The organism is Streptomyces sp. NPDC050743 (assembly GCF_044456925.1).
Taxonomy (GTDB): Bacteria; Actinomycetota; Actinomycetes; order Streptomycetales; family Streptomycetaceae; genus Streptomyces.
Window position 1 is genome coordinate 55131 of the sequence record NZ_JBITGJ010000030.1, and the last position, 44663, is coordinate 99793.

Sequence of the window (44663 nt, forward strand, 5' to 3'; positions counted from 1 at the left end):
GGGGACGTCCGCGCGCCGGGAGCGCACGTGTCCTGAGCCTGCGCCCGGGTACCCGCCCTCGAAAGCGCCTCTGGGAGCACAGAGGCGAAGCGACAGGAGTCGGAGGCCGAAACGATGCCGCCCCCGGCACGAACCGCTGTGGCGGACCCCCGAGAACGCCGCCGTGCCGCCGCCCGGTCCGCACGCCCGCGCAGCCGGGTCCCGGAGACCGGCGACGAGCCGGATCTGCTCGGCCGGTACCTGGCCCAGATCGCCGCGACCCCGCTGCTCGAAGCCGCGGACGAGGTACGGCTGGCCCAGGCCATCGAGGCCGGTGTGCACGCCGCAGAGGAGCTGGAGCGGGCCGAGACCGGTGAGGGCGCCCCCTCGCCACCGCGGCGCCGTGAACTGGAGGCGGCCGTACGGGAGGGCACGCGCGCCAAGGACCACATGATCCGGGCCAACCTGCGGCTCGTGGTGTCGATCGCCAAACGGCACGCCCACCGGGGCGCGCCCCTGCTCGACCTGATCCAGGAGGGCAACCTCGGACTGATGCGGGCGGTGGAGAAGTTCGACCACACCAAGGGCTTCAAGTTCTCCACGTACGCCACCTGGTGGATCCGGCAGGCGATCGAACGGGGCCTGGCCCAGCACGCCCGTACCGTACGGCTGCCGATGCACATCGTGGAGCAGCTGCAGAAGCTCGCGAAAGCCGAACGGCGACTCCAGCTGCGCCTCGACCACGAGCCGACCGACGACGAGGTCGCCCGGGAGAGCGGGTTCGACGAGGAACGGGTCGCCTGGCTGCGCCGGGTCGGGCGCCAGGCGCTGAGCCTGGACACACCCGTGGACGACACCGGCGAGACCGTGGTCGGCGACCTCATCCCCGCCACCGACGTACTCCAGGCACCGCAGGTCGCCGAGTACCGGGCGCTCGCCGAGGAGCTCAGGGACGCCCTGGGTGTGCTGGCTCCCCGCGAGGCCATGATCCTCAGCCTGCGCTACGGGCTGCACGACGGGCATCCGCGCACGCTGCAACAGGTGGCCGACCAGGTGGGACTCACCCGGGAACGCGTCCGCCAGCTGGAGAAGCAGTCACTCAGCCGGCTGCGGGCACCCGAGACCGGCGAACGCCTGCTGGACTGGGCGAGCTGACGGCACACCACTCGGGCTGCCCGCCCGCGAACGCTGTTCAGGCCCGGGCGTCCGGGCCGCTCGTCCCGCCGAGCGTCGTGGGCCGCGTCCGGCGCGGCCGGGAGCCGCGGTGCCGGCCGGCGTGTGCCGCCCCACCCACCAGGATCGCCAGGCCCGCGCAGAAGATGAGCGCCAGCGCGAGTCCGGAGCTGAACACGGCGAGGCCGCTCATCGCGGCGACGTCGTGATCGAGGACGGACACCGTGTAATCGGGCCCGCCGGACAGGTTGCCCGCGATCGCGAGGGCCGTGAAGGCGCCCGCGCCCGCGAGAAGGAGCAGTCCGATGAACCGCATCGCAGTCATCTCCTCGTCCCCTCGTCTCTTCGCACCGCAGTGTCGGTCGGGCGGGTACCCCGCGCCTCCCCGGTCATCCCGGGCGGTTCGGTCGTATGCCCGTGCCTGCCCGGGGTACTCCGGTCGCATGGCCGGTATCGAACTCAGAAGCGCAGCCTTCAGTGATCACACCATGATCCCGCGCCACCACGCCCATGACGCGGACAACGTCTCTCCACCGCTCACCTGGTCCGGGATACCGGACGACGCGGCGGAACTGGCCCTGGTGTGCGAGGATCCGGACGCACCGTCCGGGACCTTCGTGCACTGGCTCGTCACCGGCATCGACCCCCGCGTCGGGGGCCTGGACGCCGGCGAGACACCACAGGGCAGCCAGGCGCATCGCAACGGCTTCGGGGAGCGCGGCTGGGGCGGCCCGCAACCCCCGGTCGGCGACGAGGCCCACCGCTACTTCTTCCGGCTCTACGCCCTTCCCGCCCCGGTCTCGCTCCCGGACCGGGCCACCGCCGACGACGTACACGCCGTTCTCGACCGGCAGCAGCTGGCTAGCGGCACCATCGTCGGGCTGTATCAGCGCTGACGACGGCGGCAGGCATGCCCGTCACCTCCGTCGGCGCCCGGTCCTGCCCGCCGCCCCACGCCGTACGTCCGGACGCGCCTGCCCCGAGGCGATGTACCCGCTGCCGCCTCCCGGGGCGTGATGTTCCGTGACGCCTCCGGACCGGAGCAGCCCGCCCTTCCCCGATGAGATCGACATCGCCTTCCACGACGGCGTGCTGGGCCGCATGCGCAGTCGTGCCGTGGGACGACCGCGGCCGGACATGCCCGAGGTCGTCCTCGTGCAGGGCATGAGCGTGGCCGACTACCTGCTGCCCGGGCTGGCCGCGCTCGGCCGGTGGACCCGTGCGCATCTGCTGGAGCTGCCGGGCTTCGCGGGCAGCGGGGATCCGCCGCACGAACTCGACGTGCCGGAGTTCGGCCGCTCGGTCACTGACTGGCTGCGGTCGCGGGGTCCCGCCCGTACCGTGCTCATGGGTCACTCGAGCGGGACCCAGGTCGCCGCACGCGCGGCGACGGCCGCGCCGAACGTCGTCGCGCTGGTGCTGGCGAGCCCCACCGTCGACCCCTTCGCAGGCACCCTGCCCCGACTGCTGCTGCGCTGGCGGCTGGACTCCCGGCACGAGCCCTCCGGCCTGTCCGAGTCGCACCGTCCGGAGTGGAAGCGGGCCGGACTGCGGCGCATGGTGCACATCGCGCGGGTCCATGCCGAGGACGACCTGGAAGACGCGGTCGCCCGGCTGCGGGTGCCCCTGCTCGTGATCCGCGGCCGGGACGACTGGATCAGCACCCCCGAGTGGGGCAGGCGGCTCACCGCACTGGTGCCGGACGGCACTTATCTGGAAGTGCCGGGGGCGCACACCTTCCCCTGGCCGTTCCCGGATGCCTGGTCCGAGCCGGTACGGGTGCTGGCCGCAAGGGCCCGGTGAGCCGGCCGGGCCCGTGCGGCCATCGCTGATCAGCCTGCGGACCCGCCGCCGACCGCCAGCACCGCGTCGTCGATCCGGTCGGCGAGCTCCAGGTCGAGCGGGGTCACGGCCTGTACGGACCGGGTCTGGACGGTGAAGCGCACTCCGTCCTCCGTCCGCTGGGTGCGGGGGCTGTGACCGAGGTCGTCGGCGGCGCGCTCGACCTGGGTCATCAGCAGCTGAACCCGGTCGGCCGGGAGCGTCACCGTACGGGACAGCTCACGGGTGTCACCGGACCAGCCGGGACGCTGCCGCAGCGCCGCGGCGATCTCCTCCTCGCCGAGGGGGGCCGGTGCGTACGTGGCGCGGCTGGACCGCTCCGGAAGCGGATCGGGCTCCGCGAACAGCGTCCCGAACTCGTCCGGGAGGGCGCCTTGCAGTTCCGCCTCCAGGGCCGTGTCCTCGGCCGTGAGCCGGCAGACCACTGTCCGCGCCAGGAACAGCGCCTGCTCCAAGGTGGCGTCCACGGGCCGGGCCACATCGGCCAGCAGCTCGTCGAGCCGCATCGCGGAGTCGTCAGCCGCCTCGCCGCCGTACGTCAGCGCCCCGCGTTCATGGGCCGGCACGGCCTGGCGCAGATGCTCACGGCACGGCGCGTCCAATCGACTGCTCAGCGCCGCGAGAACCAGGTGCACGGCCGCGTCGGCGGCCTCCGTGTCGTCGAGCCGGGTCCGCGACGCCACCTCTTCCACCAGTTGCCGATGGCTGATCATGCTGCCTCCCGCTGGTGAGGACGGGGTCATGCCCGAGGGATCTGGTGGCGGCCCTGAGGACCGCGTTTCCACGGGTGCCCGTGGGATCGACGCGTACACGGGATGACGAGACCGCCGTACGCGGCACACGCCGAAGTCTCCACGAGCGCGCGGCACATATCGCTGCGAAACAAACATGGATCGCCGCATCCGTCGTAGTCCGGCAAGCGCGCCGGCACGGCGTGACGACGACATCCCGGGCAGCGGCTCGCCCCTCCCCCGAGGCGCCGTTGCCGCTGACGAGTAACCGCCATGTCCGGCGTGCTCACCTTTCCCGGCGGTCGATGGCCCAGTGGCCGTCGTTGCGGATTCCGGGTAGGGATGGATCATGCAACGGATCACGGCGGAGGTCAGTGGCCGGCCGATGGTGGCCTGGCGGATCGCCGGACGCAGGCCGCCGGTGGTGTGTGTCCACGGTGCCGGGGTCTCCAGCCGGGAGTTCCTGCCGTTCATCGAGGTCCTCGGCCATCGCCACGACGCCTGGACCGTCGACCTCCCCGGATTCGGCGCCAGCGCCGGCCCGCGCCACCCGCTGGGGTTGCGGGCGCTGGCCGACGCGCTCGCGGAGTGGCTGGCCGCCGTCGGCCTCGGCCAAGTCGTGCTCCTCGGCGGATCCTTCGGCTGTCAGGTGGCCGTCGATGCCGCCGTCCGGCATCCGGACCGCATCGCCGGGTTGGTCCTCGTGGGACCGACCCTCGACCCGGCCGCCCGCGGTTTCCTCCGTCAGCTGCTGCGCTGGCTGCGCAACGCGCCCCACGAGCGCCTCTCGATGGCACCGCTCAACCTCGCCGATTACCGTGACGCGGGCGGACGCCGCATCGCCGGCGCGTTCACCGAGTCGCTGCGCGACCGTATCGAGGACAAGCTGTCCCACGTCGTCGTGCCGACGCTGGTGGTGCGCGGGGCGCAGGACCGGATGGTCCCCCAGGAGTGGGCGGAGGAGGTGACCCGGCTGCTGCCTGCGGGACGGCTGGCAGTGGTGGAGAAGTCCGGCCACATGGTCCCCTACCGGCAGCCGCACTCGCTGGCCGGGCTCGTCACCGATTTCCTCGCCCACGAATGCGCGGGCGACCGGGCGGGGCCGCAGGAGCAGAGGTCGGCGACATGAAGGCGTCCAAGGCGGTCGCCTCGTTCGACTCGGCCACCGGCATGCTGCGTGCCTTGTCGCGTTTCCTCGCGGGGCGGGACACCCCGGCCCTCGGCACGCTCCCCGCCGTCTTCGAGCTGCCGCTGTCCGGCGTGCTCGGCGCCCTGAACCGGCTGCCGATCGCGGCCCGGGAACGGCTGTACGCGGCGAGCGGCTGGGCGGAGGCCATCCCGCGGCACCGCGTCGGCGACGTCCGTTCGGAGGCCCTCGCCGAGTGGGTCACCGGCCACTACCCCCGGCGTCGCTACCCGGTGATCTTCATCGGGTCCGCCAATGGCGCCCTGGTGCACCTGGCCGCCGCCCTCGATGCGGCCTGGCTGCCGCAGACGCTGCTGCTGCCGGTCCGCCGTCGCGGCGTCGCTCCGGACGATCCACGCGGCGACCTGGCCGCCGTCCGCGAGTCCGGACGGGCGCTGCTCGCGGCCAACCCCGACCTCGTACTGCACCACATGCACGATCCCAACCAGGACCGCCTCATGATCGCGGGAATGACGTACTTCCGGGTCAAGTGGCGCAGGCTCCCCCTCGCCTACCGCCGGTTCGTCCGCGACCGTCTGGCCCCCGGCGGCCTGCTCGTCATCGCCGACTGCACGCTGCGCTGGCCCACCACCAGGATCGACGACCGGTACGTGTTCCAATTCGGCGCCCTCGGTGACGCCACCCCCGAGGAATACCGTCAGGGCGGGCCCCGCGTCGCCGACCTGCTCGCCCGCTACGGCGCCCCGGCGCGCCATTGGGACCCGCCCGCCGCCGACGGCGAGAGCCCGGAAGCCGAATGGGGCCTGGATCCGGCGCTGCTCGATGACATCCGCGCCTACGCCGGACAGCACCGGCTCGATGCACATCTGCTGCGCTTCGACACGCCACAACGGCTCAGCCCCGCCGTGGCCGACCTCCACCGAGCCTGGTACGCGGACCGCGGCCTGCCGACCGGACGACTCCTGGTCGAGTCGTTCCTCCTGCTCGAACCCTGGTGGACCCTCCGCACCGGATCGGTGCCGTACTGGACCGTCTTCGGCACGGAGGCTTCCCGCGCGGGCCTCGACTCCTACCTGGACGCCTCCGCTCCCTGCGACGAGATCCGGATCCTGCTGTTCAACCACGGCACCGACTCCATCGGCCTGGCCCACGCGCAGGACTGGCAGCGTACGGCCGCCCGCGCCCGCAAGATCGGCCTCCTGACCGGCGTGGATGCCAGCGCATACCCACGCGACTTCGCCGGCTTCGTCCGCTCGCACCGGGAACTGACCAAAATCCGCACCCGCTATCCACTGCCGCTACCGCTCGCCGCTACCGACGCGGTCACGGCACTCACCGCCCGGGACGACATCGTCTGGCGTCCGGTGCGATGAATCGCCCAGCACGGCGTGATCAACTTGCACTGTCACAGTGGCCGGCCGCTGCCGACCTTGAGACCGAGCAGGCCGTTGATGTCGTCCTGGTCGTGCCCAGGCAGCGCGTCACCTTCTCCGCAAGGGGCGGCTGATCACGCGCCCGCGGCGTGTCGGGCGTGCGCGTGTGCGTGCACATCGATGCGTGCGGGCGAGTGTGAGGACTCCTCGGCGGACGGCACATGGGGCGTCGCGACGTCGTTCGCCGAACCCTCCGTACCCTCCGTATCCGCTGTCGCGCCCTCGTTGGCGACGGGGCCCTTCGCCACGGGGGACGCACGGTGGCCGAACAGGACGGCGGCCAGTCCGAGCACGCTCCACAGGGTAAGGACAGCGATGTGGCCCGCGCTGTCATTGCCATTGAAGTAGGCCGTACCGCGCACGAGGCTCGCGCCGGCGCCCGGCGGCAGCCACTGGCCGATGTCATCAACCGCCTTGGGCAGCAGCTCTGGTGCGGATGTGCTGCCGGAAAACGGGTTGCCGACGAAGACCATGAGCACCGCGCTCAGCCCAAGCCCCGCCGAACCCACAAGCGCGACTGCCCCGGCAGTGGTGGCGCTGATAGCGAAAACGGTGAGTGCCAAGGAAGCCCAGGTCGCCAGATGGTCGTGCGGCAGTGCGCCGAGGAAGCCCTGGGCGACCACGTAGACCCCGAGGGCTGCCGCTCCGCTCATCACGATCAAGGCCATGAGACGCGACACGGGTCGCAGCCGCAGTGACATCGCAAGGACCAAGGCAATCATGATGCTGCAGATCGTCAGCGGGAGAAGCGCCGAACTGAAGACGACGCCGCGGGGGTCATCTGCCGAGGTCTGAACGACATCCACCGTCCCCACTCGGATCCGCGCCGGCTTCTCGGCACCGGCCTTGCCTCTCTTGGAGCGAGCGGACGTGCCGTGGGCAGCCGAGGCAGCACGGTCCGCGGCCGCCTTGGATGCATGGGCGGCCAGTTGTTGGCCCGCCTTGCCCAGCAACTGGGCGACGGTCGGGCTCGCGGCAGTGGACTCCAGCACGGTGAGACTGCCGGGGGTGACGACGAAGGCACCGTACACGTCCCGCTCCCTGATACCGGACCGCGCCGACGCCTCGTCGGGGTAAAGACGGAAGTCAAAGCCGCCCGGCTCGCTGTGAGCCAGGCCCTGGACCGCGCCCTGGCTCGCCGTACTCGTGCCCACGATCCCCACCGGCAGGTCACGCGGCGCAATGCGCGCCGCAGGCCACGCATAGGCCATCACTGCCAGTGAGATCACCAGCGGCAATGCCACTGCCATGATGGCCACACGACGCCATGACTGGTTTCCCGCCAACGGGGTCTGCACGGTCCTGCCTCCAAAGACGAATGATCGTTCTCCAGGAATCCAGTCTGCTAGGCTCGCCGACAGCGGGTCAAGGCGAACATTCGTTTTTCTTTGGAGAGGATGCCCCCATGCCCAAGGTGTCCCAGGAGTACATGGACGCTCGCCGTACCCAGATTCTGGATGCGGCCCGGCGATGCTTCCTGCGCGACGGATTCCACTCGACGTCGATGCAGGATCTGTTCGCAGAGTCCGGACTCTCGGCGGGCGCGGTTTATCGGCACTTCGCGAGCAAAGACGAGATGATCCTGGCTATCGCGGAAGAGAACATGCGTGAGGTCGTGACGCTGGTCCACACCGTCGCCACAACTCGGCCGAGGAGTTCCCTAGGGGCGGTCATCGCCGATCTCCTCGATCTCGTGTCAGCTCGATCCGCGGAACACGACGTCGCGAGGCTGGCGGTGCTGGCCTGGTCCGAGGCCCTGCGAAACCCCACGCTGGCCGGGCAGTTCAGCACCCTGCTGACCCAGATGCGCTCCGACCTCGCAGAGGTTGTGCGCGAGCACCAGGAAAGTGGCGCCCTGCCCGAGGAGGTGACTGCCGAGTCGATCGCCGGCGCTCTGGTCTGCTTCCTACCCGGCTACATCCTCCAGACGGCCATGCTCGACCCCACGCTCGTGGAGGGGGTCGGCGACGCGGTGCGGGCTCTGTGGCCGGATCCGGCCACGCGCTGACCGCCTACGTCGTCGGACGAGCAGGACCGTCCACCCGGCGACACCGATCAGTCCTGGGTTGAGGGTCCGGTAAAGAAGATCAGCGGCCGTGGCGGCCGCCATCGGCATTCCGCCGTGATGCAGAGTCAGGACCAGAGCCGCGTCGAGAGGGCCAAGTCCCGCGGGCAACAGAGGTAGAGCCGATACGGCCGTCATCGCGGCGACGTAGGCGAGCAGCACCTTGTCCGAGGCCGGGGCCGAGCCCACCGCATGGCACACGGCGAGCACACACACGAGATCGCCGGCCCAGTTGATCAGGGCAGCGCCAAGCCCCAGGACCCAGAAGCGAGCTGGAGGCCGCATGGCAGCCAACTCCCCCAGCAGGCCATCGGCCGAGGTCTGCCCGTCCTTGCCGCGCCGCAGTCTCTGCCACACACGAAGCAGAGCGCTCACCGGCCGGCGCAGCACATGGGTGCGCCGCACGAGCGCGAGCGCGGCGACGGTGACGACACAAGCCGCTGAAAGTCGAATGGCCGCCCCCGCAAGCTGGGCACTGTCCCCGGCCAGAGTCCCGCCGATCCCGGCAAGCACGACAAGTGCGGCCGCGCACAGAACACCGGTGGCAGCATGGGTAAAGCCGATCAAAGGCACACTGGCACCCCAGGTACGCATACGCCGTGTCCGGTAGGTGATCGACACCAGGCTGCCGCCGGGCAGAGTCGCACTGAGAGCGTTCCCGGCGAACACGGCGGAAACCGCAGCGCCCAGTCTCACTCGCAGCCCGCCCGTACTCAGCGCCAGGCGCTGCAGCCGGGCGAAGGCCGCCATCGACACCATCTCCGCGGCGACAGCCAGCAGAAACCAGGCGGGTTGAGCGTGGGACAGCTGGTGTGCCGCACGACGCGCGTACGGCGCGACAAACACCAGCTCGGTACACAGCAACACCACGACGGCGCCCATGGTGAGCACGACACGTGGCCGAGAGCGTGACCGGGATGCGGAACCGTCGCCCTCGTCCACCTGTTCCGCCCGGACTTTCGCCCTCGAAGCCGCGATCCGGTCGTGTCCGCGATCGCCCGGCTCGGCCTGGTGCGCGCTGCTCATCGCTGCACCGGCCACTGGGGCAGCAAGCGCACCAACCCCTCCACGTGCACGTGGCACCACGTCTGCCTGGGGAGGGCCAGGCCCCATACGCGGGCACGAAATGGCACGTCAACGCCTACGGCTGCAACATGGCCCCCGCCGCCCGCGATCGACGGCAGAGGACCGACGACATTCAACCGGCCAAGAGGGACGGCATCGGTGATGCCGTTGAGCGTCAGCATGGCGGTGACCTCTTCCCATGCGGCGCTCTGGTCGCCGTCGTAGTTGCGGACCAGCCGCAGCTCCCCGCTGGTTCCTGCCAGTTGGTGCTTGAGGTCTGCCGAATGCCGCCAGGGCCGCCGGTCACGGCCGGATGTGCCGAAGTCGGATATACGGAAGCGTGCCCGCCCGCCGATCAGTTCCTCAGTGTCCGGGCTGACCAAGAAGGCGTCTTCGAGGTGCAGCGGCAGACAGGCGCCGGCCCACCCTCCGCGGCGCCTGCTGTAGAGCCAGCTGCTGGACCCGCTCTGGTCGTTGCCGTGTTCCGTGTCCTGCCGATGGAGATCGCGATACGGGGGATCCTCATCAGGGCGTGGGGGCAGCCCCAAAGAGTAGATCATGGTGAGTCACCTGGAGGGAGTCTGTGTGAGGGGGCCGGGGAACGCCGGACCGGGCGCCTGGCTCCGGCCCAGCACAGTCCTCGCCAGACGGAATGAACGTTCCTTTTTTTCATCACCCCACCCTAGAGGCTCCGGTGAGGCCGAGTCAAGACGAACATTCGTTTTGTTGGCTGCCTGGGTTGTAAAAAACAATCGTTCGTTTTACTGTCAGGGGGCGGGCGTCAGGGGACAGCCGCCCGCGGCCCGCCTCACTGAGCAAGGAAGGCGGGCGGCCCCGTCCCCGTGAGAGGCCGTAGCGGACATCGCGGGGCGGGGCCCTTTCATGCCGGCGCGGTCACTTGGAACGCCGCCTCCGCTTCCCGGGTTCGCCGGCCGGTTCAGGAGAGCCAGTCCGTGTAGTGGGTGGGGGCGATGCGGGCGTCGCCCCCGGCGGTGAGGACGTCACCGTGGACGACGGCGTACATGCCGGCGGTGTCATCGGTGATGACGGAGCGCCCGTCGCCTTTGGCGGCGAGGGTCAGCCGGCCGATTTCGTCGAGGGGGTAGACATCGGGTCCGGCGATGTTGAGGACGCCGTTGAGCGGGGTACCGGCGGCCACTTCGGCGACGATGCGGGAGACGTCCGCAGCGGCGATCGGCTGGAGCGGCGTACGCGGCAGACGGACGATCTCGCCGTCGGTGGTCCAGGACAGGATCGCGTCCACGAACTCCATGAACTGCGTGGCGCGGACGATGGAGTACGGAATCGGGCCGGCCTTGAGGATGTCTTCCTGAAGCACCTTGGCCCGGTAGTAGTCCAGTTCGGGCACCTGGTCCACGCCGACGATCGAGAGGATGACGAAGTGTCCGACGCCGCCTTTCGCGCTCGCGGCAAGAAGGTTGTCCATCGACGTCCGGAAGAAGGCAGGCGAGGTTTCGCCGAAGGTCGGGGAGTTCGTCAGGTTGATGACGACATCGACGCCCGCCACGGCTTCCTCGACGCCCTGGCCGGTCACGAGGTCCACGCCTGTGGCCGGGGAGTGCGGGACGGCCTGGTGGCCGGCCTCGTCGAGGATCTCCACGACCCGTGACCCGATCAGCCCGGTTCCGCCGATGACCGCGAATTTCATGGTGCCGCCCATCTCCCGATGGCTACGTCCAGTACGTAACTTTATGCACCAAATACGCCCTCGCAAGGCGTCGATGCGCCTGAACGTTAGCCGCACCGCAAGGGAGCGGCGGGACCAGGCGACACGATCCCTCGTGACCACCGCACCGGCAGGCCCGAGATCCACGCAGGTGCCGTAGAGGTCGGGGGCTGGGCCTGCCGGCGGCTCCTCCCCCGCCGCGGGTGCGGATGGTTCCCTCCCTGCACTGGTGAAGGCGACCGGGCGACATGGGCTTTCCGGGCACAGCGCCCGACTCTAATTACCAATTGGCTAGAATACGGGCATATAGGAAGGTGGGCGATCTTGGACGTCTATGAGGCGGTCAGGAGCCGACGGGCGGTGCGCGGATTCACCGACCGGCAAGTCCCGAGGGAGGTGCTGGAGCGCGTCCTCACCGCCGCGGCTTGGGCGCCCTCCGGATCGAACCTCCAGCCGTGGCACGTGTACGTCCTGACCGGTGGGCCGCTGGCCGAGCTGAAGAAACTCGCCGGCGAGCGCGTGGCCGCAGGCGACCCCTGGGACGAGCGGGAGTACGAGATGTACCCACCCGCACTCAAGTCCCCCTACCGCGAGCGCCGAACCGCCTTCGCCGAGCAGCGCTACGGCGCACTCGGTATTTCGCGCGAGGACGGGGAGGCGCGCCAGAGGGCCGCCGCCGCGAACTGGGACTGTTTCGGTGCGCCCGCCGCCCTGTTCTGCTACATCGACCGCGACATGGGCCCGCCCCAATGGGCCGACGTCGGCATGTATCTGCAGACCGTGATGCTGCTGCTCCGCGCCGAAGGGCTGCATAGTTGCACGCAAATGGCGTGGTCGGTGTATCGCAAGACCGTCGCCCAGGTCCTGTCGCCCCCGGACGGGCTCATCCTCTACTGCGGCATGGCGATCGGGTTCGAGGACGGCGCGGTGGGTTACGCCCGTACGGGCCGGGCACCGCTCGACGAGACGGTCACCTTCGTCCAGGGCTAGCCGGTCAGTGGTCGAGGGGGGAGATGCTCTTCGCGCTCGACGTCATCCGGAGGAGCACATGCAGACCCGCGACGTTCGGTGCAGGCTGACAGTGGAGGGTGGCACCCTCGCAGGCCCCGGCAGGAAGGAAGCGCGATGGAGATCAAAGGATCAGTCGCCCTGGTGACGGGAGCCAATCGCGGCATCGGCCACGCATTCGCTCGCGCGCTGATCGACCGCGGAGCGGCCAAGGTCTACGCCGCCGTCCGCGATCCCGAGAGCGTGAGCGACGTGGACCTCATCCCCTTGCGTCTGGACGTCACCAAGGCCGATGAGATCGCCGCGGCGGCCGCCGTCGCGGGGGACGTCACCATTGTGATCAACAACGCCGGTGTCGGCGGCTTCACCACCAAGCTCCTGACGGGCTCCTTCGACGGCGCCCGCCTGGCGATGGAGATCAACTACTTCGGAACCTGGGCGGTGTCCCGGGCCTTTGCCCCCGTCCTGGCCCGCAACGGCGGCGGCGCACTGGTGAACATGCTGTCGACCGCCTCCTGGACCTCACGGCCGGACTACCCCGGCTACGCGGCCTCCAAAGCGGCCCAGTGGTCGTTGACGGGCGCGCTGCGGGAGGGCCTGCGCGAACAGGGGACGCTCGTGGTCGGCGTCCACGCCAGTTTCGTGGAAACCGAACTCAGCTCCTTCACTGACGCACCCAAGATCAGCGCCGCCGATGTCGCGGAGCAGACCCTGCAAGCCGTGGCCGACGACCGGGTCGAGGTTCTCACCGACGAGCGGACCAGGCAGGTCAAGCACGCCCTGTCGCAACCACTCGACCGGTGAGGCCGGCGGATGATCGGCTGGGAGAACACCGCGATCAGTAGTCGCCCCATCTCGCCTGCAGGCCGAGGAGATCAGGCGCGCGCGTGAGCAACTGGTCAGCCTTCTCCAGGGATTCGGTCCGCTTTCCTCCTCAGCGCCCCGAGCGGTCGCCGTGCGAGCGTCCGGGTCTCCTCCGAGGTGCCGGATCCGTCGGTGCTGTCCCACGGTCCGGCCGTCGCACTCACCGGTCACCTTCCCGACCGCCGGCTGACGGTGGTGTGACCCACGTCCCGTACAACGACGAGGAGCCGTCATGGACTCCGAGACCTTGCTGGCACGAATCACCGACTACGCCCGCCGCCCCAACCCCTACCCGCTGTACGCGGAACTCCGCGAGGCCGGCCCGGTGGTGTGGCAGGCGGGCGGCAACTGTCTGGTCGGCGGCTACCACCAGATCGCCGCCCTGCTGCACGACCCGCGGATGAGTGCCGACCCCCGCACCCGCGGGGAAGTGCCCCACAGCCTCCGTTCCTGCGGCTCGACGACCCCGAACACCACCGACTGCGCACGCTGGCCATGCGCCCGTTCGGCCCGCCGCACAGCCCCGCCCGGGTCGACGGCATGCGCGGTGAGATCGACCGGATCACCAAGGAGCTGATGACGTCCTTCGAGGCGGGCCGGCAGATCGACATCGTGGACGACTTCGCCTACCCGCTGCCCGTCACCGTGATCTGCCGCCTGCTCGGCGTGCCCCGCGAGGACGAGCCGCTCTTCAGTGCCTGGTCCAACGCCCTGGTCGCAGCCGCCGACGTCAGGCCCGACGAGGACACCACCGAGACCGATAAGGCCGGCGACCAGGCGCGGATGGAGATGGGCGGCTACCTGGTGAACCTCGCCGAACAGCGCCGCGGCAGGCCGAGCGAGGACCTGCTCTCCGCCTTCGTCAACGAGCCCGACCCGGCCCTGCGGCTCACCCAGGACGAACTCGCGCAAACCGCCGTACTGCTGCTCATCGCCGGGCACGAGACCACGGTCAACCTCATCACCAACGGCGTGCTCACCCTGATGCGCCAACCGGACCAGCTCGACCTCCTGCGCCGCGAACCAGACCTGATGCCACGCGCGGTGGAGGAACTGCTGCGCTACGAACCACCGGTCCACATGCGCGAGCGCATCCCCCACGCCGACATCGACCTCGGCGGCACCACCATCGCCCGAGGCACGTCCGTCATCCTGGCCCTCGCCTCGGGCAACCGCGACCCCAAGCGGTTCCACGACCCCGACCGGTTCGACCCCACCCGCCCCGACAACCAGCACTTCGGCTTCGGCAGCGGCATCCACCTCTGCTACGGCGCACCCCTCGCCCGTCTCGAGGCCCAGGCCGCACTCGGCGCGCTGCTCCCCTACCTCGGCACAGCACAACTCGTGGAGGACCCACCCCCCTACCGTCAGAACGCCATGCTCCGTGGACCCGGCACCTGCCCGTCCAACTGTGAGGCCGCGCGGCCCGGCTAGCCGGGAACGGCCTTGGCCCAGCCCTGGTTGACCGTCTTCCTCGCCTTCTCCAGTTGCTCGTCCGTCGGGAACTGCGGCGTTCCCTCGACCGACGGCAGTCGTGCGGCGGCGGCCTTGTCGAGGGTGCCGTTCTGCTTCATGACGTCCATGAGCACCGGGCGGGCGTAACCGAGCAACCGGAGGTTCTGGCCCTCCGGGCTGAAGAGGTACTCCTGCCACAGACGGGCAGCCGCCGGGTGCGGGGCGTTCTTGTTGATCGCCAGCGCGAAGTACTGGGCGAAGCTGCCGTCGAAGGGAATCGCGACCTGCCAGTTGACGCCCTTGTGGCGGAGCTGGTCGGCGTAGTGGAGGTTGATGTAGTCCCAGTTGATGCTGATGGGGGTCCGGCCGTCATCGACCGTCGCCATGGTGGAGTAGAGGCGGTTGAAGTTGCCGGTCTTGTTGAGCTCGGCGAAGAAGTCCAGGCCCGGCTGGATGTTGTCGAACGACCCGTTGTTCGACAGCGCGGCGGCGTAGACGCTGTCGAAGGCGGTGGCCGACCGGGTCGGGTTTCCTTCGAGTGCGACCATGCCCTTGTAAGCGGGCTTCAGCAGGTCGGAGAAGGTCTCGGGACAGGTCTTCACCCGGTTGGCGTCGCAGCCGATGGAGATGTAGCCCCCGTAGTTGTTGGACCAGCGGGCCTTCGAGTCCTTCTGGTTCCCTGGGATCGAGTCGTATTCGGTGACCTTGTACGGCGCGAGCAGATTCTGCTGCGCCGCGCTCCGCGCGAACGTGTCGCCCACGTCGATCACGTCGAGGGCCGTCGGCCTGCTCCCCCTCCTCTTGAGGGAGTCGATCTCGTCCTCGCTGTGGCCGTGCGGATCGTCGATCGTGACCTTGATCCCGTACTTCTTCTCGAAGCCGTCGATCAAGCCGCCGTAGTTGGCCCAGTCACGGGGCAGCGCCATCGCTCTGAGCCTGCCCTCCCCTTTGGCTGCGGCGATCAGTGCGCGCATGCCGCCCGCGTTCGCGGCGGAGGTGGCCAGCGACGGCTTCTGGGGTCCGGTGCTCGGTGGATGCTCGCAGGCGCCCAGGCCCAGTGCCACGAGAGCGGAGCAGCCGAGGGCGACCGCTGCTCGGGCACGGGGTCTGGTCACCGCTGCTCCTGGGGTAGGGGGATTCGGTTGTCGCCGAGGCCCGTCGCGCCTCCTGCTTCCCTCGGTAGCCTGCGTCCATCAAGTGGTCATCGAGGCCAGAGTACCCGGCCGCGCCGATGCTGAAATCCCGCGCGGAATGCCTGCGATCAGCGTCTTTCCCTCGCGGAACGCGGCCTGCGCACTCCTTTGGCCGCGCTTCGTACTCACCCTGCCGTGTCATCTCACGGCGCCGTGTCGTCCCACTGGTCGAGCAGGATGTCGCCGAGTCCTTCCACCTCCGGCGCGGCGCCGTCGTGGAGGGACTGTTCGGCCCAGATGACCTTGCCGGTGGGCGTGTAGCGGGTGCCCCAGCGTTCGGCGAACTGGGCGACCAGGAAGAGGCCGCGGCCGCCTTCGTCGGTGGCTTTCGCCCGACGCAGCCGGGGTGAGGTGCTGCTGCCGTCGGCGACCTCGAAGATGAGGGTGCCCGCGGCCGGGCCGCTGACGGGCTCCGTGCGGAGCAGCCGGACGACGATGGGCTCGGCGCCGTAGCGGACGGCGTTGGTGATCAGCTCGCTGAGGATGAGTTCGGCGGTGAAGACGACCTGTTCCAGACCCCACTCGGTCAGCCGGCGGGCGCAGGCGGAGCGCACCGGGCCCACCGCCGCCGGGTCCTGGGGCACGTCCCACGCGGCGACCTGCGCCGGCCCGAGCCGGCAGGTGCGGGCGACCAGGAGCGCGATGTCGTCCCGGGGCCGGTCGGACAGCATGGTCTCCATCACCGCCGCGCACGTGGCCTCCGGCGTGCGCTCCGGCCCTGCCAGGGCCTCGCGCAGGGCCTCCAGACCGGCGTCCAGGTCTCGGGTGCGGTCCTCGATCAGTCCGTCGGTGAAGAGCACCACCCGGGAACCCTCGGGCACGGCGAGTTCGGCGGTCTCGACAGGCAGGCCGGCACCGAGTCCCAGGGGTGGGGAGACGGGCAGCTGGGGGAAGTCGACGGTCCCGTCGGGCCGGACGACCGCCGGTCCCGGATGGCCGGCGGTGGCCAGGTCCAGCCGCCCGGAGGTGGGGTCGTAGACGGCGTACTGGCAGGTCGCCCCGGTGATCATCCCCTGCCCGTCCTCCGCGGTGGCGATCTCCTCGGCGTCGATCTGGGCCACCAGCTCGTCCAGCCGGATCAGCAGCTCCTCCACGGGCAGGTCCAGGCCGGCGAAGTTGCGCACGGCGGTGCGCAGCCTGCCCATGGTCGCCGCCGCGTGCAGGCCGTGGCCGACGACGTCGCCCACGACCAGCGCCACCCGGGCGCCGGACAGCGGAATGACGTCGAACCAGTCCCCGCCCACCCCGGCCTGGGCCGGCAGGTAGCGGTAGGCCACGTCGAGGGCGGACTGTTCGGGCAGGCCGCGGGGCAGCAGGCTGTGCTGCAGGGTGACGGCCATGGCGTGTTCGCGCGTGTAGCGGCGGGCGTTGTCGATGCACAGCGCCGCCCGGGCGGCCAGTTCCTCGGCGAAGGACACGTCGTCGTCCTCGAACGGCGGGGAGCCCTCGGCGCGCCAGTAGTCCACCACGCCCAGCACCACGCCGCGGGCTCGCAAGGGCACCACGAGCATCGAGTGGACGCCCTGCTCGATGATCTGCCGGGCACGTTCCGGATCCTGGGCCAGCCAGGCTTCGGAGGCGCTCAGGTCTCCCGCCAGGACCGGTCGGCCGTCCGCCATCGCCAGGGAGACGGGGTGACCCGGGATGAAACCGATCAGCTCGCCGACGGGGTGGAGGAGATGGGCCGAGTCCAGGCCGGCGACGGCGCTGCGCCGCAGACGGCTCGTCCGGGCGCTCCCACCGGAGGGCTCCTCGCCGCGCAGGACCGGGTCCAGCAGTTCGACGGTGACGATGTCGGCGAACCGGGGCACCGCCACCTCGGCCAGTTCCTCGGCCGTCCGCTTCACGTCGAGCGTGGTGCCGATCCGCAGCCCGGCGTCGTAGAGCGCCTTCAGCCGTTCGCGCGCCACCTCCGCCCGGCCGGAGAGAGCCTGCAGCTCTGTGGTGTCCCGGAGCGTCACCACGCTGCCGACCGAGCCGTGAGGTGCGGTGAGCCGCTTGTTGACCGCGAGCAGCCGGTCGCCCGCTCGGTAGACCTTGTCGGTGGCGGGGCGGTCGGAGGCGAGCAGTTCGGCGAGGTCCTCCTCCAACCCCAGATCGGCGATGTGCCGCTTCTCCGCGTCCGCCGGCAGGTCCAGCAGCCGCCGTGCCTCGTCGTTGGCCAGCAGCAGCCGGCCATCACCGCCGACGATCAGCACGCCTTCCCGTACGGCGTGCAGAACCGCGTCGTGGTGCTCGTACATCCGGGTCATCTCCACCGGTCCCAGGCCATGGGTCTGCCGCCGCAGCCGGCGGCTCACCAGGGCCGACCCGCCCGCGGCGACGGCGAGGGCGACGGCGGCTCCCCCGAAGAGGACCGGCAGCTGCCGGTTCACCATGTGCTGCACCTTCTGGACCGTGACGGGCACGGAGACGATGGCGATGACCTGCCCGTCGGGTGCCTTGACGGGGACCGCCGAGATGACGGAGAGCCCGAGGGACCCCTGGAAGGTGCTGGTGAACGGCTTGCCGTTCGCCGCCTTCGCGTACGGCCCGATGACGCGTTTCCCGATCTGGTGCGGGTCGCTGTGGGTGAGGGTGACGCCGTTCAGCCCGTACACGATGATCGCGTCGACGCCGGCGGCCTTGCCGGCCGCCTTGGCGTACGGCTGCAGCGCCGCCGACGGGTGCGCGCTCTGCAGCGCCGCCACGATCCCCGGGGAGTTGGCGAATGTCTGCGCGGTGGAGAGCGTCCGGGTCTTGGCGTCCGCCATGTTGTCGCGCCGAGCCTGTACCACGAGGGCCAGCAAGGTGGCGGCGACGAGGAGCACCACGACCGCCAGTTGGAGAAGGAAGACCTGGCCGGCGAGGCTGCGCACGCTCAGCAGCGACCGCCACGCCTCTCCCCTCCGGCGGGGCGGATCCGGCTCATGCGTCCTCGTGGACGCATCACGCGCACCGCGCCCGGATCGACCCGAAACTTCACCCATATCCCCTTTCTATCGTTTCCGGGTGCCCAACACCGAGGCGACCGGGTCGACCCGGTTCGCGGAGAGCCGCCGAGGACGTGCCCGCGCAGCCGGGCCGAAGGGTCCGCAGTGGATGCGGCGCACGCCGTCAGGCCTCCGCGAGCGGCGGGGCGGTCGTGCCTCTCACTTCGAGGAACGGGGTGGCGAGGTCGACCTCGCGCGGTCGGTCCGGCTCGTCGATCCGGTCCAGCAGCCGCTGCGCGGCGCGCCGGCCCACGTCATGACTGGCGTTGTCCACGGTGGTCAGCCACAGATGGCGCAGCCGGGAGAGGTAGGTGTTGTCGTAGCCGACCAGGGAGAGGTCCCGTGGAACCTGGAGACCGGTCTCCTCGGCGGCGGAGAGCGCGCCGACGCAGGTCATGTCGTTGACCGCGAAGACGGCGGTCGGGCGCCGCGCGCGGCTCAGCAGCCGGACGGTCGCCCGGTAGCCGCCCTCCTCGGTGAGGTCGCCCTGTTCCACGACGGCCGTGCCGGCGAGGCCGTGCTCGCGCATGGTGGCCTCGAAGCTGCGCCGGCGCAGGTCGCCGACCGCGCCCTGACCGGCGATGTGGGCGATGTGCCGGTGGCCGAGGCCGATGAGGTGCTCGGTGGCCAGGCGGGCTCCGAGTTCGTCGTCGTTGGCGACGATGTCCACGCGGGGCAGCACCGGTTCACGGGTGCCGGCGACCACCGTGGGGACCAGGCGGGCGGCCGTGCGCAGGGCCTGGGGGTCCTGGAGCGTGCCCACGGCGATCAGGCCGTCGACGCGGAGTTCGGTGAAGGTCCGGGTGAGGTCCTCGCCGAGGCGCCGGTTGAGGTGACTGTCGGCGAGCAGCATGTGCAGGCCGCTGTCGTACAGCCGTGCGTTGAGGCCGTCGAGCAGTTCCACGAACCAGGGGTTGCGCATGTCGTTGAGCAGCACCCCCACCGTGCGGGTGCGCCGCTCGCTCAGACTGCGCGCGGCGGCGTTGGGCCGGTAGCCGAGCGCTTCGACCGCGGCGAGGACAGCCGCGCGCTTCTCCGGCCGGACACCCTCCGAGCCGCGCAGCACGAGCGACACCAGGGACTTGGACACGCCGGCCCGTTCGGCGACGTCACGAATAGTCGGAGTGCTCATGGCTGGAACGTTCCATGACGACCCTGCCCGTGTAAAGACCCTTGACACCCGAGAGACGCAGGCCGCATGGTGAGCGCCCAAGCTCTGGAACGGTCCAAAGAAGGGCGCTCATGGTGAATACGCTCGGCGTCGCCGTCGTGGGATTCGGCTGGATGGGTCGGGTGCACACCCAGGCGTACGCGCGTGTGCCGCACCACTTCCCCCAGCTGTCCGTACGGCCCGAACTGCTCGCCGTCGCGGACGAGGTACCGGGCCGGGCGGAGGAGGCGGCCGGGCTGTACGGCTTCGCCGCCGCGACCCGCGACTGGCGGGAGGTGGCGGCCGATCCGCGCGTCCAGGCCGTCAGCATCACCGCCCCGAACTTCCTGCACCGCGAGATCGGCGCGGCGATGGCCGAGGCCGGCAAGCACATCTGGATCGAGAAGCCGGTCGGGCTCACCGCCGACGACGCCCGGGCGGTGGCCGACGCGGTCGCCAAGGCCGGCGTTCAGGGCACCGTCGGCTTCAACTACCGCAACGCGCCCGCCGTCGAGGCCGCCCGCGATCTGATCGCCTCCGGTGAGATCGGCACGGTCACCCACGTCCGCATCCGACTCTTCAGCGACTACGCGGCCCACCCCCAGGGCGCCCTGACCTGGCGCTACGAGCGGGCCCGCGGCGGCAGCGGGGTGCTCGGCGACCTCGCGTCGCACGGCGCCGACCTGGCCCGGTTCCTGCTCGGCGACATCGCCTCGCTCACCGCCGACACCGCGGTCTTCCTCCCCGAACGCGCCCGGCCGACCGGCGCCACCGCCGGGCACACCCTCGCCACCGGCGGCGAGCCCGGGCCGGTCGAGAACGAGGACTACGTCAACTGCCTGCTGCGCTTCGCCTCCGGCGCCCGCGGCGTGCTGGAGGCCTGCCGCGTCTCGGTCGGCGAACAGAACAACTACGGCTTCGAAGTACACGGCACCAAGGGCGCCGTCTTCTGGGACTTCCGCCGCATGGGCGAACTCGCCGTCAGCCGCGGTACGACCTACCAGGACCAGCCGGTCAGCACGGTGTACGTCGGCCCCGGCCACGGCGAATACGCCGCGTTCCAGCCCGGGGCTGCCACCAGCATGGGCTACGACGACCTCAAGGTCATCGAGGCCTACCGCTTCCTGCGCTCCATCACCGACGGCACCGCGGTCGGCGCCACTCTCGGCGATGCCGTGGCAAGCGCGGTGGCGCTGGAGGCGATGGAGCGCTCCGCCGCGCAGGGCACGTGGGTGAGCTTGGCGTGAAGACCGTGCGCATCGGGGTCATCGGCGCGGGCAACATGGGCGCCGACCACGTGAACACCCTGCACCGCTGGGTGTCCGGCGCCGAGGTCGTGAGCGTCGCCGACGTCGACGGGGAACGGGCCGCCTCCGTCGCCGCGGTGGCCGGGGCCCGGGCGACCGGCGACGCGCATGCGCTCATCGCCGACCCGGAGGTCGACGCCGTCGTCATCGCCTCGCACGACACGACCCACGCGGACCTCGCCGTCGCCGCCGTACGGGCCGGGAAACCGGTGATGTGCGAAAAGCCGCTCGCGCCGACGACACGAGACTGCGTCCGAGTCGTCCGCGAGGAGCGGCGGGCGGGGACCGGACTGATCTCGCTGGGCTTCATGCGCCGCTTCGACCCGGCCTACGGGGACCTGAAGGCGGCCGTCGCCGAGGGAACGTACGGCGCACCGCTCCTGCTGCGCTGCGTCAGCCGGGGCGTCGTCTCCGCGCCCGGCTGCACCGACGAGTTCAGCGTCACCGGGTCGGCCGTCCACGAGTTCGACACCGTGCCCTGGCTGCTGGGCTCCCCCGTCACCGAGGTGAGCTGGCACGCGCCCCGCACCACTTCGACGGTGACCGGCCTGCGGGATCCGCAGCTGATGCTGCTGCGCACGGCCGACGGGGCCCTGACGACCGTCGAGACGTTCCTCAACGCCGGTTACGGCTACGACATCCGCTGCGAGATCGTCGCCGAGCACGGCGCCCTGGCACTGTCCGACCCGGCCCGCCTGGTGTCCGACGCGGCCCGTGCCCGGGCCACGGCCTACCCCGCCGACTGGCGGCCCCGTTTCGCCGACGCCTACCGCCTTCAGCTGCAGGCCTGGACCGATGCCGTGGCACAGCGCGAGCCCTCGCCGCTGGCCACCGCGTACGACGGTCTGGTGGCCACCGCCGTGGCCGAGGCCGTCATCGCCTCCATGAAGGACGGCGGCAAAACCGTCCCCGTTCAGGTCCCAGAGGTCTGAGCGACGATGCCCGTCTTCCCCGACGCTCTGCCCACCCCGCGCACCCCGGACCCGATGGACGCCCCCGCCCTGCGCTGGGGCGTCCTGGGAACCGGCTGGATCGCCGAGCGCTTCGTCCGCTCCGTCCAGCGCCACACCCGGCAGCGCTTCACGGCCGTCGCCTCCCGCGACACCGCCCGCGCCAAGGACTTCGCCGACTGCCACGGCATCCCGCGCGCGTACGGCTCGTACGAGGAGCTGACCGCCGCGACGGACGTCGACGTGGTGTACGTCGCCACCGAGCACACCGCCCACCTCGCCTGCGCCCGTCTCGTCCTGGAGTGCGGCAAGCACGCCCTCGTGGAGAAACCGCTCGCGCTCGACGCGGACCAGGCCACCGAGATCGCCCGGCTCGCCGCCGAACGCGGGCTGTTCTGCGCGGAAGCCCTGTGGACCTTCTTCCTCCCCAGATTCGACGTCGTCCGCCAGCTCCTCGACTCCGGCGTCCTCGGCGACATCCACACCGTCCTGGCCGACCACGGCGAGCGCTTCACCGGCGGTCACCGCATCCTGCGTCCCGAACTCGCCGGCGGCCCCCTCCTCGACCTCGGCACCTACCCGCTGTCCCTCGCCACCTGGATCCTGGGCGCCCCCACCGGCATCCAGGCCATCGGCCAGCCCCATCCCGCCGGTGTCAACGGGCAGCTCGCCGCCATCCTCAGCAACGCCGACGGCCACCAGGCCATCGTCCACACCACACTCTTCAGCAACACCCCCACCAGCGCCACCGTCGCCGGCACCCACGCCACCCTGAGCCTGCCCGGCCCCTTCTACCAGCCCGGAGACCTCCTCCTCACCCCGGCCGGCAGCGGCACACCCCTGACCTACACCGAACCCCGCACGGCCCACAACGCCCTGCACTTCGAGGCCGCCGAGGCCGCCCGCTGCATCACCACGGGCCAACTCCAGTCCCCGCTCCGGACGTTGACCGACTCGATCACCACACTCCGCGTCATGGACGACATCCGCGGACTGTGCGGCATCACTTTTCCTCCCCAGTGACCCGGTGAGGTCCGGTGAAGGCCGCGCGCAGGTCGCCGTCACGTCCGGGGACCCGCAGCAGATCGGCCCGCTCGGCCGTCCGGCTGCGGGTCAGGGTGCCGTAACGCCCGTGGCGGCGGTGGCGAGGGGGAAGCCGGCCGTGCCGGCGCGGCTCCACCCGATCGGGCGGTAGGCGAGACGGTGGAGGCGCCGGTCTCGCCGTCTAGGATCCGTAGCCGTGGCAGAGGTCCCCGATGAGTTGATCAAGCTGGAACGTACGGCCGAGCAGGAGCGCGCGAAACTCGCTGGCCTCGCCGGTGGCGAGTACGAGGCTCAGCTCCGCCGCTGGCGCGAGGCGTCCGACGCCGTCCAGGCGGCCATCACCGCGCATGCCGCAGCCACCGGGGCCGGCCCGCACGAGGTTGAGCAGGCCGTACAGAAGGCTGTGCGACGCAGCCAGGAGGACCCGGCCGTCGAGTAGCCGACCACGTTGTTTCCGTTGCCCCGCCATGTCGAGCAGACAACGCGGGCTGGTTCGGCGATGCTGGACAAGGGTGGCATCCTCCATGCGACAAGGAGCACGGCATGCCCACAGATACGGTCGGACGATTCCTGGCAGCCCTGGATCCCGATCACCGGGACGAAGTCGGCGCCAAACCGCGCCAGGAGCAGGAACAACTCGCCGCGGCCTGGGAACGGGAACTGGAATTCGACGACGAGCTCGACACGCTCGACGAGCTGTCCCCGCCCGCCGCGGAAGCCGAGGCCGCCCGCCGCGTCATGAGCCGCGGCACCGGCTAGGGACGAGGATCGCAGGCGTGTGCCCCCACATGCCATGATCTTGCCTCATGGGTGACCGTTCGCTGTCGTCTGCCTGGCTGGCCGCGTGGGTGTGCAGGGTCTCCGATGCCCTGAGTGCGATGACAGACGACTTCGAGCGCAGGCAGGGGTATCCGCCGGGCATCAATCACGTCCGGTCGGCCGGCCGTGACGATCAGGCCACGGCTCGCATACTGGCCCGAGTGGACCTCGCTCCTGCCGACCTCGTCACCTTGTACACCGGTATCGGCGACGTCACCTGGACGGACGTCGGCAACGGCTACTTCATCGATCCGGCTCGTGATGCGCTTCTTCGGCTCAAGGAGTACGGGGCTGTCGATCTCGGCGCGCACCAGAAGGCCCGCGGATTGGTTATGGGCTCGAACGGTGGCGGACTGTGCTACGTCACCGGCCCCGACGGGGCTGTCCACCGAACGCGGACAGCATCACTGGACGAACCGGAACTCGACAAGGTGGCCGACGACCTGCGGCAGTTTCTGGAGCTGCTGGAGAAGTCCCTGATGCGGTTCATCGCCAACGGCGAGCCGGGATACCTGTAGGCACGGTATCCGGGTCTTCACCGTGTCACGAAGGCCCCTCCCGCACATGGCGGTCGCCGACGAACCGCACGGAGACAGGCCCGTACCGAGACCACTTTCTTCACACCTTAGACCAGCGATCTGTCACCCTCGACGATCCTGGACGACTTCCGCCTGGACGCCGGCTCCTACATCCTGTGGGCCCAGACCACGGATCAGTACGGCGGGACGCTGCACTGGACGCCTGCCCGGGACAACAACGTCGACTGGGAGAAGGCCGGCGCCACGACCAAGTGGCCGGACCGGCTGGTCACGGTGAACACGGACACGAAGGACTTCACCGTCCGCGACGAGCTGTACACGATCGGGCAGTTCGCCAAGTACCTGTCCCCGGGCGATGTCCGCCTCGACTCCAGCGCCGCCGAGAACGACGTCAGCAACGTGGTCTACCGGTCCGGCAACGGCAGTTACGTCGCCGTCCTCGGCAACAGCGCCACCACCGACCGCACGGTGCGCATCACCGTCGCCGGGCACTCGTTCGTCGTGACCGTTCCGGCAGGTTCCTTCGCCACCTGTCACTGGAAGGACCGCACTGCCGCAGACCCCCAATCCCGAACCCCCTGATCCGGTGTTCCGGGCGGCTCGCGTGTGGCGTCAGCCGGCGTCACACGCGTGCCGTGCGACGGGTGAACCGCTGTGAGGTTCGGGCCCCTATCTCACCGAGGTGACAACGGCGGAGACGATGACGGTCGTGACGAGGCTGCCGATCATGACCAGTCCCACGCCGATGACGAAGAGTCCGCTGGAGTCGTCCGACCAGTCGTAATAGGCGGCAAGGGTCAGACCGACCGTGGGGCCCAGCACAGCGGCGGCGAGGTGGCGCCGGGATGCCGCCCAGCACACCGGCACGAGCAGAGTGAGCACCAGTCCGATCACCTGCCATGCCTCGTACGGGCCGGTCGTCGAGCCATCGGGGTGCACGTCACGGTGCTGGTCCCAGCCCAGCCATGCAGCCCACGCCGCGAGCGACAGCCCCGCGAGCACGAGGATCGGCAACAGGTGGGCGACGGGTCTCATCAGTCCTTCTCTCATGGCCCGAGCGTGCCGGGCCACGCCTGTGCCGGGCAGAGCACATGTACTCAGGTTCCGATGAGTACGTGAGGACCGCGCACGGCGGTGGACCGCGCCGGCGGCCGATGCCATGACGACGGGCCTTGTGGGACCATGCGCCGATGCGCGAGCTGACTGTGCTGGGTACGTGTGGCGCCTGGCCGGAGGCCGGGCGGGCGGCGAGCGGCTTCCTCCTGGAGGTCGACGGGTTCCGGCTGGTCCTGGACCTCGGTTACGCGACGCTGCCCCGGCTGCTGGAGCGGTGCGCGCCGAGCGAACTCGACGCCGTGGTGATCACCCATGAACACCCCGATCACTGCGCGGACCTGAGCGCGCTGTGCCGAGCGCTGCTCTTCGGCGGGGAGCGCGCCGGGCGGGTGCCGTTGTACTGCCCGCCGGGAGTGCTCGGGCGGGTACAGGCGATGGAGCCGACCGAGGCACTGCGCGACGTCTTCGACCCATACGAGTTGCCGGGCAGCCATGAGGTCGGTCCCCTCCGGCTGGACGGGCGGGTCCTTCCGCATCATGTGCCCCACGCGGGCGTGCGGTTGACGACGCCCGGACTGACGGTGGCCTACAGCGGCGACGCCGGTCCGGATCACGCGCTCGGCGAACTCGCGGCCGGGGCCGACCTGCTGATCGCCGGCGCGACACTGCAGGGCCCGGCGACCGACCCGTATCTGCTCAGCGCGGCCCAGGCCGGCCAGTGGGCCACCCGCGCGGGCGCGGAACGCCTGCTGCTCACCCACTTCTGGCCCGGCGACAATCGCCAGCGGTCGGTGGCGGAGGCGCGTGCCGCGTACGACGGCGAGATCCTGGCCGCAGAGGAGGAGACGGTTCTCGGCCTTTGACCCACCGTCTTCCGCAAGCCCGCCGAGGGGCGTAACCCCCTCCTGTCATGCGCCCGCTTCGAGGGAGACCCTCTGCATCACTCCACCGGCACCTTGTCCGACAGGCCCAGCGCGGCCGAGACCTGGCGCCAGATGGCGGTGAGGGCCTTGTCCAGGGTGACCGTCGGGTCGCGGAGCATCAACCGGATGCCGTAGCCGTCGCTCAGGGACAGGATCAGCGTGCTGAGGTCGTCCACGTCGACCGGCGTGAACTCGCCGGATGCGATGCCGCGCCGCACCGCGTCGGCCACCCAGGTGTGCAGCTGCGCGTACAGGTCCACGGCGAAGGCCCGGGTCGTCTCGTCGCGCAGGGACCGGGCCCACAGCTCCTGCCACAGCCGCCAGTCCTGGTGCAGTTCGGGATCGGTCGGCAGCAGGCTGCGCAGGATGCGGGCGAGGACGACCCCGGCCGGGGCGGACTCCGCGTCACGCTCGACGTCGAGGGCCGTGTGGGCGAAGGAGTGGGTCATCGCCTCGGTGAACAGCTTCTCGCGCGTGTCGAAGTGGTAGTGCAGGAGCGCCGTCGACACGCCTGCCCGCTCGGCGACCATGCGCATGCGGATCTTCTCGAAGCCGATGTCGGCGATCACTTCGCACGCCGCGGTCAGGATGCGCTCGCGCGTGTCTGCTGTGCGCACCTTGGTGGACACGCTGCCGCTCCCCTCGTTCGGTGGCCGTACGCCGTGGCCATCTTCCCTCACCTCGTCCCCCCCGTGCGGTCCGGCCGGTGCCTCGGCGGCACGCTGCGTCTGTTCGTCGTACCTGTGGAAGCCGCGTCCGGACTTCCGCCCGAGCAGACCGGCCTCCACCATTCTCGACAGCAGGGGAGGCGGCGAGTACTGGGGTTCGCGGAACTCGGCGTACAGCGATTCGGCGATGGCACGGGTGGTGTCCAGGCCGATCAGGTCGGCCAGGGCCAGCGGGCCGAGCGGGTGTGCGCAGCCCAGGACCATGGCGCGGTCGACGTCCTCGGCGGTGGCACCGCCCGACTCCACCATGCGGACCGCCGCCAGCAGGTACGGGACGAGAAGCGCGTTGACGACGAAGCCGGCCTTGTCCCGCGTCCTGACGACCTCCTTGCCGAGGGTGCCGGTCACGAAGCGCTCGGCCCGGGCGACGGTGTCGGGCGAGGTCAGCAGCGACGGAACGAGCTCCACCAGGCGCAGGGCCGGTACGGGGTTGAAGAAGTGCACCCCGACGACGTTCTCGGGCCGGCCGGTCGCGGAGGCGAGCCGGATGACGGGGATGGAGGAGGTGTTGGTCGCGAGGAGCGTGCGGTCGTCGGTGAGGACGGAGTCGAGGCGGGTGAACACCTCGGCCTTGAGGCGCTCGTCCTCCGCCACGGCCTCGATCACCAGGTCACGGTCGTGCAGTGCCTCGATCTGGTCGACCACGGTGATCCGGGCGGCGACGGCCTCGCGCCGCTGCTCGGTGAGCCTGCCGTGGGCGGTGGCCCGGTCGAGCGAACCGGCGATCCGCAGGCGGCCCGAGCGGGCCGCCTGCGCGTCGCGTTCCACCACGGTCACCGGCAGGCCGGCCCGCGCACAGACCTCGGCGATGCCCGCACCCATCAGGCCGCAGCCGACGACTCCGACGCCTTCGATGTCGGTCATCCGAGCTTCCCTTCGATCTGTGTCGGCCGTCGTGTCAGGCGGTGGGCAGGTCCAGCACGCCCGTACCGCGCTTGATCAGCTCGCCCGCGATGATCAGCCGCTGGATCTCGGAGGTGCCCTCCCAGATCCGGTCGACGCGCAGCTCCCGGTAGAGCCGCTCGACCGCGTAGGTACGGTCGTAGCCCCTGCCGCCGTGGATCTGCAGGCACCGGTCGATCACCCGGCCGGCGGCCTCGCTCGCCGAGAGCTTGGCGATCGCGGCCTTGGCGTGCAGCAGCTTGCGGTCCTCGGCCGGGGCCTGGTCCACCTCCCAGGCCACCTGATGGGTGTAGGCACGGTTGACGGCGATGTCCACCGCGCAGTCCGCGAGCATGCCCTGGATCAGCTGGTATGAGGCGATGGGCGCCCCGAACTGCTCGCGCTCCACCGCCCAGTCACGGGCCAGTTCCAGGGCCCTCTCGGCGGCGCCCGTCGTGCGGGCCGCGATCATCAGGCGCTCCTCCGTGAACCACGAGCGGGTGATGTCGTACCCCTCGCCGATGCCGCCGAGCACCGCGTCCTCGCCGACCTGGACGTCGGTGAAGGTGAACTCGGGGTGCTCGTAGACGAAGGTGTGCATGAAGCGCGGCACGCGGGTCATCTCGATGCCGGGCGTGTCCTTGTCGACGAGGAACAGCGTCGGGGCACGGTCCGGACCCGCCGCGGCGAGCACGATCATGAAGTCGGCGTGGTCGCCGACCGTCACGAACCACTTCTCGCCGTCGAGCACCCAGCCGCGGTCGTTCTTCGTGGCCGTGGTGGCGAGGTTCTGCGGGTCCGAGCCCGCGCCCGGCTCGGTGACGGCGTAGCAGTCGCGCCGCTCGCCCTTGATGACGGGAACGAGGAACCGCTCGCGCTGCTCGGGGGTGCAGAAGCGCAGGGCGTTGGCGGGCCGCCACACCATGTCCCACAGGGCGCCGGTGAGCCGTCCCAGTTCCTCCTGGACGGTGACCTGCTCGGCGATGGTCAGGCCGGCGCCGCCCCACTCGGCCGGCATGTTGACGGCCTGGAGTCCGGCGTCCAGGACCGCGTCGCGGATCTTGGTGTGTGCGTCGGCGGGCAGGCCGTTGTTCTCCTCGCACTGGATCTCGTAGGCGGCGATGAGGTCGGTGAGGGCGCGGGCGTCGGCCTTGAGCCGGGTCTGGCGCGGGGTGAGACGAAAGTCCATGGAGGTCCTCGCTTCGCGGTGCAGGGGCGGTTTCAGTGCGTGGGCAGGGCCAGGGCGCGGGTGCCGCGCTTGATCAGCTCGTTGGCGATGATCAGCCGCTGGATCTCGGAGGTGCCCTCCCAGATCCGGTCGACGCGCAGCTCCCGGTACATGCGCTCGACGGGGTAGGTGCGGTCGTAGCCGCGGCCGCCGAAGATCTGCAGACAGCGGTCGGCGACCCGGCCGGCGGCCTCGCTGGCCGCGAGCTTGGCCGTGGCGGCCTTCGCGTGCAGCGTCTTGCGGTCGGTGCCCGGCTGGTCGGCCTCCCAGGCGACCTGGTGGGTGTAGGCGCGGTTGACGGCGATGTCGACGGCGCAGTCGGCGAGCATGCCCTGGATGAGCTGGTACGAGGCGATGGGCGCCCCGAACTGCTCCCGCTCCACCGCCCAGTCACGGGCGAGCCCGAGGGCGCGCTCGGCCGCGCCGACGGTGCGGGCCGCGATCATCAGGCGTTCGTCGGTGAACCATTCCTTGGTCAGCTCGTAGCCGTTGCCGACGCCGCCGAGCACATCCTCGTCGGCCACGACGACGTCGGTGAAGGTGAACTCGGGGTGCCCGTTGACCGCGGAGTGCATGAAGCGCGGCACGCGGGTCATCTCGACGCCGGGCGCGGCCTTGTCGACGAAGAAGAGGGTGGGCAGCCGGTCCGGGCCGGCGTCCGCCTGCACCAGCAGGAAGTCGGCGATGTCGCCGCAGGTGACGAACCACTTCTCCCCGTTGAGCAGCCAGCCGCCGTCGGTGCGGGTGGCGGTGGAGGTGCCGGAGGAGGGGTCCGAGCCCGCGCCCGGCTCGGTGACGGCGAACGCGTCGAACCTCTCCCCGCGGATGACGGGAAGCAGGTACGTCTCGCGCTGCCGCTCGTCGCCGTACGCGAGGACGTTGGCGGGCCGCCAGGGGATGTCCCAGAGGCAGTTGGTGACCTTGCCGAACTCCTCCTCGACGATGACCTGGTCGAGCAGGCCGAGGCCGGCTCCGCCCCACCCGGCGGGCATGTTGATGGCGTAGACGCCGGCGTGCATGGCGGCCCGGGTCAGTTCGGTGACGAGCTGCTGCGGCAGGGGGCCGCCGGCCTGCTCGGACTGGTCCTCGTACCGCATCAGCAGGCGCGCGTAGTCGGCCGCGCGGCGCTTGAGGTCGGCCTGCTCGGGGGTGTAGCGCATGTCCATGGGGGCCTCTTCGGTTCGGGGCGCGAGGGGATGGGTCAGGCGAGTACGGCGCGGGAGTCGAGGGCGAGGACGCCGTCCGGGCGGACGAGCAGCGGATTGACCTCGATCTCGGCGATCTCCGGGTGGGCGGCGGCGAACACGGTGATCGTCTCGACGGCCGCCGCGGCCGCCGCGGCATCGACGGGAGGCCTTCCGCGCACCCCGTCGAGCAGGGCGGCGGTGCGCAGTCCGCGCAGCAGGTGCAGGGCGCGGTCGGCGGGCACGGGAGCCAGGGCGAAGGCGACGTCGTGCAGGGCCTCGGCCAGCACTCCGCCCAGGCCCACCATGGCGACGGGGCCGAAGCGGGGGTCCCGTTGGACGCCGACGATCAGCTCGACGCCGTCGGTCAGGTCCGCCATGGCCTCCACGGAGTAGGAGGGGGCGCCGAGCCGGGCGTGCATCTCCCGGAAGGCGGCGCGGAGTTCGCCGGGTCCGGCCAGGCCCAGTGCGACGCCGCCGGCGTCGGACTTGTGCAGGAGATGGAGGGCCTTGAGGACGTACGGACCGCTGAACTCCTCGGTGACAGCGGCCAGTTCGGCCTCGTCATGGACTTCTCGGGCCGCGGGGAAGGCGAGTCCGGCCGCTTCGAGGGCTCGGCGCGTCCGCAGGTAGCCGCTCTCGCGGAGCGGTGACGCGGGCGGGGGGAGGGGTGTGACGCCGGTGTGCGGTGCGCGGGGTGCCGTGGCGGCGAGGGCGCGGGCGGCGTCCTCGGTGGCGGAGAAGACCGGGACACCGGCCGCGGCGAGGGTACGGCAGCTGGGCGACTCGGGGTACATCGACTGCACCACGAGGGGTTTGGCGGTGGCTCGGTGGCGGGCGGCGATGAGGCGGGCGGCGGCCTGTTCCCCGTCCGCGAGGACCGCGCCGCCTGCGCCGAGGCCGCCGTCGGCGGCCGCGTACCCGCCGAAGTAGCCCGTCATCAGGACGGCGTCGGTCTCCTCGGCCGCGAGCAGCGCGGTGACGGTCTCGGCGTACGAGCCCGCGTTCTGCTCGCCCATTCCGGCGAGGTCCACCGGGTTGGCGACGGCCGACTGGTCCCAGAGGATCTTGCGGAGTCCGTCCCGTGTCGGCCGGCGCAGTTCGGGGACGGTCAGGCCGGCCGCCTCGACGGCGTCGGCGGCTACGGCGCCGTGCCCGCCGCCGTCGGTGAGGACGGCAACCCGGCGTCCGGTCGCGCGCCGCGCGCTGTTCAACCCGGCCAGGACGACAGTGAGTTCGCGTGGGGTGGCGACGAGTTCCACTCCGGCGTCCCGGCAGGCCGCGCTCACCACGTCGGCCGAGGTGGTCAGCGCCCCGGTGTGGGACTGCGCGCCGCGTGCGGAGGCGTCGCCGCGTCCGGCGGTGAGCAGGACGACGGGCTTGCCCGCTTCGGCGGCGGCTTCGGCGAAGGCGCGTCCGTCGGCGAAGTCCTCCGCGTAGACGGCGATGGCGTGGGTGCCCTCGTGCCGGGCGCAGTCGGCGAGCAGGTCGACGAGGGTGACGTCGGCCTGGTTTCCCAGCGAGACGAACCGGGAGAAGCCGAGGCCGTGCGGGCGGAAGCGGAGCTGGAGTTCCAGGGCGAGGTTGCCGCTCTGGCTGAGCAGGGCGACACCACCGGGGGTGAAGGTGTCGGAGGCCAGGAAGAGTTCGGTGGTGTTGTCGGCCAGTCCCAGGCAGTTGGGACCGACCATCACGGCACCCGCGGCGCGTACGCGTTCGGCGACGGCGTGCTGGCGGGCCCGCCCGGCGTCGCCGGTCTCCGCGAAGCCGGCGGTGATGGCGACGATGGCCCGCGCCCCGCATGCGAGGGCCTCGTCGACGGCGTCCTCGAAGCCGGCGGCGGGTACGGAGACCACCGCCAGGTCGACGGGTTCGCCGATCGCGCTCAGGCTGGGAGCGGCGATGCGGCCGAGCACCGTGCCGCCGCGCCGGTTGACCAGGTGCAGGGGGCGGCGGCCGTTGGCGCGCAGCGCCTGGGCGGCGATGGCGTGGCCGTACTTGGCGGGGTCGTCGCTGGCCCCGACGACGGCGACGGAGACGGGGTCGAAGAGAGCCGACAGGTCGCGTCCCATGTCATTTCGCCAGTCGCAGGGCGGAGTTGGGGCAGGCGGCCACGGCGGCCTCGGCGGCGGCTTCGGCACCGCCGGGCGGTAGGTCGCTCACGAGCACCTGTGCATAGCCCCACTCGTCGAGGTCGATCAGCTCGGGCGCGGGTTCATGGCAGAGGCCGTAGCCCTGGCAGCGGGTGGAGTCGAGGAGGAGTTTCACGGTGCGGTCCTTTCGGGGGCGGGCTTTGGACGGGATGGGGAGCGGGTCAGGGCACGGGCACCGCGAACCGGCGTCCGTCGTCGGGTGCCACATCGGTGCAGTCCGGGCAGCCCGAGCCGCGGTGGGCTTCGAGCCGGTCGGGGAAGTGGGTGAGGAGCGTGGCGACGATCCGGGCCGCCGCGTCGAGCAGCCCGCAGGCCCCGCGGCCGGGCAGCTGCCACGACCAGCGCCGCAGCTGCTGCGTCGGGCCCGCGCCCGCTTCGCCGCGTGCGAGGGCCGCGAGGGTTCCGGCCAGTGCCCCGGTTCCGGAGACGCACACCCCGCACTGCCGGGCGCTCTGTGCCTTGAGGTAGGCGGTGGCCTCGGTGGCCAGGGCGACGGGACAGTCCCCGGGACGCAGGAAGTGCAGCGCTCCGCAGCCCAGTGCTCCGCCGGCGGCCTTCAGCCCGTCGTGGTCGAGGCGGAGGTCCGTCCAGCCGGGACCGTACAGCCCGCCGAACATGCCGCCCAGGAGGACCGCTTCGGCCATCCCGTGCCCGCACAGGTCGGCGGGGACCGTCAGATGCGTACCGGCGGGCACCTCGATCAGCGCGGCGGCGGAACCGCCCGGTCCCGATACGGTCACCAGATGAGCGCGCGCCAGGACCGGCGCGACGTCGGGGCACGCGTGCATCACCGCGATCCGCGCCAGTGTCTCGACGTTGGCGACCAGCGTGGGCGCGCCGCCGACCCCTGCCTCGAAGGGGCGCGGGGGCTTCGCCGTGGGCAGGGCCGGACCGCCCTCGATGCGACGTACGACCGCGGTCTCCTCCCCCGCCACGTACGCCTGGTCCGTCCGTACGACGTCGACGCGCGGACCGGCCGGACGCTCGGCGAGCGCGTGCCGGACGGCCTGCTCGGCGCGGGGGTCCGAGAGGTAGACGACCCCGCGCCGGGCACCGGTCATGGCCGCGGCGAGCCGCAGGCCGTCGAGGATCAGGTGCGGTCGGTGGCGCAGCAGCCACCGGTCCTTGACGGATCCGGGCTCGCCCTCCTCACCGTTGGCGACGACGACGGGCCGGCCGGGTGCGTCGCGGACGGCGCGCAGCTTCACGGCGGCGGGGAAGCCGGCGCCGCCGCGGCCACGCAGTCCTACGGCGGCGATCAGATCGAGCAACCGGTCCCGCGCGGTCAGCGGCGCATAGCCGCCTGCGGCGAGATACCGGGCGAGGTCCTCGACGCCGCGGTACGGCTCGGCACCGAACACCGGTGAGACGAGCAGGCCCGGCTGTCCGGCGGGAAGGAGCGAATGGACGCCGGTCATACGGTGCTCCCGGGCTCGAAGCGGCCGTCGGGGCCGGGGCCGCCCCGGGCTCTCAGGCGTGCCAGCGCTCCTTCCAGGTCCCGGCGCTGTGCGGCGGTGCGTGCGTACGCGGGGCCGGGCAGACCGATCAGCATGCGGTGGTGGTCGAGGACGACCTCGCCTGCCACCAGCGCCGGCCGGGGGTCGGCGGCCGCGGATTCCGCCGCGGCCTCGACGACCAGGTCGGTCACCTCGCGGAGGTAGCTCAGCCAGCCGCGTTGGGTGCCGCGCAGCACCAGCCGCTGGACGCGGTGCCGCTCGGCGGCGACCAGGGCCGACGACGGGCGGCCCGGTGCCGGGGCCCGCAGCGCGGCCACCGCGGTGGGCAGTTCCTGTTCGGGCTCCGGCGTGAGGCCGAGCCATACCAGACTCCGGCGAGCGCTCATGCGTGCCTCCTGGGTCGTACCGCTCCGGACGGCCCGGAGCGGGGTGGCGCGGCGATGGCAGGGATGGGGTGGCTCCGGTGCCCGAGCGGTGCGGGCCGGAAGCGGGGTGCGGAGTGCCGGCCGGGGCCGTGCACGGCGTGGACAGCGGGTGTCCGGGGCGGTGCGAGGTGCCACGGCCGAGCCGTGCACCGCCCGGACCGGGGGTGTCCGGACTCGGACGACCCGGTGGCGCGGAGCGAGGTCCGCGGGCTTGCGGAATGGGTCCTGGAAGCCCTTCGCGGGCCCTGGCCTTCCGCCTGCCACGACACTAACTAACTAATTAGTCAGCCCACAAGTCTTGACTTGCCGCCGCACCGACCCCACTCTGACTAACCAATTAGTCAGCTCGACGCCGACAGGCCGGAAAGCCACGGCCTGCCGTACCGTCCCGACGCAGCCTCACCGCCCATCGCCGCCGCCGCGGCGCGGAGGAGGAACCCATGCATCCCTCGACCACCCGGGCAGCCACCGTCTCCGCTGCCCCGCCCAAGCCGCCTCCCGAGCATCCGGGGGAAGCGCTGCCGGCCCGCTACTACACGGATCCGGCCATCGCCGAGGCCGAGACCGAACGCATCTTCGCCCGGTCCTGGCAGCTCGTCTGCCACGAATCCGACCTTCCCGGCCCCGGCGCACGGCTCACCGCGACCGCGGCCGGGCGCGAGGTGCTGGTGGTCCGCACCGAAGACGGCGCCCTGGCCGCCCACCTCAACGTCTGCCGGCACCGCGGCACCCGCCTGGTCACGGAACCCGAGCCGGCGGGCAAGGCGATCCGCTGCCCTTACCACGGCTGGACCTACAAGCTGGACGGGCGGCTCGTCGGCGCCCCCGAGGCCCGGCGGATCCCCTGCCTGGACAAGCCCCGCCTCGGGCTGCACCCGGTCAACGTCGAGTCCTTCCTCGGCTTCGTCTTCGTCAACCTCGACATGGAGGCGACCCCGCTCGCCGAGAGCTGCGCCGGCCTCGCCGAGGCCGTCGGCCGTTACGCCGGGCCCGGCCTGGAACCCGTCGGCAAGCACCGCATCCACGACGCGCGGGGCGGCGAGCACCAGAACGCCAACTGGAAGGTGATCGTCGACAACTACCTGGAGGGCTACCACGTCCCCGTGGCCCACCCCGCGCTGATGCGCCTGCTCGACTATCAGGCGTACACGGTGGACGTGCGGGAGAACTACGTCCTGTTCGAGTCCCCGCTGCGCGACAAAGCCTCCTCGAACTGGACCGAGCGGCTCTACCAGCGGCTGGCCACCCCGATGCCGGGACTGACCGAGGCCGACCGGCGGGTATGGCGCTACGCCGTGATCTATCCGAACACGCTCATCGACTTCTACCCTGACCACGTGCTCGCGTGGACCGCCCTGCCCACCGCCCAGGACCGGGCGGCGATCCCCGGCGCGTTCTACACCAAGCACGGCGAGAGCGTCCGCACCCGGCTCGCGCGGCGGCTGAACATCCACATCGGCTGGGTCACCAACGACGAGGACGCCGAGCTGGTGGAACGCGTGCAGGCCGGACTGACCACACCCGGTTTTGAACCGGGGCCGCTCTCGCGGCGCGAGGCCGCCGTGGGCTGGTTCGCCCGCCGGGTCCGGGCCGACCTGGAGGGGGACCCGAGGTGACGTCCCCCCGCGCACCGCACACCGCACGCCTCCGGACGGACTTATCCCTTCCCCGCTGACGCACGCTCGCACCCTCCCCAGACCGGTCTTCGCACGGAGTCAGGGCCTCCGTGAGCCGACCAGCCGGTCCAGCCCTGGAGTTGTGCCGTTCCTCGACGGAGAGGACGATCCGTGTCCCCCGAGGTACTCCCACCGACGCGACGCGCCGTGCTGCGGGCAGGCGCCTGCGGCCTGCTCGGCACCGCGGTCGGCGGCTGCGGGTTCATGCCCGCCAAAACGCCCAGCGCCCAGCAGCTCGCCCCGGTCGAACCGCGCGTCGACGGCGATCTCGTCTACTTCAACTGGGCCGACTACGTCGACCCGTCCGTCTTCAAGGGCTTCGAGAAGGAGTACGGCGTCCAGGTCGTCCAGTCGAACTTCGACTCGATGGAAGGCATGGTCGCCAAGCTCAACGCGGGCAACCGCTACGACATCATCTTCCCCTCGGCCAAATGGGCGCAGCGTCTGGTCCGCGCGGGCCGGCTGCGCCGTATCGACCACACCCGACTCATCAACTCCCACGCGATATTCGGCACGTACGCCTACTTCGCCGATCCCTGGTACGACCCGGGCTCCGCACATACCGTCCCGTTCACCGCGTACAAGACCGGCATCGGCTGGCGCCGCGACCGGATCGGCGAACTGACCGGCTCCTGGCGGGACCTGTGGAGCGACAAGGCCAGGGGCAAGGTCTTCCTGCTGGACGACCGTGACGAGGTGCTCGGGATGGGCGCCCTCGAACTCGGCCTGGACGTCAGCACCGGCGACTGCCATGACCTCGACCGCATCACCTCACTGCTGAGCACCCTGCGGCCCCGGCTGCGCGGCTTCTCCAGCGACAGCTACAACAACCTGCTCAACGGCAACGCGGTCATGACCCAGGCGTGGAGCGGCGACATGGCCGCCATGCTCAACCAGGCCAAGGACCCCTCGGTGTTCGGCTTCGAGGCTCCCAAGGAGGGCACGCCGATCAACTCCGACTGCTACGCCATCCCCTGGAACGCCCCCCACCCCGGCACCGCGATGCTGTTCATCGACTACATGCTGCGGCCGGAGAACGTGAAGAAGAACATCGAGTACATCGGCTACCCGATGCCGGTGGCCGGCACCGAGAAGACCTACGCCGCACTGGTCGAGCCCTTCCCCGAGTGCCTCGTCAGCGAGGACGACCTGAAGGCCGGCCTGTTCTTCCGCAACGCCGGCCGCGCGGCGGAGGACGCCCGCGACACCGCCTGGACCCATGTGAAGGCGGGCTGATCCATGACGCTGCTCCCCCGCTCTTCCCGCGCCCGCCGCCGCGGCCCGGACACCACGGGCAACCGCATGTGGACCTGGTTCATGCTGCCGGGCACCCTCTGGATGACCGGCTTCCTGATCGCCTCGCTGGTGCTGGTCGCCGTCCTCGCGGTCGGCACCACCGACGACCTCGGCAATCCACGCTTCGGCTTCGACCTGTCCGGCGTGCGCGCCCTCGCCGACCCCGCCTACACCGAGGTCATGGCACGTTCCCTCGGCTACGCCCTGTTGACGTGCCTGATCTGCCTGCTGATCGCCTACCCGGTGGCGTACACCATCGCCCTGCACGGCGGACGGTACAAACACGCGCTGATCGCCGCCATCGTGGTCCCGTTCTTCGCCAACTACCTGGTCCGCATGTACGGCTGGTCGGTGGTCCTCTCCGACGACGGTCCGGTGCTGCGCACCCTGCGTGCGCTGGGACTCGCCGATGAGAACACGAAAATCCTCAACACGGGCCTCGGCGTCGTCGCGGGACTCGTCTACGGCTTCGTCGTCTTCATGATCATCCCGCTGTACGCGGCCCTGGAACGCCTGGACGTCTCCCTCGTCGAGGCCGGCCGCGACCTGTACGGCGGCCCGGTCCGGACCTTCTTCTTCGTCACCCTGCCGGCCACCCGGCAGGGCGCGGCGGCCGGGCTCGTCCTGGTCTTCCTGCCCGCCATGGGCGACTTCGTCAGCGCGCAGCTCATGGGAGGGCCTGACCAGATCATGATCGGCAACCTCATCCAGGACAAGTTCTTCCAGGGCCAGAACTGGCCGCTGGGCTCGGCGCTCACCATGATGCTGATGCTGGTGCTGCTGATCGGGATGTTCGGCTATCTGCGGCGCACCCGCAAGGACGAGGCGGAGGCTCCCCGATGACCCTGCTGCGTCCGCCCTCCGCCGCCACCCCCGCCCTGCCCGCCGCCCGGCCCCGCGGCCGCCGCGGGCGCGCCGACCGCAGACCGCGGATCCTCATCGCCGTCACCGGGCTGTTCTTCGCCGTGCTCTACCTGCCCATCGCCGTGGTGGCCCTGTTCTCCTTCAACTCCAAGAAGTCCCTGACCGTGTTCGGCGGGTTCAGCCTGCGCTGGTACCGCGCGTTCGTCCACGACGACGTCCTGATCGCGTCGCTGGGCACCAGCCTGCGGATCTCGCTCGTGGCGATGGCCGGTTCGGTCGTACTCGGTGTGGCGCTCGCGCTCGGCCTGGTGCGCTGCCGTACCCGGCTCGGTTCGCTGGCCGGCCTGATCATGCTGGTGCCGCTGATCACGCCGGAGATCGTCACCGGCGTGGCGTCGATGCTGCTGTTCAAGGGCCTCGGCATGGCCCTGTCGACCGGCACGGTGATGCTCTCGGAGATCACGTTCTCCATCTCCTACGTCACGGTCATCCTCCGGTCCCGGGTCGCCGCGCTCAACCCCGAGGTGGAGGAGGCCGCGATGGACCTGGGTGCCACGCGCTGGCAGGCGGTCCGCCTGGTCACCCTGCCGGCCCTGCTGCCCGCCGTGCTCGCCTCCGCCGTACTGATCTTCGCGCTCGTCTTCGACGACTTCGTCCTCGCCTACTTCACCACCGGCGTCGACCCCCAGCCGCTGTCGGTGCGGATCTACTCGGCGATCCGCTTCGGCCTGCAGCCGACCGCCAACGCGGTCGGCACGCTGATGCTCGCGGGATCCATCTGCCTGATCGCGCTGGCCCTGTTCATCCCGCGCCTCTTCGGCCGCCGCGGCGGCCTCGACATCCTCTCCGGGGAGTGACTTCGATGGACGCGACCCCCGCCGTCCGGCTCGACGGCGTATCCAAGCAGTTCGCGGACTCCTACGCCGTCCACCGTCTCGACCTCGACATCGAGGCGGGCCACTTCTTCTCCCTGCTCGGCCCCTCCGGCTGCGGCAAGACCACCACGTTGCGCATGATCGGCGGATTCAGCGATCCCACCGAGGGTGCGGTGCTGCTCGCCGGCGAGGACGTGACCGCGTTGCCGCCGAACCGTCGCAACGTCAACACGGTGTTCCAGAGCTACGCGCTGTTCGACCACCTGAGCGTCGCCGACAACGTCGCCTTCGGGCTCAGGCGCAAGGGCGTCGCCAAGGCCGAGAGCCGCCGGCGCGTCGGCGAGATGCTGGAGCTGGTCCAGCTCGACGGCCTCGCCGACCGCAGGCCCCGTACCCTCTCCGGCGGCCAGCGGCAGCGCGTCGCCCTCGCCCGCGCCCTCGTCAACCGCCCCGCGGTCCTGCTCCTGGACGAGCCGCTGGCCGCCCTGGACCTGAAGCTGCGCCGGCAGATGCAGGTGGAGCTGAAGCAGATCCAGCGCGAGGTCGGCATCACCTTCGTCTTCGTCACCCATGACCAGGACGAGGCGCTGACCATGTCCGACCGGATCGCCGTGATGAACGAGGGGCGCATCGAGCAGTGCGGCACCCCCGAGGACGTCTACGAGCATCCCGCCAGCCGGTTCGTGGCCTCCTTCATGGGCACGTCCAACCTGATGAACGGCACCTACCGCGGCGGCGAGGTCGCCCTGGAGCAGGGGCCGGCCGTGCCCGTCGGCCCCCGCACCGGCATCGCGGACGGCACCGCCGTCAGCGTCTCCGTACGCCCCGAGAAGATCTGGCTGTCGGACTTCGAGCCCGGCATGTCGATGCTGAGCGGCGTGCTCCGGGAAACCGTCTACAGCGGGCCGACCACCACCTATCTGATCGAACTCGCCCCGGGCGTCACGCTGTCGGTGCTGGAGCAGAACACGGCCCGCGCGCGCATGGAGGACCGCTGGAGCGGCGGCGAGACGGTGGAGTTCGGCTGGCGGCCCGAGCACTGCCTGGTCCTGGCCTGACCCCGTACGCCTTCCGCACCGACGAAAGCGAAGCTGATGCATCACGACGTGATCGTGCTCGGCGCCGGTCTGGCAGGCCTCGCCGCCGCCCGGGACCTGGCGGCCGCCGGCACCGACGTGCTCGTCCTGGAGGCCCGGGACCGCGTGGGCGGCCGGGTCGAGCAGACGAGGACGCCCGACGGCCGTACCGTGCAGCTGGGCGGCGAGGTGGTCGGCCATGCCCATACCGCGTACCTGCAACTCGCCAAGGAACTCGGTCTGGAGCTGGTCCCCAGCTACGTCGCCGAACCGGGCCGCATCACCCGGGCCACGCCCGAGGGTGTCTCGGCCGGAGACCCACCGCACTGGTTCGGCCCCGGTGACCTGGTCCAGCACGAGCGACTCGGCAGGGAGTTCGGCGAACTCGCCGCCACGGTCGACCCCGACGACCCCTGGTCGCATCCGGAGGCGACCACTCTGGACCGGCTGTCCGTGGCCGACTGGCTGCACTCTCGGCACGCCGCACCCGCGGTGGTAAGGCTGTGGGAGATCGGCCAACTGGGCCTGGCCGGTGGGTCGTACGAGCGGATCTCGCTGCTGGCGGCGCTGCGCAAGAGCGCGGCGGTTCCCGGCCCTGGCGACTACGACTACGAGGCCTGGGAGGGGCTGCGCCTGGCGGCGGGGTCGGCCACCCTCGCCGAGGTCATGGGCCGCGAACTGGGGCCGCGCGTCCGCCTCGGCTCGCCCGTCGCCGCGCTGGACATACGCCCGGAGCGGTGCACCGTACGCCTGGTCACCGGTGAGGTCCTCACCACCGCGGCCGTGGTGAGCGCCCTGCCGGTGGGGCCGCTGCGGTCGGTCGCCGTCACCGGTGTGAGCGAGGCCCGCCTCGCCTCGCTGCACCGGCAACGTCAGGCGGTCGCCGCGAAGTTCGCCGCCGTGTACGACCGTGCCTTCTGGCGCGCCGACGGCCTGAACGGCCTGTCCGAGTCCGAGGGGGTGCTGGGCAGCACCTGGCCGCAGAACGAGGGCGTGCTGTCGGCGCTGGTACCGCCGGAGCGCTACGGCGTCCTGCTGGGAGTCCCGCCGCGGCTGCGCGCCCGAGAACTGCTCGCCGAGATGGCCGGCATGTTCGGCGACGAGGCGCTGCGGCCGACCGCCTGCCATCTGCGCCTCTGGGGCACCGATCCGTGGACGCAGGGCTATGTCACCCAGTGGCCACCGGGCGAGGTCACGGCGGTCGGTCCGTTGCACGGCGCCCATGAGCCGCCGTTCTACGTCTGCGGCTCCGATCAGTGGGTCGCCGGATACATGGAAGGCGCCGTCCGCACCGGTCGCGCCGCCGCCGAGGAGGCACTGCGCCGTGGCTGAGCACAACCGCCTCACGACCGTCCTCAACCACATCGGCGGCAAGGAGGTACCGGCCGCGTCCGGGGCCGTGCTGCGGCTGATCGATCCGGCGACCGGACTCCCGCACGGTACGGCGCCCCGCTCCGGGCCCGAGGACGTGGGCGCCGCCTGCCGTGCGGCGCAGGAGGCCTTCGACGGCTGGTCGGCCACGACTCCGGCGCAACGGCAGTCCGCGCTGCTGCGGATCGCCGACGCCGTCGAGCGGGAGGCGGCGGCTGTGACGGCGGCCGAGGTGACCGACACGGGGAAGCCGCGGGCGCTGTTCCTGGCGGACGAACTGCCCGCGATCGTGGACGTGCTGCGGTATTTCGCCGGAGCCGCGCGGAACCTGCCGGGCGCAGCGGCCGCCGAGTACACACCGGGGCGCACCTCGGTCCTGCGCCGCGAGCCGGTCGGCGTCTGCGCCCAGATCACCCCGTGGAACTACCCGCTGATGATGGCCGTCTGGAAGATCGCTCCCGCGCTGGCCGCCGGGAACACGGTGGTCCTGAAACCGTCCGACACCACGCCGTCCTCCGCCGCGCTCCTCGCACGGCTGGCCGCCGAGCACCTGCCGACGGGGGTGCTGAACGTCGTGTGCGGCGACCGCGACACCGGGCGTCTGCTCGTCGCCCATCCCGCCGTCCGGCTGGTCGCCGTCACCGGCAGCGTGCGCGCCGGGCAGGAGATCGCGGCCGCCGCGGCGCACGACCTCAAGCGACTGCATCTCGAACTCGGCGGCAACTCACCCGTGCTGATCCACGAGGACGCCGATCTCGACGAAGCGGTCGAGCAGTTGTCGTACCTGTCCTTCTACAACGCGGGCCAGGACTGCACGGCCGCCGGCCGGATCCTGGTTCACCGGCGCGTTCACGACACCTTCCTTCAGGCCTTCGCGAGCCGGGCGGCCCGGCGCGTGCCAGATGCACCCGACGACGCGCACGCCGGCTTCGGCCCACTCGCCCATGGCACCCAACTCGCTTCCGTGCGCGGCCTGCTGGAGCGCCTGCCGGCCCACGCCGAGGTCGTCACCGGTGGCACGGCCCTGCCGGGCCCCGGCTACTTCCATCGGGCGACGGTGGTGGCCGGGGTCCGGCAGGAGGACGAGATCGTACGCACCGAAGTGTTCGGGCCGGTCGTCACCGTCCAGCCCTTCGCCGACGAGGCCGACGCGCTCCGCATGGCGAACGCCGTGCCCCAGGGGCTGGCCGCGAGCGTCTGGACCCGCGACCATGACCGGGCCATGCGGGCGAGCCGGGCGCTGCACACCGGCATCGTCTGGGTCAACACACACGGCACGACCGTTTCGGAGATGCCACACGGCGGGGTACGCCACTCGGGTTACGGCAGCGACCTGTCCCTCACCGGCCTGCTCGACTACACGCAGGTCAAGCACGTCATGCTGTGAGGTCCGCCCGGCCGGTTTCGAGGACCTTGAAGGCGGCCTTCGGCCTCGAACGGGCTGTGGACCTCGTCGGACAGGCGACGGAGCCAGTAGCCGAGGTGGTCGTGGAGTCCGCTCTCAGGTCTCCGGTCGTAGGCCAGAAGCCCGATTCGCCCCGTGGCGGACGTGTGGAAGCATCGACCCATGTCTCACTCCTGGCCCAGCCACCTCGACGTGGGAGCGGTCCGGTTCGCCCGGCCGACCGCGAACTACGACGACGTGCTCGTCTTCTACCGCGATGTCCTCGGCTTGCCGGTACTCGCCCAGTGGCGCGGCCATCAGGGTTACGACGGCGTCGTCTTCGGCCTGCCGGGCACACCGGTGCACATGGAGCTTCTGCAGCACGGCGACCCGCCCCGCATCCCCGAGCCGCACCCGGAGAACCAGCTGGTGCTGTACCTCCGTGGCCCCGAAGCCGTGGCCGCCGCCGTCCGACGCCTCGCCGAGCACGGGCACAGCCCGGTCCCTTCGGCGAACCCGTACTGGCCGGAACACGGCGCGGTTCTCTTCGAGGACCCGGACGGCTGGCAGGTCGTGCTGGCCCCCTGGGTCTTCGGCGAAGAGTCCCCACCGGTCGCCTGAACGCCCGCCGGTCGGCAGGGGCCGGTCACCGAGTTCGTGATGGTCAAGGCGGTGACACGGTGGCGGGTCCATGCGCCTCGGGTGGGGGCCGGGGAGATTCCGGCCCCCGACCCCGGTCAGCGGCGCATCAGGGCGAAGACACCCCAGCCCAGGTACTCGCGTTCATAGCGCGCGTAACGGACGGGGTCGGTGCTGAGCTCCTCCCGGAACGCGGGGGCGAGTTCGTCCTCGGGGTTGCTGTCGAGCCAGCGGCGGATGTTGAGCCACTGGGCGGCGCGGTAGCGGTCCCAGCTGTCCTGGTCCGCGAGCACCATCTCGACCACGTCGTAGCCGAGTGAGCCGAACCGCTCGATCAGTCCGGCCAGCGGCAGGAAGTCCTCGCGACTGCCGGCATGGCAGGCTTCGACGGCCTCCTGGCTCGGCGGGTCACGCCGCCAGAACGGCTCGCCGATCAGGATCGTCCCGCCCGGGCGGAGGCTGCTCTGCAGCAGGCGGACCGTGCCCGGGAGACCGCCGCCGATCCAGGTGGCGCCGAGGCAGGCCGCGATGTCGACCGGGTCCTCGGCGACGTGATCCGAGGCATCGCCGTGGATGAAGGTGATCCGGTCGGCGACACCCAGTTCCAGGGCCCGGGCGCGGGCGCGGGCGGTGAACACCGTGCTGATGTCCACCCCGGTCCCGGTGATCCCGTGGTCGCGGGCCCAGGTGCACAGCATCTCGCCCGAACCGCAGGCCAGGTCGAGCACGCGTGCCCCGGGCGCCGGCCCGAGCGCCCGGCCGAGAACGGCCAGCTTCTGGCTGGTGAAGGGGTTGTGGATGCGGTGGCTGCTCTCGCGGATCGTGAAAGCGCGTGGAAGATCCACTTCGGGGGTTCCTTCGATCGGCAGAGGCTGAGCTGTCTGTCTGTCTGTCTGTCTGTCTGTCTGTCTGTCCCCAACGCGGTCAAGCTAAGAGTCATCACGTAATGAGGTGATGCCCACCCGATGTCCGTGCGGGGCCAGCAGGCCGGGGTGGCGTGCTTGCTCCGTTCGGCCGGCTGTT

At 71.2% G+C, this 44663-nt stretch carries 42 protein-coding genes and 2 pseudogenes; 25 read left to right on the plus strand and 19 right to left on the minus strand.

What is annotated here, in order from left to right; all coding sequences use genetic code 11:
- The first annotated feature begins 114 nt into the window (after window positions 1-114).
- Window positions 115-1134 (plus strand): RNA polymerase sigma factor RpoD/SigA, encoded by a 1020-nt coding sequence (locus ACIBJF_RS26480; RefSeq protein ID WP_399177272.1) that lies wholly within the window; start codon window positions 115-117, stop codon window positions 1132-1134.
- Window positions 1135-1171: 37 nt separating this feature from the next.
- On the opposite strand, the gene ACIBJF_RS26485 is transcribed toward ACIBJF_RS26480, so the two are convergent.
- Window positions 1172-1468 carry a hypothetical protein gene (locus tag ACIBJF_RS26485; protein WP_399177274.1) on the minus strand — a complete coding sequence of 99 codons (297 nt, stop codon included), beginning with the start codon at window positions 1466-1468 and terminating at the stop codon, window positions 1172-1174.
- A gap of 127 nt (window positions 1469-1595) precedes the next feature.
- On the opposite strand from ACIBJF_RS26485, the gene ACIBJF_RS26490 reads away from it, so the two are divergent.
- Together ACIBJF_RS26490 and ACIBJF_RS26495 are read left to right on the plus strand one after the other, a co-directional pair.
- Complete coding sequence (locus tag ACIBJF_RS26490; protein WP_399177275.1) at window positions 1596-2048, plus strand: YbhB/YbcL family Raf kinase inhibitor-like protein; 453 nt, start codon at window positions 1596-1598, stop codon at window positions 2046-2048.
- Window positions 2049-2175: 127 nt separating this feature from the next.
- Window positions 2176-2955, plus strand: a complete 780-nt coding sequence (locus tag ACIBJF_RS26495) for an alpha/beta fold hydrolase (protein ID WP_399177277.1) — start codon at window positions 2176-2178, stop codon at window positions 2953-2955.
- A gap of 29 nt (window positions 2956-2984) precedes the next feature.
- Here the strand turns inward: ACIBJF_RS26495 and ACIBJF_RS26500 are convergent, their stop codons facing one another.
- Complete coding sequence (locus tag ACIBJF_RS26500) at window positions 2985-3707, minus strand: 4a-hydroxytetrahydrobiopterin dehydratase (protein WP_399177278.1); 723 nt, start codon at window positions 3705-3707, stop codon at window positions 2985-2987.
- 367 nt (window positions 3708-4074) lie between these two features.
- Here ACIBJF_RS26500 and ACIBJF_RS26505 point away from each other — a divergent pair, with 367 nt between their 5' ends.
- Together ACIBJF_RS26505 and ACIBJF_RS26510 are read left to right on the plus strand one after the other, a co-directional pair.
- Window positions 4075-4854, plus strand: a complete 780-nt coding sequence (locus ACIBJF_RS26505; RefSeq protein WP_399177280.1) for an alpha/beta fold hydrolase — start codon at window positions 4075-4077, stop codon at window positions 4852-4854.
- The gene (locus ACIBJF_RS26510) at window positions 4851-6245 is read left to right on the plus strand and encodes a hypothetical protein (RefSeq protein ID WP_399177281.1); all 1395 of its coding nucleotides are present in this window, start codon (window positions 4851-4853) and stop codon (window positions 6243-6245) included. The genes ACIBJF_RS26505 and ACIBJF_RS26510 overlap by 4 nt, the downstream gene beginning before the upstream one ends.
- 134 nt (window positions 6246-6379) lie before the next feature.
- Here ACIBJF_RS26510 and ACIBJF_RS26515 read toward each other — a convergent pair whose 3' ends face one another.
- A complete protein-coding gene (locus ACIBJF_RS26515; protein ID WP_399177284.1) occupies window positions 6380-7603 on the minus strand; it encodes an ABC transporter permease in 1224 nt (407 codons plus the stop codon).
- A gap of 107 nt (window positions 7604-7710) precedes the next feature.
- Here ACIBJF_RS26515 and ACIBJF_RS26520 point away from each other — a divergent pair, with 107 nt between their 5' ends.
- Complete coding sequence (locus ACIBJF_RS26520; protein ID WP_399177287.1) at window positions 7711-8313, plus strand: TetR/AcrR family transcriptional regulator; 603 nt, start codon at window positions 7711-7713, stop codon at window positions 8311-8313.
- Here the strand turns inward: ACIBJF_RS26520 and ACIBJF_RS26525 are convergent.
- The 3 genes from ACIBJF_RS26525 to ACIBJF_RS26535 all read right to left on the minus strand — a co-directional run bounded on the left by ACIBJF_RS26525 (window position 8212) and on the right by ACIBJF_RS26535 (window position 11104).
- A complete protein-coding gene (locus ACIBJF_RS26525; RefSeq protein ID WP_399177289.1) occupies window positions 8212-9396 on the minus strand; it encodes a YbhN family protein in 1185 nt (394 codons plus the stop codon). The two genes, ACIBJF_RS26520 and ACIBJF_RS26525, sit on opposite strands and share 102 nt — an antisense overlap.
- Complete coding sequence (locus ACIBJF_RS26530) at window positions 9393-9995, minus strand: hypothetical protein (protein WP_399177291.1); 603 nt, start codon at window positions 9993-9995, stop codon at window positions 9393-9395. Before ACIBJF_RS26530 ends, ACIBJF_RS26525 begins: the two co-directional genes overlap by 4 nt.
- Before the next feature lie 377 nt (window positions 9996-10372).
- Window positions 10373-11104 (minus strand): SDR family oxidoreductase, encoded by a 732-nt coding sequence (locus ACIBJF_RS26535; RefSeq protein WP_399177294.1) that lies wholly within the window; start codon window positions 11102-11104, stop codon window positions 10373-10375.
- A 342-nt stretch (window positions 11105-11446) separates the two neighbouring features.
- On the opposite strand from ACIBJF_RS26535, the gene ACIBJF_RS26540 reads away from it, so the two are divergent.
- From ACIBJF_RS26540 to ACIBJF_RS26550, 3 genes and pseudogenes are all read left to right on the plus strand, one after another.
- Window positions 11447-12112, plus strand: coding sequence for a nitroreductase (locus tag ACIBJF_RS26540; RefSeq protein ID WP_399177295.1), 666 nt, complete (start codon window positions 11447-11449; stop codon window positions 12110-12112).
- 135 nt (window positions 12113-12247) lie between these two features.
- Window positions 12248-12934, plus strand: a complete 687-nt coding sequence (locus ACIBJF_RS26545; RefSeq protein WP_399177297.1) for an SDR family oxidoreductase — start codon at window positions 12248-12250, stop codon at window positions 12932-12934.
- A gap of 292 nt (window positions 12935-13226) precedes the next feature.
- Window positions 13227-14409, plus strand: a pseudogene (locus ACIBJF_RS26550) (cytochrome P450).
- Between the two features lie 15 nt (window positions 14410-14424).
- Here ACIBJF_RS26550 and ACIBJF_RS26555 read toward each other — a convergent pair.
- The 3 genes from ACIBJF_RS26555 to ACIBJF_RS26565 all read right to left on the minus strand — a co-directional run bounded on the left by ACIBJF_RS26555 (window position 14425) and on the right by ACIBJF_RS26565 (window position 19746).
- Window positions 14425-15564 (minus strand): ABC transporter substrate-binding protein, encoded by a 1140-nt coding sequence (locus ACIBJF_RS26555; RefSeq protein WP_399177299.1) that lies wholly within the window; start codon window positions 15562-15564, stop codon window positions 14425-14427.
- Between the two features lie 221 nt (window positions 15565-15785).
- Window positions 15786-18611, minus strand: coding sequence for a SpoIIE family protein phosphatase (locus tag ACIBJF_RS26560; RefSeq protein ID WP_399177301.1), 2826 nt, complete (start codon window positions 18609-18611; stop codon window positions 15786-15788).
- Window positions 18612-18738: 127 nt separating this feature from the next.
- Window positions 18739-19746 (minus strand): LacI family DNA-binding transcriptional regulator, encoded by a 1008-nt coding sequence (locus ACIBJF_RS26565; protein WP_399177303.1) that lies wholly within the window; start codon window positions 19744-19746, stop codon window positions 18739-18741.
- A 110-nt stretch (window positions 19747-19856) separates the two neighbouring features.
- Here ACIBJF_RS26565 and ACIBJF_RS26570 point away from each other — a divergent pair, with 110 nt between their 5' ends.
- The 7 genes from ACIBJF_RS26570 to ACIBJF_RS26600 all read left to right on the plus strand — a co-directional run bounded on the left by ACIBJF_RS26570 (window position 19857) and on the right by ACIBJF_RS26600 (window position 25005).
- Window positions 19857-21011, plus strand: a complete 1155-nt coding sequence (locus ACIBJF_RS26570) for a Gfo/Idh/MocA family protein (RefSeq protein WP_399177305.1) — start codon at window positions 19857-19859, stop codon at window positions 21009-21011.
- Window positions 21008-22003: a Gfo/Idh/MocA family oxidoreductase gene (locus ACIBJF_RS26575; RefSeq protein ID WP_399177306.1), complete on the plus strand. Its 996-nt coding sequence runs from the start codon at window positions 21008-21010 to the stop codon at window positions 22001-22003. The genes ACIBJF_RS26570 and ACIBJF_RS26575 overlap by 4 nt, the downstream gene beginning before the upstream one ends.
- Window positions 22004-22009: 6 nt before the next feature.
- Complete coding sequence (locus tag ACIBJF_RS26580) at window positions 22010-23044, plus strand: Gfo/Idh/MocA family protein (protein ID WP_399177308.1); 1035 nt, start codon at window positions 22010-22012, stop codon at window positions 23042-23044.
- A 217-nt stretch (window positions 23045-23261) separates the two neighbouring features.
- Window positions 23262-23504 (plus strand): hypothetical protein, encoded by a 243-nt coding sequence (locus ACIBJF_RS26585; RefSeq protein WP_399177310.1) that lies wholly within the window; start codon window positions 23262-23264, stop codon window positions 23502-23504.
- Window positions 23505-23608: 104 nt separating this feature from the next.
- Complete coding sequence (locus ACIBJF_RS26590; protein WP_399177312.1) at window positions 23609-23824, plus strand: hypothetical protein; 216 nt, start codon at window positions 23609-23611, stop codon at window positions 23822-23824.
- Between the two features lie 119 nt (window positions 23825-23943).
- Window positions 23944-24402 carry an SMI1/KNR4 family protein gene (locus ACIBJF_RS26595; RefSeq protein WP_399177314.1) on the plus strand — a complete coding sequence of 153 codons (459 nt, stop codon included), beginning with the start codon at window positions 23944-23946 and terminating at the stop codon, window positions 24400-24402.
- A 294-nt stretch (window positions 24403-24696) separates the two neighbouring features.
- On the plus strand, window positions 24697-25005 hold the full coding sequence (locus ACIBJF_RS26600; RefSeq protein WP_399177316.1) for a glycoside hydrolase family 30 beta sandwich domain-containing protein: 309 nt from the start codon (window positions 24697-24699) through the stop codon (window positions 25003-25005).
- Window positions 25006-25092: 87 nt separating this feature from the next.
- On the opposite strand, the gene ACIBJF_RS26605 is transcribed toward ACIBJF_RS26600, so the two are convergent.
- A complete protein-coding gene (locus ACIBJF_RS26605; RefSeq protein WP_399177317.1) occupies window positions 25093-25473 on the minus strand; it encodes a hypothetical protein in 381 nt (126 codons plus the stop codon).
- A gap of 140 nt (window positions 25474-25613) precedes the next feature.
- Between ACIBJF_RS26605 and ACIBJF_RS26610 the strand changes: the two genes are divergently transcribed.
- Window positions 25614-26342, plus strand: a complete 729-nt coding sequence (locus tag ACIBJF_RS26610; RefSeq protein WP_399177319.1) for an MBL fold metallo-hydrolase — start codon at window positions 25614-25616, stop codon at window positions 26340-26342.
- A 77-nt stretch (window positions 26343-26419) separates the two neighbouring features.
- Here ACIBJF_RS26610 and ACIBJF_RS26615 read toward each other — a convergent pair whose 3' ends face one another.
- The 8 genes and pseudogenes from ACIBJF_RS26615 to ACIBJF_RS26650 all read right to left on the minus strand — a co-directional run bounded on the left by ACIBJF_RS26615 (window position 26420) and on the right by ACIBJF_RS26650 (window position 34420).
- Complete coding sequence (locus ACIBJF_RS26615) at window positions 26420-27082, minus strand: TetR/AcrR family transcriptional regulator (protein ID WP_399177352.1); 663 nt, start codon at window positions 27080-27082, stop codon at window positions 26420-26422.
- A gap of 54 nt (window positions 27083-27136) precedes the next feature.
- Window positions 27137-27994: pseudogene (locus tag ACIBJF_RS26620) on the minus strand (3-hydroxybutyryl-CoA dehydrogenase); the annotation flags it as partial.
- Window positions 27995-28028: 34 nt separating this feature from the next.
- Window positions 28029-29201 (minus strand): acyl-CoA dehydrogenase family protein, encoded by a 1173-nt coding sequence (locus ACIBJF_RS26625; RefSeq protein WP_399177321.1) that lies wholly within the window; start codon window positions 29199-29201, stop codon window positions 28029-28031.
- A 32-nt stretch (window positions 29202-29233) separates the two neighbouring features.
- Window positions 29234-30406: an acyl-CoA dehydrogenase family protein gene (locus ACIBJF_RS26630; RefSeq protein ID WP_399177323.1), complete on the minus strand. Its 1173-nt coding sequence runs from the start codon at window positions 30404-30406 to the stop codon at window positions 29234-29236.
- Between the two features lie 35 nt (window positions 30407-30441).
- Window positions 30442-32496: an acetate--CoA ligase family protein gene (locus tag ACIBJF_RS26635; RefSeq protein WP_399177325.1), complete on the minus strand. Its 2055-nt coding sequence runs from the start codon at window positions 32494-32496 to the stop codon at window positions 30442-30444.
- A 1-nt stretch (window position 32497) separates the two neighbouring features.
- Window positions 32498-32692 carry a ferredoxin gene (locus ACIBJF_RS26640; RefSeq protein ID WP_399177327.1) on the minus strand — a complete coding sequence of 65 codons (195 nt, stop codon included), beginning with the start codon at window positions 32690-32692 and terminating at the stop codon, window positions 32498-32500.
- 46 nt (window positions 32693-32738) lie between these two features.
- The gene (locus tag ACIBJF_RS26645; protein WP_399177329.1) at window positions 32739-33995 is read right to left on the minus strand and encodes an NADH-ubiquinone oxidoreductase-F iron-sulfur binding region domain-containing protein; all 1257 of its coding nucleotides are present in this window, start codon (window positions 33993-33995) and stop codon (window positions 32739-32741) included.
- Entirely contained in the window at window positions 33992-34420 is a 429-nt protein-coding gene (locus ACIBJF_RS26650) for a hypothetical protein (RefSeq protein ID WP_399177331.1), read from the minus strand. Before ACIBJF_RS26650 ends, ACIBJF_RS26645 begins: the two co-directional genes overlap by 4 nt.
- 479 nt (window positions 34421-34899) lie before the next feature.
- On the opposite strand from ACIBJF_RS26650, the gene ACIBJF_RS26655 reads away from it, so the two are divergent.
- From ACIBJF_RS26655 to ACIBJF_RS26690, 8 genes are all read left to right on the plus strand, one after another.
- A complete protein-coding gene (locus tag ACIBJF_RS26655) occupies window positions 34900-36075 on the plus strand; it encodes an aromatic ring-hydroxylating dioxygenase subunit alpha (RefSeq protein ID WP_399177333.1) in 1176 nt (391 codons plus the stop codon).
- A gap of 171 nt (window positions 36076-36246) precedes the next feature.
- Window positions 36247-37371 carry a spermidine/putrescine ABC transporter substrate-binding protein gene (locus ACIBJF_RS26660; protein ID WP_399177334.1) on the plus strand — a complete coding sequence of 375 codons (1125 nt, stop codon included), beginning with the start codon at window positions 36247-36249 and terminating at the stop codon, window positions 37369-37371.
- A 3-nt stretch (window positions 37372-37374) separates the two neighbouring features.
- Window positions 37375-38274: an ABC transporter permease gene (locus ACIBJF_RS26665; protein ID WP_399177336.1), complete on the plus strand. Its 900-nt coding sequence runs from the start codon at window positions 37375-37377 to the stop codon at window positions 38272-38274.
- Window positions 38271-39152 carry an ABC transporter permease gene (locus ACIBJF_RS26670; RefSeq protein ID WP_399177339.1) on the plus strand — a complete coding sequence of 294 codons (882 nt, stop codon included), beginning with the start codon at window positions 38271-38273 and terminating at the stop codon, window positions 39150-39152. The genes ACIBJF_RS26665 and ACIBJF_RS26670 overlap by 4 nt, the downstream gene beginning before the upstream one ends.
- 5 nt (window positions 39153-39157) lie before the next feature.
- Window positions 39158-40228, plus strand: a complete 1071-nt coding sequence (locus tag ACIBJF_RS26675; protein ID WP_399177340.1) for an ABC transporter ATP-binding protein — start codon at window positions 39158-39160, stop codon at window positions 40226-40228.
- A gap of 36 nt (window positions 40229-40264) precedes the next feature.
- Entirely contained in the window at window positions 40265-41578 is a 1314-nt protein-coding gene (locus ACIBJF_RS26680; RefSeq protein ID WP_399177342.1) for a flavin monoamine oxidase family protein, read from the plus strand.
- Complete coding sequence (locus tag ACIBJF_RS26685) at window positions 41571-43004, plus strand: aminobutyraldehyde dehydrogenase (protein WP_399177344.1); 1434 nt, start codon at window positions 41571-41573, stop codon at window positions 43002-43004. Before ACIBJF_RS26680 ends, ACIBJF_RS26685 begins: the two co-directional genes overlap by 8 nt.
- 180 nt (window positions 43005-43184) lie before the next feature.
- Window positions 43185-43622: a VOC family protein gene (locus ACIBJF_RS26690; protein ID WP_399177346.1), complete on the plus strand. Its 438-nt coding sequence runs from the start codon at window positions 43185-43187 to the stop codon at window positions 43620-43622.
- Window positions 43623-43738: 116 nt separating this feature from the next.
- Here the strand turns inward: ACIBJF_RS26690 and ACIBJF_RS26695 are convergent, their stop codons facing one another.
- Window positions 43739-44485, minus strand: coding sequence for an SAM-dependent methyltransferase (locus ACIBJF_RS26695; protein WP_399177348.1), 747 nt, complete (start codon window positions 44483-44485; stop codon window positions 43739-43741).
- Between the last annotated feature and the right edge of the window lie 178 nt (window positions 44486-44663).

Bases quoted from the DNA above. Each gene is read 5' to 3' on its own strand.
- ACIBJF_RS26480 (WP_399177272.1), top strand. From the start codon at position 115: ATGCCGCCCCCGGCACGAACCGCTGTGGCGGACCCCCGAGAACGCCGC.
- ACIBJF_RS26485 (WP_399177274.1), bottom strand. From the start codon at position 1,468: ATGCGGTTCATCGGACTGCTCCTTCTCGCGGGCGCGGGCGCCTTCACG.
- ACIBJF_RS26490 (WP_399177275.1), top strand. From the start codon at position 1,596: ATGGCCGGTATCGAACTCAGAAGCGCAGCCTTCAGTGATCACACCATG.
- ACIBJF_RS26500 (WP_399177278.1), bottom strand. From the start codon at position 3,707: ATGATCAGCCATCGGCAACTGGTGGAAGAGGTGGCGTCGCGGACCCGG.
- ACIBJF_RS26505 (WP_399177280.1), top strand. From the start codon at position 4,075: ATGCAACGGATCACGGCGGAGGTCAGTGGCCGGCCGATGGTGGCCTGG.
- ACIBJF_RS26510 (WP_399177281.1), top strand. From the start codon at position 4,851: ATGAAGGCGTCCAAGGCGGTCGCCTCGTTCGACTCGGCCACCGGCATG.
- ACIBJF_RS26520 (WP_399177287.1), top strand. From the start codon at position 7,711: ATGCCCAAGGTGTCCCAGGAGTACATGGACGCTCGCCGTACCCAGATT.
- ACIBJF_RS26525 (WP_399177289.1), bottom strand. From the start codon at position 9,396: ATGAGCAGCGCGCACCAGGCCGAGCCGGGCGATCGCGGACACGACCGG.
- ACIBJF_RS26530 (WP_399177291.1), bottom strand. From the start codon at position 9,995: ATGATCTACTCTTTGGGGCTGCCCCCACGCCCTGATGAGGATCCCCCG.
- ACIBJF_RS26535 (WP_399177294.1), bottom strand. From the start codon at position 11,104: ATGAAATTCGCGGTCATCGGCGGAACCGGGCTGATCGGGTCACGGGTC.
- ACIBJF_RS26545 (WP_399177297.1), top strand. From the start codon at position 12,248: ATGGAGATCAAAGGATCAGTCGCCCTGGTGACGGGAGCCAATCGCGGC.
- ACIBJF_RS26560 (WP_399177301.1), bottom strand. From the start codon at position 18,611: ATGGGTGAAGTTTCGGGTCGATCCGGGCGCGGTGCGCGTGATGCGTCC.
- ACIBJF_RS26565 (WP_399177303.1), bottom strand. From the start codon at position 19,746: ATGAGCACTCCGACTATTCGTGACGTCGCCGAACGGGCCGGCGTGTCC.
- ACIBJF_RS26570 (WP_399177305.1), top strand. From the start codon at position 19,857: ATGGTGAATACGCTCGGCGTCGCCGTCGTGGGATTCGGCTGGATGGGT.
- ACIBJF_RS26580 (WP_399177308.1), top strand. From the start codon at position 22,010: ATGCCCGTCTTCCCCGACGCTCTGCCCACCCCGCGCACCCCGGACCCG.
- ACIBJF_RS26590 (WP_399177312.1), top strand. From the start codon at position 23,609: ATGCCCACAGATACGGTCGGACGATTCCTGGCAGCCCTGGATCCCGAT.
- ACIBJF_RS26595 (WP_399177314.1), top strand. From the start codon at position 23,944: ATGACAGACGACTTCGAGCGCAGGCAGGGGTATCCGCCGGGCATCAAT.
- ACIBJF_RS26605 (WP_399177317.1), bottom strand. From the start codon at position 25,473: ATGAGAGAAGGACTGATGAGACCCGTCGCCCACCTGTTGCCGATCCTC.
- ACIBJF_RS26610 (WP_399177319.1), top strand. From the start codon at position 25,614: ATGCGCGAGCTGACTGTGCTGGGTACGTGTGGCGCCTGGCCGGAGGCC.
- ACIBJF_RS26625 (WP_399177321.1), bottom strand. From the start codon at position 29,201: ATGGACTTTCGTCTCACCCCGCGCCAGACCCGGCTCAAGGCCGACGCC.
- ACIBJF_RS26630 (WP_399177323.1), bottom strand. From the start codon at position 30,406: ATGGACATGCGCTACACCCCCGAGCAGGCCGACCTCAAGCGCCGCGCG.
- ACIBJF_RS26635 (WP_399177325.1), bottom strand. From the start codon at position 32,496: ATGGGACGCGACCTGTCGGCTCTCTTCGACCCCGTCTCCGTCGCCGTC.
- ACIBJF_RS26645 (WP_399177329.1), bottom strand. From the start codon at position 33,995: ATGACCGGCGTCCATTCGCTCCTTCCCGCCGGACAGCCGGGCCTGCTC.
- ACIBJF_RS26650 (WP_399177331.1), bottom strand. From the start codon at position 34,420: ATGAGCGCTCGCCGGAGTCTGGTATGGCTCGGCCTCACGCCGGAGCCC.
- ACIBJF_RS26655 (WP_399177333.1), top strand. From the start codon at position 34,900: ATGCATCCCTCGACCACCCGGGCAGCCACCGTCTCCGCTGCCCCGCCC.
- ACIBJF_RS26665 (WP_399177336.1), top strand. From the start codon at position 37,375: ATGACGCTGCTCCCCCGCTCTTCCCGCGCCCGCCGCCGCGGCCCGGAC.
- ACIBJF_RS26670 (WP_399177339.1), top strand. From the start codon at position 38,271: ATGACCCTGCTGCGTCCGCCCTCCGCCGCCACCCCCGCCCTGCCCGCC.
- ACIBJF_RS26675 (WP_399177340.1), top strand. From the start codon at position 39,158: ATGGACGCGACCCCCGCCGTCCGGCTCGACGGCGTATCCAAGCAGTTC.
- ACIBJF_RS26680 (WP_399177342.1), top strand. From the start codon at position 40,265: ATGCATCACGACGTGATCGTGCTCGGCGCCGGTCTGGCAGGCCTCGCC.
- ACIBJF_RS26690 (WP_399177346.1), top strand. From the start codon at position 43,185: ATGTCTCACTCCTGGCCCAGCCACCTCGACGTGGGAGCGGTCCGGTTC.